Raw genomic sequence first — 43,173 nt, forward strand, 5'->3', positions numbered from 1 at the left:
ATTTTATAATAATATTATAGTCTATTAATTTAATTATTCGCGTATCCCTTCACTCATTCAAGGCATTTCTGGCACCTGCCCTTAGGTTGTAGTTGCAAGTATTGATAGCCCCATATCATTTCAGACAATGATGGGCATAGTGTAGGTTATTTGTGGAGTAGCACGCATTCCCATGGAAAGCAAAACGCGCAGTTGGAGAGACCGATTAAAAGGACAGGATAACCTGGCCCAGTTTATCCGCGGCTCAGGGGGTGGCTTTGCTATCAAGATTTTATCGACGGCGGTCATTTTTGCCTCCACGATGTCGCTCACGCGCCTCCTGGGCAAAGAAGAATGGGGGGCTTATTCATTTGCCATTGCCTGGCTGAGCACCCTCTTGATCATCGCCCGATTTGGATTTAACAAGTCGGTCATCCGGTATGTAGCAGCCTACCGATCCAAGCAGGATTGGTCGCGCATAAGCGGCTTCATCAAGTACGGACAGCGGACCTCGCTTAAAATTGCAACAGGGCTATCGCTTTCGGTCGGACTTATCGTATTTCTCTGCCGGCCTTACATCATCAACAAGTACGGGGATGACGCATTTTTCAATTCCCTGATGATCGCGCTGATCTTTCTGCCACTGGTTGCGCGATTAGAAATCCAGGAAGGCATTCTGGATGGCTTTAAACGCGTGGTGCTCTCTCAGCTTTCCATGCGCACGTTACGGCCGGCGCTGATTGCAATCCTGCTGATTTCGATATATCACCTCACGGAGATTGGTCAGTTTTTGCGCCCCGAAGGCGACACAGTGATGCACGCAGAGCTTGCGATCATTATCAACCTCTTTGCTACCATTTGCGCTGTCCTGCTTTCCTTCTGGCTAATCAGGCGAACGGTCCCAGGTGAAGTAGGCAAAGCCAAACCAAGCTACGAAAAGAAAGAATGGCTCAGCACGTCACAGGATATGATGCTCACGTCGGGCTTCAACTACATCCTGATTTCTGCGGACAGCCTGATGCTTGGCTTGCTGATCGACACAGATGCCGTTGGTGTTTACCGCATTGCGTCACAGGTTGCAGTTGCCATTGTGATTGCTTTAACTGCCATGAACGGCATCCTCCACCCTATTGTGGCAGATCTGTACGCCAATAACAAAAGGCAAGAATTACAACGTATCGTTTCCATTGGTGCAAATGCAGTATTTGCCATTTCAATCATTGGCGGGCTTATTTTGTATTTTTCTGCCGACTTTCTCCCTCTCTTGTTCGGGGCAGAGTATATTGAGCCAATTCCCTTGCTGCGGATCCTGATATTCGGCCAGATATTTAACGCCTGCGCCGGCCCAGCTGTATTATTGCTTAACATGACAGGTCACCAGCGAGACGCCGCCAAAATCATGGCATTTGGCGCTATCCTAAATCTGGGCCTGAACGCAGTCCTGATTACCAACATGGGCATCAAGGGCGCAGCAATCGCAACCATCATAACAACATTACTGTGGAACATCGCAGCTGCACTGGTGGTGTGGCGCCGGCTTCGAATCGTCAGCTTTGCACTGTGGTGGCCACGCAATAAAAAATCATCTTAAGTGGCAGACGCTGTAGCACCCATATTCTTGTTTTCGCTTCCTCGCAGTGGCTCTACCCTGCTGCAGCGCATTCTCGCCAAACATGAGGAGGTCGACACAGCAGCTGAGCCCTGGCTACTGCTCCCCTTATTCAGCACGCTCAGGAGCGACGGGATTTACACGAACTACGACCAGAATGCTGTTGTAGAAGCTGTCAAAGATTTCTACACCGCCATTGATGGCGGCAAGCCGGCGTTTCTGGATGAAGTCCGCCAGATGGCCCTCAACCTGTACGGCCGGCGCACCCAGAAAGGCGCAACCTATTTCCTCGACAAAACGCCCAGATATCACCTCGTCGTTTCCGAAATTCTGGAGACATTCCCCGATGCCCGCTTCATTTTTCTGTGGCGCAATCCGCTCTCGATTATCGCATCGATGTTAGACACCTGGCACCGCGGCCACTGGTATCTGTATTTCTTCAAAGTAGACCTTTTTGAAGGCTGGGCGAGGCTCGTGGAAGCCTATACCGCGAATCAAGACCGCGTGCTGGGTATCAATTACGAAGACCTTCTAAAAAACCCTGAAGACACCGCACAAAAGATCTGTGACTATCTAGATCTGCCATTCCAGCAAGCCATGATTGAGGACTTTCAAAGTGTTGACCTGCAGGGAGACATGGGTGATCCTACCGGGACAAAATCTTATAAGTCAATCAGCGACAAACCGCTCAACAAATGGAAAGGCTCGTTACGTAACCCCATTCGAAAATCATGGTGCAAGAAGTACTTACATTGGCTTGGTCAGGAACGGCTAGCCGCCATTGGCTACGACCAGGCAGCGTTGCTTAAAGAGCTGAAAGAAACACCGACTTCCTTTAAACGCATGGGCGGTGATATGGCACGTATTTCTTATGGATTTCTTTACCAGTTTGCAGAATTACGGCTTTTTCAGGATAAACTTAAACAGCTCCCCAACCTGAAAGAGATCCATCCACATCTTTAGAAAGAAACCAGTTGCTCGAATAAGGCTTTACGGTCTGTAATATGGTAAAGTTATGTACGCGCAAGCCCTTAACAATTAAGGATTTTTGTTAATTGCCGATACGCGAAAATAGCCGCCATGGTCTTTCAGCAATAACCCCGACCCTGTAACGAATCTGAGGTGTAGTTGTAAAGCCGGATCACATCCTGCGATATAGTGCAATTATACTGTAGACCCACACAACTACACTTGTTTGCAATTAACTTCCTGTGTTTGCAGTTAACGCCGTTGCAGCAACGCACTTTTTTGATAGATTACGGACAGCCCCCCATTGGTACCCAGTGTTCTTTGTAAGTACTGATGGGATAATTATTTTCGTTCAAAACGAGATTCCCGCCAAGCGTGCAAAATTCCATGAAAGATAAATCCGTCAGGATTGCCGCCATCCTTGCTTCATACAACCGTAAAGAACTGACCCTGCAGTGTCTGGACGCTTTGTTTGCGCAACAGTCTGATACGCTCGATATTCGGGCCTACTTACTGGATGATGGCAGTACAGATGGTACAGCCGAAGCCGTCACCGAACAGTTTGACAATGCTGTTGTCATTACGGGGGATGGTTCTTACTTCTGGAACGAGGGCATGCGGACTGCTTTTGCAACCGCACTTGATGCCGGCGCAGACTATTACCTCTGGCTCAATGACGACACAACACTGGAGCCTGATGCCCTGCAACGCCTTGTGGATACACAACAAGGCCTTGAGCAAAGTGGACACCCCCTTTCAATTATTGTGGGCTCAGTCCAGGATCCAGAGACCGGTGACCTTACTTATGGCGGGATGAAACGCGACAGCAAGTGGCATCCCTTTCATTTTAAGCTGGTCACGCCCGGCACAGCACCAAAAAAGTGTGATGTCATGCATGGCAACTGCGTTTTGATTCCGCATGAGGTAGCAGCCCTGGCCGGCAACATGGACGCCGGCTACTCGCATGCTATTGGTGACATCGATTACGCATTAAAAGCTGGTAGCAAAGGCGCATCCATCTGGATCGCACCCGGATTTGTGGGCACCTGCTCAACCAATCCTGTAGCTGGTAGTTGGCTGGATACATCCCTCTCGCTCCGTGAACGATGGAAACAAATGAGCGGACCAAAAGGCTTACCGCCTTCAGACTGGATGCTTTTCTCCAGGAAGCATGCCGGCATACTCTGGCCCGTTTTTGGCTCTCTACCCTACATACGCCTCGTTTTATCCTCGATAAAAGCTAAAATCCGCCCCCAGGAGCTACATCCCGTCGCGTAATCCACACGAAGAAGTCAGCATTTGCATGCTGAGCGTTTTCAGCGAAAGAATAGAAATTGGCGGATATGGTTTACGTTGTTACACCTGTATATAACAGAAAGGAACTGACTGAACGGTTTCTTAAATGTTTATTTAATCAAACCTACAACGACCTCGAAGTTGTTATAGTTGATGATGGATCAACAGACGGTACGTCTGACATGATCGAGACCCTGTATCCCCGCGTCACCCTCATCAAGGGCACCGGCGATCTGTGGTGGTCTGGCGGCACCAACGAGGGACTGCTCTATGTCATCGAAAAGGCAACCGATGATGATTTTGTATTGATCATCAACGACGACCTGGAATTCGAAAGCGACTATATCGAGAAGATTGTCAATTTTGCCAGGGAGCACCCGAAGACGCTCGTTGGCTCAACGGTTGTAGACATCGAACATCCCGACATTATCTGGGACGGCGGCCGCATGACCAACTGGTTCACTGCCAAAGATCGGATCCTGAATGTTGGCCGGTCGCTGGGTGAGTTCAAGAAAGGCGCCTACTTTGAAGTGTCTCAACTCACGGGCCGCGGTATGCTCGCACCTGTTAGTGTATTTAAAGATGCCGGCATCTACGATGCTGTTCGATTCAAGCACCGGGGTGATACAGAATTTCCTGTCCGGGCTACCAAATACGGCTATAAACAAGTGGTGTATTACGATGCCATTGTAAAGAGCCACGTAGACAATACGTATGAGTTTGATATCAAAGATGAGTATCACCTCAGCGACATCAAGCGCTACTTCTTTGATTTCAGGTCTTCTTTCTGGGTTAAGTTCAGGTTTAACTTTGCCCTAAAAACGGCAAAATCGCCGTTTCAGTTCATAAGCTTCTTTACTTGCGATATGATTCGGATTACGGTTCATTTTTTGAAGCGTCTAAAATTGACCAGTTAAACGTTTGCGACTTCACTGATCGTTGGCTGTGGCCAGGGTTATTATTTCAAGCCACACCAACCAACCGCAAATGTCATACTGCATCTTGTAGAAAAGATAAATGAGTAAAAAACAAAAGAAAGGACGGTGCCTTTTTATTGTATGGAAAGGGTACCAGCGCAGGGCTGAAGTATTGGCGCCCCTTTTCGACGCAGATATCAAGTTTATTCCGCACCTCTTTCGAGGGAAATACTTGCGTCCGTTGGATTACCTGTACAAACTGATGGTGACGGTCATTTATATGATCCGCACGCGGCCGGCGTATGCCATCGTACAGGCACCGCCACATTACGCCGCCCTCCCTCCTCTTCTGCTGGGAACGCCGTACATCATCGACGGCCACAATGGCATTTTTCAATCGTACTGGCACAAGCTGCCGCTCTTCTCCACAATCATGAAGAAGTCCAAGGCGATCATTGTGCACAATCCTGAATTCCTGGCCCTCTTTGGCAAGACATTTCCCCAAAAGCCGTTCATCGTTGTTGCTGACCCGTTGCAGTACATTGAATCTAAAGACGTAAGCCGGACAGATAACCAAATTCTGTTTGTCTGCTCTTTTGACCATGATGAACCAATTGATGCAATCATCAACACGATCGAACGCACGCCCGATTACAACTTTGTTATCACGGCTGATCCGAAGAAGTTGCCGGCCCAACAGCGGCAACGCCTCGAAGCCTGTGATAACTTGCGGCTCACCGGATTCCTGAGTACCAAAGAATACCATGACACGTTGTGCTCAAGCACCGCAGCTATAGCGCTGACAAACATGGTTGCCACGCAGCAGTCCGGTGCTTGCGAAGCGCTGTCATCAAATACGCCGCTCATTGCTACGCGCTCTACGCTCTCAGAAAAATTATTTGGCGATTGGGCGATTCTGGTTGACAACAACGCCGACTCAATTGTCGCCGGCATCCGCACCCTTTCCCCAACAACGCTGGATTTAACATCGGAACGTAAAGACTGGAATAACGCAGTACAATCCGGCGTCTCCAAAGTAAAGCTGGAAGTACTCGGCGAATCAGAGCCAATTCCAGAAGAAACAATGTAAAACACAAGCCCCTCCTTGCTATCTGCATGGAATTTCTCGCAGGCATGTGACAGAAAATAAGCCCCCCTTATCCTCTCTGGCACCATTCCTATCCACAAGATATACCTGCTTTATCCATCGCTATGCGATCTACTTTTTGCCTCCTGCTTTTCATGTCTTTTGCCTCCACAGCCCAAGGCCAATCCTGTTATTTGCAGCAGGATTGCGGCCCCGGTATGTTGTGTGACGGCAATGGTAGTTGTCAACCCGTTCGTTCATTGCTAGACACTGGCAACAACACGCTCTACTGGGTTGACCAGGCCGGCGGAAACGATGCGTTTCCCGGCACAGAATCACAACCTTTCAAAACCATACAACGCGCCGTACAGGCTAACACCATTGATCCCGGAGACGCGGTCATTATTCGGGCCGGTACCTACTACGGACAGGTAAGTCCTGGTACGGGTGGCACTGCCGGCAACCGGATTACCATTACCTCTTTCCCAGGGGAAGAAGTTATTGTTTCCGGTGCGATCAATCTTACGGGAAGCTGGACACAAGACGGCAACGCCTGGCGCCTGAGCTGGCCTTATGAAGCGTTATGGCACCGGTATGAAGGCCCCAACGACTTGTTTGGCGAAGCACGCCGGCGCGACGTGCTCATTGCTGACGGGCAGATGCTGCAAGCCGTGTACTCGCGGGCTGATGTACGGGAGGGCACGTTCTTTCTCGAAGGGTCACCCTATAACCCGACCACCATGTACACCATGCTGCCGGGCAACAAAAATCCGAACAGTGCTTCCATGCAAACCAGCTTGTTGAATCACCTGTTCAACCCGTCCAACAACGAGCCAAGTTGCCGGTTTGGTAATGTTAAAGGCTTTTACCATTTGATTGGTATTACCTTCAGACATACGGCAAACGATGGACAAATGGGCGCAGTTTGCGCCGGCACCGAAGGTTCAATCATTGAGAACGTGACCGCTGAATGGACCAATGGCTCTGGCTTCCTGATCTCAGGCAACAACCACATCGTCCGCGGTGTTCGGGCATACCACAACGGTATGAGTGGAATCCGTGGCAATATCTGCAACAACTGTGTGGTTGAACACTCAGAAAGCAAATTCAACAACTGGAAAGGCTACAAACCGTTCTGGGAATCAGGGGGTGGTAAATGGCTGTACACGTCGAACAGTGTATTCAGAAATCTGGACTTCTCTGACAACGAAGGCCCGGGCCTGTGGCTCGACATGGACAACTTCGATAACATTATCGAGAACAACGTCTTCGACAATAACCTCGGCGCCGGCCTGTTTCTTGAGTGGACAACGGACCGCACCATTGTTCGCAACAATGTATTTACACGCGCCCGCTATGCCTGGCCCACCTTCTATGGACACGGCTTGCTCATTCATGCAGCAAATGATAACATCGTACTGCATAACACCTTTATGAAAAATGAAGGTGGTGGTATGCGTATCCGTGCTGACGACCGGGACCGTGCCATCGGCAACAGGTATTACAACAACCTCTTTATTGCCAACACACTCATTGACTGGAGCAGCGACAGAAAGAGCAGTGAAATTTCGTTTGAAGAGCATAGTGGCGACGCTGATGCACGATCCAACAAAGGAGAAGGCAACGTATTTTGGTACCGTGGCTACTCCACACATGAGTACAATACATACCAGTACCGGACCAAAGGCTCCAATGGCAGCAACGTTGTGCGCAGCTCAACGCTTGCAGACTGGCAAAACAAAGCCTTAACCGATTATATGTCTTCGACGATACTTCCAGCTGAACCGCATGTGGTCGACACCACGGACCATGTGAACGGCTGGCGGCTGGCAGCTGAGTCGCAGGTCATCGGCAGAGGGGTTTCCCTCCCTGCTGACCTGACTCCGCTCCTGGTTGACTTTGATGGGGATCCACGCCCCGTCCAGGGTGCCGACGTAGGTGCTGATCAGTACAAGTTTGGCGAAATTGAGCCTCCGCCGCCGTCAGGCGTTTCAGGTGATGCTTCGGGCAATGGTCTTGTAACAGCGCTGGATGCTTCTCTTATCTTGCAGCACGCAAGCGGGCTGGTTGATCTGGATGGCAATACGCATGCAGATGCATCGGGTGACGGCTCGGTATCTGCATATGACGCATCGCTTATTTTACAATACATAACAGGCTTTCTCACCTGCCTGCCGGCAGATATAGCCTGTATGCCTGGCAAAAGATTTTAATTATACGTTGGTATGAAGGTACTGCTATCCGCATATGCTTGTGAACCGCACCGGGGGTCTGAAGAAGGCTTCGGATGGAACTGGTCCACACATTTGGCGCGAGAAGGACATGAGGTGTGCGTGCTTACCAGGAACTGGGCACAAGATAAAGTTGAGCGGGAAATGCAGGAAAACCCTATCCCTAATCTACGCTTTATTTTTGTTGATATTCCGGCCCGATACAAGCCGGCCATGAAAGGCATTTTCGGCGTATACGCCCATTACTTTTTATGGCAAAAAGCAGCATATCGGCAAGCGCAGCAGTTGCTTAAAACAGAAGACTTTGACCTGGCGCACCATGTAACCTGGGGCAGCCTCATTGGCGGCTCATGGCTGTGGCGCCTCGAAGACAAACCTTTTGTTTTTGGTCCGGTTGGCGGCGGACAGGTTGCACCCGACGCATTCAAGCCGTACTTCCCTACCCGGTGGCGCCAAGAGTCAATTCGGACCTATATCACAAAAAAGGTACTGCCTTCTTTGCCCTCAACGAAGAAAATGCTCCGGCATACTGCGCTCCTGCTTGCAACCAATAGCGATACCCTGCACATTGCAGAACAAATGGGTGCAAAAAAAGCCGAGCTCTTTCTGGATACTGGATTACCAGACCATTACTTTGCGGACACTGCAAAAGATGGTTTCACAGACAATCGGATGAACATTTTGTGGGTCGGCCGGTTGCTAGAAAGGAAAGCCATCAAGTTGTCACTGCAAGTATTGGCTAAATTGAATTTCCCTTTCCGGATGACCATTCTGGGTGACGGTCCGGAAGATGTATATGTTAATGATTGGATCAGGGAAATGGGGCTTGCGGACCGCGTTGAATGGAAAGGACGCGTTCCCTGGGATGAAGTACAGCGCGCATACGAGCAAAACGAAGTCTTCCTGTTCACTAGCCTGCGCGACTCTTTTGGATCACAGTTGCTCGAAGCAATGAGTAATGGCCTGGCCATCGTTACGCTGGATCACCAGGGTGCACACGATTTTGTACCCGATGGCGCCGGCATCCGCGTACCTGTCTCAACACCCGGGGCAACAATCAACAGATTGGCTGAAGCCCTAACCCATATTCATGAAAATCCGGAAAAGCTCCCGCTAATGAGCAAAACAGGGCTGGATTTTGCGCGACAGAACAATTGGACTGTCAAAGCTGCAGAAATGACAAAAATGTACCAGTCGGTAGTGAAGAATTTGCCGGCAAAAGCACTGCATTAATTATATTAACCGTTAATTTTCAGAAGGCTTTTCCTTTTCAGCATGAAAACCAGGCTGCTACGAAGATGAAGTAAGTTTGGTTGGATTTGATAATTTTGGATGCTCCTTCCTGCTTAGACAGGTCTAATGATAAAGACACATAGGGACTATCGAGATATTTTAAATATGCACGTCGATGTGACCAGCTACCCAGATGCTGCTGGCAGGGTGGTGAATTGGGCATCAAATGGACAATCTCGATATGTCTGCGCGGCAAACGTGCACATGGTAATGGAAAGCCATGATGATATGGACTTCCAGAAAGTGGTCAACGGAGCTGACCTTGTAACCCCTGACGGTGTTCCGCTCGTCTGGGCTTTGAAATTTCTAGGCGTTTCTGAAGCCACGCGTGTATACGGTCCGGATCTTACCCTCCACGTGTGCAAACAGGCTGCTGAAGAAAATATCCCTATTGGTTTGTACGGCGGTACACCGGAAAGCCTCGAGGCTTTTGTCCAGTTCCTCGAAGCCAATTATCCGGGTATCCAGATAAATTGTAAAATTGCACCTCCCTTTCGCCCGCTTACGCCGGAGGAAGACGTGCAATACACACAACAGATCAATGAATCGGGTGTCCGCATTTTATTTGTGGGGATTGGATGCCCAAAGCAAGAAAAATGGATGGCAGAGCATAAAGATAAGCTCTCTGCCGTAATGCTTGGTGTAGGTGCAGCGTTCGACTTTCATACGGGTCGTGTAAAGCAAGCACCTTCATGGATGCAACGTGTCGGACTTGAATGGCTGTTCAGATTACTGATGGAGCCCCGACGGTTGTGGAAACGGTACTTCAAGCACAATCCGCGATTTGTATTTCTTTTTATCAGACAAATGATTTTTGCCAAGGCACCAGGCTGACAAACTGGCTGCATGCCAAAACCCTAAACGATAAACTAATAGACGAATGAGTACCCAAACATTAATTGAACCTCATGGCGGTGAGCTTTGTGAGTTGCTTCTTACAGGTGATGAATTAGCAAAAGCAACAAAAGAAGCAATTAACTACCCTTCTATCACACTTTCAGCTCGTCAACTTTGTGACATTGAATTGCTCTTATCTGGCGGTTTCTCTCCGTTAAAAGGGTTTATGTCTCAGGCCGACTACGACAGCGTGCTGGATAACATGCGTCTTGCAGACGGCAGCCTCTGGCCAATGCCGATCACACTCGACGTTGACGAAGAAACAGCCGGCAACCACAGCGCGGGCGAAAAAATTGCCCTTCGCGACAACACCGGTCTGCTTGTAGCAATTATCACTGTTTCTGACATCTGGTCTCCTGACAAAGCCAACGAAGCTGAAAAAGCATTTGGCACGCAGGACAAAGCACATCCAGCTGTTGCTTACCTGTTCGACCAGGCTGGCAGCCACTACATCGGTGGATCTATCGAAGGCATCTCTATGCCAATCCACTATGACTTTCTCGACTTGCGTAAAACGCCGGCACAGCTTCGCGCTGAGTTTGAAGCCAACAATGCAGATCGCGTAGTTGCTTTCCAGACGCGTAACCCAATGCACCGGGCGCACAAAGAGCTTACCGACCGCGCCGCAGCCGGTATCGGTGGCAGCCTGTTGATTCACCCTGTTGTTGGCATGACCAAACCAGGCGACATCGACTACTTTACACGCGTTCGTTGCTACAAAAAATTGATCGAGCACTATCCGGAAGGACGTGCAATGCTGAGCCTCCTTCCACTGGCCATGCGCATGGCTGGTCCTCGTGAAGCGCTCTGGCATGCTATCATCCGTAAAAACCACGGGTGTACACACCTCGTTGTAGGTCGCGACCACGCTGGCCCAGGCAACGACAGCAACGGCGATCCAATCTACGGACCGTACGACGCACAGGAACTGGTTACCAAATACCAGGAAGAACTGGGCATCGAAATGGTACCATTCCGCCTCATGGTTTACGCACCAGCAATCGATGGCTACAAGCCAATTGACGAAGTGGAAGAAGGCGAAGAAACGCTGAACATCTCTGGTACAGAGCTGCGTCGTCGTCTCGCCGCGGGCGAAGAGATTCCTGATTGGTTCTCATACGCAGAGGTTGTGGCTGAGCTGCGCAAAACGCATCCGCCGAAAAACCGCCAGGGCGTTACGGTATTCTTCACCGGACTCTCAGGCTCCGGCAAGTCTACCATTGCGAACGCTTTGATGACAAAACTGCTTGAAGTAACAAGCCGGCCTGTTACGCTGCTTGACGGCGACGTGGTTCGTACGCATCTGAGCAAAGGCCTCGGCTTCTCAGCTGAAGACCGCTCAATCAACGTACAGCGTATCGGCTATGTAGCCAGCGAAATCACAAAACACCGTGGTATCGCCATCTGTGCACCGATTGCGCCATACTATGCAGACCGCAAGGTGAACGAAGATCTCATCAACAGCTTCGGCGGTTACATTGAGGTATTTGTTGACGCACCATTGGCAGTTGTTGAAGAACGCGACACAAAAGGACTGTACGCCAAAGCACGCGCCGGCCTGATCAAAGGCTTTACGGGCATTGACGATCCTTATGAAGCGCCTGAAAATGCCGATGTTGTTTGCAAGACCGCTGATGAAACAATTGAGGAGAGTGCGCTTAAAGTGCTCAACAAGCTCTTTGAACTCGGCTACCTGGAGAAATAATCGGCCCATCGGGTAGTTTTTTGATACTAGCATTGGCAAGACCCCATACCAACAGGGGTCTTGCCTGCTTGTTTGCTGCCCCTTCTTCCTGAAGGGGCAGTGCCATTTCAATTAATTATTACCTTTACATATAGATTCATGAATATTGCCATTGTTGGAACTGGATATGTAGGCCTTGTTTCTGGTACCTGTTTCGCTGAGATGGGGTATGATGTTGTTTGTGTAGATATTGATGAGCGAAAAGTCGAAAGTTTGTCAAATGGCAACATCACCATTTTTGAACCAGGGCTCGAAGTCTTTTTTGAACGCAATTTGCGTGAAGGACGCCTCCGCTTCACAACTGAGCTGCTTGAGGCAGTTAAACACGCTGAGATCATCTTCCTGGCACTCCCTACACCGCCTTCTGAAGATGGATCAGCAGACCTGTCCTATGTACTCGGCGTTGCCGGCAACATTGCCGATCTCCTGATCGCTGACCCTGCACTCGGATATCGGGTGATTGTTAACAAAAGCACAGTACCTGTTGGGACTGCTGACAAAGTTAGCAACATCATGGCCAAAGCCGGCCTCACCCCAGGCAAACACTTTGATGTAGTTTCCAATCCGGAATTCTTGCGTGAAGGCGTTGCAGTAGACGACTTCATGAAGCCTGAGCGCGTAGTAATCGGCGCATCAAGCGAACGCGCAGCTGACCTGATGAAGCTGCTTTACGAACCTTTTGTACGCCAGGGCAACCCGATCCTGGCCATGGATGAGCGTTCAGCAGAAATGACCAAGTATGCTGCGAACTCTTTCCTCGCAACAAAAATCACGTTCATGAACGAGGTAGCCAACCTCTGTGAACGGGTGGGTGCAAACGTTGACAACGTGCGCGTGGGCATTGGTCTCGACAGCCGCATCGGAAAATTATTCCTCTACCCAGGCATCGGTTTTGGTGGTAGCTGTTTCCCAAAAGACGTAAAAGCACTCAAGCAGACAGCTGATCAGTACAGCTACGATTTTGCCATTTTGAACGCTGTACTCAATGTTAACGATGCACAGCGCCGAATTTTGGTAGACAGAATTCTGGAGCAATATGACGGTGATGTCTCCGGCAAGAAGTTTGCCGTATGGGGCTTGGCTTTCAAACCCAATACGGACGACGTGCGTGAGGCACCGTCTCATGTCATCATTGAAGAATTGATCGAGCGTGGCGCTTCCATTACGGCATTTGACCCGGAAGCCATCGAGACAACGAAGGATGTATTGGGTGACAAACTGGGATATGCTGAAGATCGGTACTCCCTGCTTCACGATGCTGATGCATTGATCATCTGTACTGAGTGGCACGAATTCCGCCGGCCAGATTTCAAAAAAATGCACAGCCTGATGAAGGCTCCCGTTGTATTTGACGGACGTAACCTGTTCAAGCCAGAAAGAATGGCTGAACTTGGATTTGAATATTATTCCATTGGCCGGCCGCATTACCCTGCTGATGCGTCTGATGCAGTACTAACAGACGGTAGCAACGTAAATCATTCTTAAGGAGATGAAACGAACTTTGGTTACAGGCGGCGCCGGATTCCTCGGATCACATCTATGTGATCGCTTCATTAATGAAGGACACGAGGTCATTTGCGTCGACAACTTTATTACTGGCCGCCCCGACAACATTGCCCATTTAATTGGCAATCCAAACTTTTCTTTTATCGAGCATGATGTGACCAACTTCATTTATGTGGAAGGTCCGCTCGATTACATATTGCACTTTGCCAGCCCGGCCTCCCCTATTGACTACCTGAAGTATCCAATCCAGACACTGAAGGTAGGTGCGCTCGGTACACACAAGGCCCTTGGCCTTGCAAAAGCCAAAAAAGCGCGCTTCTTGCTTGCATCAACAAGCGAAGTATACGGAGACCCGCTGGTACACCCGCAGTCAGAAGAGTACTGGGGCAACGTGAATCCCATTGGGATGCGCGGGGTGTATGATGAAGCAAAACGTTTTGCTGAAGCGATGACGATGGCGTATCACCGCTATCATGATGTTGAAACACGCCTCATTCGCATCTTCAACACGTATGGCCCGCGAATGCGCCTCGATGATGGCCGGGCATTGCCTACCTTCATGAAGCAGGCCCTTGAAGGCGAGCCTATCACTGTATTTGGAGATGGCAGCCAGACGCGTTCTTTCTGCTACGTTGCAGACCTCGTTGACGGTATTTACCGCTTGCTGATGAGCGATGAAGTTGAGCCGGTGAACATTGGCAATCCCGACGAGATCTCTATTCTCGACTTTGCACGCGAAGTTGTAGAGCTCACAGGAAGCCACAGCGAAATCATCTTCAAAGATTTGCCAGCAGACGATCCCAAGGTACGCCAGCCGGATATCAGCAAAGCAAAAAGCAAGCTCCAGTGGTCACCGCAGGTGGACCGCAAAGAAGGGCTGCGACGCACGCTTGCGTTCTTCCAGAATGAAGAAGTAGCGCTTACATCCGCTTAGGCAAACGGTATCATTTCGTTATTCATGCGGATTCAAGCTTGTTCAGAGCTTGAATCCGCATTTGTATGCACTGTTGAATCCGCATTGTATGCGCTGGTGTACCAAAGGCGCGTTCAATGTTTGCATAAACAGCGCACCAAAGGCCACGGGGATTATGCGCTATGGCGCATCCTGTCTACACCTAAAGGATGAGTCATCCTATCAACGCGTTTTGTATCTTCCTACTGCATGTCCGCTTGACCGTAGCAGGCATTGTGTAAGCAGACTGGCGAAACAGTGACGGGCTTAACACAAAACTGCAGCATAGCGACCAGGCGACCCGCATCTTCGTTCTGATTTTTCACTTCCCAGGAAGCTCCCCACTTTCAATTACGTAGTTTAGCGAATGGAACTTGTAGAGGTACTTTCCGAGCGGTCGTTCTTCGACCGACTTCCTCGATCAGGAGAAAGGCTTGTATCATATTGGAAACACCGATTCCAGAATGTCATCGTCTTAGCGGCAGGCGACATGCTGGCTATTGTGTTTGCTTTTCTTGTAGCCGGTTCTATTCGTTTTTTCTGGCAAGGCGCGCTGCTTATTCCCGAATGGGCCTGGTATCTCATTCCAGCCTGGTGGGTTGGCGCATCTATCACCCAATTACTGCCTAGCTGGGGCCTTGGGCCCGTGGAAGAACTCAGGCGCACCACCCTGTTGCTTATCGTGGTGTTTGCAGGTGCTGCTGTTGTGCTCTTTATCAGTAAAATGTCAGAGTCAGTAAGCCGTATCACCCTTACCCTGTCCTTTTTGGTCAGTGTTGTATCGGTGCCATTTATGCGGTGGCTCGTAAAACGAACCCTTATTTCTTTCAACCAGTGGGGCCTACCCACGGTTATTTACGGTGGTGGCGATTTTGCCGAACAGGTTGTTGGCTTCCTGCAGGAAGAAAAAGGCCTGGGTTACAATCCGATTGGCATCTTTGATGATGACCCCAATTCCTGGAATACTGACCTCTTAAATGTACCCATTGAAGGCGGTACCAACCTCGTCACACCGGAAGCCTCCGTTGCTATCCTGACCATGCCAAGCATGAGCAGTACACGCGCTGCTGAGCTCCTGGAAGGTCCGTTGTCGTATTACCGGTCTGTGCTCATCATACCGAACATGTTCGACACGCCGTCGCTGTGGGTAAAGCCACGTGACCTCAATGGCATACTCGGTCTTGAAATCACGTCGAACCTGATCAACCCGTTTTCGCGGCTGGCCAAACTAATTTTCGACTACCTGCTTGTGTTGTTGAGCGTACCGTTTTGGTTTCCCATCTGCGCAGTGCTTTATATCCTCATCAAGCTTGAAGATGGCGGCGATCCGTTTTTCAGACAAGAACGCGTTGGGCGCGGCGGCCAGAAATTCAAAACCTATAAATTCCGCACCATGGTACCCAACGCGGAGGATGTCCTTCGCAAGAAGCTGGAAGAAGACGAAGAAATGCGCCAGGAGTGGGAGACGTTTTATAAGCTGCGTAACGATCCGCGCATCACGAAGATCGGCAAGATCTTGCGCCGGCTTAGCCTTGACGAGTTACCACAGCTCATCAACGTATTACGCGGCGAGATGTCACTTGTAGGCCCTCGACCTCTGCCACAGTACCACAGCAACGAATTGCCACGCCGTGTCCGGGAATTGCGCGAACGCGTACGACCAGGCATTACAGGCCTATGGCAGGTCTCTGGCCGCAGTGACTCCGGCAATGAAGGCATGGAGCAATGGGATCCCTATTACGTGCGCAACTGGTCGCTCTGGCTTGATGCCGTGATTCTGATCCGCACCATCACAGCTGTAGTCAAAGGCTCAGGCGCTTACTAAGGCAAATCAATCGGTTGATTGATTTGGGTTGAAAGTTGCTGGCTTAAAGTTGAAGGTTATTTTCTTATCTGTCGATTGCCCGGGGCCTGGTTGCTGGGATTTTCGCGTGGAATAGAATGGGGCGATCAGCCTACTTAACAACCACTGGCTGTATCCAGGCCATTTCGGTTTCGCCGGCCTGGTAGGGATTCTCTTTTGGTTTTGTCGATGTGATGCGCGCACGAACGTACAACTCATCTCCAGTAAACGTATAGCTGGCTGATGCCCCATCCACAATGGCGAGCGTCTTCCCAACCGAATCGCTATATCTCCGGGAGATAACCTCTCCATCTACTGACTGCGCACTGCTTGTGGTATCATGCGCTACCTCCGTACCGATGAATGCTGTCTGATATGACACACCTGACGCTGCATCTATTGTCAGCGAAATACCTTCTGCATCTACAACCAATTCTTGCAGCGTAATACCGGTAGATCCGTAGAAACTGCCGGCCTCCATCGCGTTGATGATAGCTTCAGCAGATAATGCAGGAGCTCTCACCATCACCCAGGCACGGCCCGTATTGCTTTTGAACGTCCCTATTTCATGGTAGTGGTGGCTGTCGTCCACGGCAATGCCATACATTAAAGGCCGCCCGTGAAGCAAGCGTCTTGTCAGAATAATATCCCACATGCGCTCCATACCCGGGCGCGGCGCCACACCATAATTCCTAACCAGTGGGTGCCCATTATACACCTCAAAAAATTGCTCGCCTTCCAGTGCCGCCAGGTCTTCTGCAGTCACCGCCCATCCAAAGTTTGGATGATTGATGTGGGGAAACATTGGCACGTCCAGGCTATCCCGTTGCGCCAGCACAGCATCAACATTCCGTTGCATAACGTCCCGCACACTCTCCCCGCCCTGCGGCGCAATATACTCCCGTATATTTGTAGCGTTGACATGAATGGGTTTGCCATTGAAACCATCGGTGATCTCTTCAGAGCGAATCATCAAGAAAGAGTCCGCTACTTCAAACAAGCGCCTATACTCATCAAATGTTTTCAACCGTACCCAGGCGGTATCGCGTAACACGCGTTCTTCCACCCAGCCTGCCCCAAAGGTCGCCTTATATCTTTCAAAAGCAGCCTGCCCTCCACTGTTGTGCGCAATAGGGATCCAGCGTTCCCCCTCTGAAAGGATATTGTGGTCAGATAGTGCCAGAAAATGGTAACCGTGGTCGCGGTACCATCTAATAACCATCTCTGGATAATCATCACCATCGCTCCAGAGCGTATGTGTGTGTAGATTTCCTTTGTACCAGTTTGCTTCTGTCTGCTCTGACGCTGTTTCTAAACCAGGCCCTTCTGTGCAAGCCAAAAAAAACAAGGGCATCAACAATAATGCTATCCCATTGCCAAAGAACCAGTAAAAAGGGCTGATGGACAAGGGTGGCGCTATAATTTGTTGCATGACGGAGCCTTAGCATTTTCAAACAAGAAGTGCACAATAATACAGCACTTTGCATCGAATTGCCGGCTTAAAAACTTAAAATCGCCGTTTTTGGGCTAATTTCGCATTTGGCAAGGTGGTTGCAATAAGGGTTAGTCATTGCAACTGGGCACGGAGGTAGAGACATTACGTGGGCATCGGTCTCTACCTCCATTTTTTTTGCCCGTCAATTTCCATCTCCCTCTTCCGACTGCCAGTTGCTGGGCGCCACACCAAAGTGCTCCCGAAAACACTTCGTAAAGTAAGCTGGATTGTTAAACCCCACCGCATAAGCTACTTCGGCTATTGTACCGTATTTGTCAGCAATCAGGTGGCCGGCTTTCTTCAGCCGCATAATGCGGATCAAGGCTGTAGGCGTTTCATTGGTTAACGCTTTGCTTTTTCGCTGTAATTGGCGCGTACTCACGCCCAGCGCATCTGCCAATGCATCCGCATTAAAATGTTCATCTTGAAGGTTTGCATCGATTGCACTGCGCAGCTTTTCCAGAAAAACGTGTTCAGCTGATTGTATATCTTCACGGGCCGGCGTCATAAACAGATGCGCTTGATTGTCCAATTGCATTCGTTGACGGGCAGCAAGCATATTGCGCACGCGGAGTTGCAGCTCTCTGCTATTAAAAGGCTTGGTAAGAAAGTCGTCAACACCATAATCGAGGCTCTCAAGGCGCACGGCGTTGTCATTGTCTGCCGTCAGCATGATAAACGGAATGTGGCTTAGCATGGGTTGCGCGCGAAGGTGATTCACAAGCGCCTTCCCATCCATCACCGGCATCATGAGATCACTGACGATCAGATCCGGCATATGGCGTGTAACCAGGGCTACCGCTTCTTCTCCGTTTGATGCTTCAAAGATGGTATACGTCTCAAGGCACTCGGTCAGATAGCCACGCACTTCCGGGTCATCATCAACAACCAGAACTGTAGGTTGCCCCTCAATGACCGCCGGCACAATTTCCTCCGGGACAGCCGTATCGGGTGCTGCACGGGACAGATTCAGTCGAGGCAACGATTCCGGGGCTACATCAAGCTTCGGCAAACGCACGTTAAACGTTGTGCCTACTCCAACGGTGCTGACGACATCGATTCGACCGTTCAATTGCTCAACCATGACGCGGGTCAGGGCAAGCCCAAGTCCGAGGCCGGCTTTCTGGCGCACGTGCCCTTCTGCCACCCGGTAGAACCGATCAAAAATGTGCGGCAAGGCATCTGCAGCGATCCCCGGCCCATTATCTTTTACAGCTAGCTCAATGCCCCATGCCCCATGCTGTATTAACGCTACATGGACAGCTCCCCCTGATGGTGTGTACTTTATGGCATTCGACACGAGATTCGACACAATCACTTCCAGCTTCTCAAAATCGCTGACAAAAGGCGTCGCGCCAGTTTCAGGAATAAAAGTAACAGCTACATGTTCGGCCTGAGCATAAGGCTGGAATGATTGCATCACTTGCTCCAGAAATTCAACAAGATCACCTTGATGCAACTGCATGGGTAGCTGTTCGCTCTCAGCGCGGGACAAATCCAACAACTGATTAATAAACGAGAGTAGCCTGTCCCCGCTCCGTCGGACTGCCCTGAGTACCTGCAACACTGGTGCGGGCAGGCTTGTAGCTGGTGCCTGAATCAAGTCGTCAACCGGCCCAAGAATGAGTGTAAGCGGCGTACGTATTTCGTGGGAAATGTTGGCAAAGAACCGGTTCTTCACCTCTAGCAAAGAGGCTTTGGCTGCGCGTTCCTCGTCGATAACACGGGTCTGCCAGTACGCCTGTCGCGCATAAGCCTCAAGGGCATAGCCGGCAAACATGCCGATAAGGTTCGCAGCAAAAAGAAAAATAGCGCTGGCCAGCAAATCTGTTGCGCGCATCCCTTCAACAAAATAGATGGCAACGCAATAAAGTAAGAAAAGTATCACGCCAATAATTGAGGCATGGATAAACCGAAGACGGAAAAGCACATACGCAGGCAAGATCAATAACACCGGGCCATCCAGGTAGGCATCCGGCGAATGATCAAGGAGGATCATGGCGATAAGTCCAAGGCCGGCAACAAAGATGATGACACTGACAATGCCGTGCAGGTTCTGCGGATATACTGCGGTGCGGTTGTAGATTAACGCGCCTATCCCTATCAAACAAACCGTACCACGCAGCACCCAGATTTGCCACAGCGCATTGGTTGCCTGAACCCAATCCATGATCCCGAAAATAACACCATATACGATAAGGCCGGCAACGAGTCCTATCTCAATAGAACGCCGCGACTTTTCAACGTAATCCGCCCAAAACGCTTGCTCAAGCGCCTCGTCTTGAAAACGCAATGTTATCGGGTTTTTAGCAGGTTCAGTCATGCAGGTCTTTTGTCGTGTCCGGAATCAAAATTAAACCTTCTTTTTCCCAACGGGATACCTATCTTTAGCGCGCCGGCATTGCCGGCACTTCTTGACCGCAATGTAAACAATAATCCAATCCCAAGAAAAAATGTTAAACTGGGGCATTCTCGGTACCGCACGCATCAACCGATCACTTATTCCCCCACTTAGACTTTCCTTCCGCAACCAGTTGCTCGCAGTTGCAAGTCGAGATGCAGGAAAGGCAGCTGCCTACGCAGCAGAACGTGATATTCCCCGGTCATACGGCAGCTATGAAGCTTTGCTTGCCGACGAGGACATCCAGGTTATATACATCCCCCTCCCCAACAAGCTGCATGCTGAATGGGCGATTAAGGCTGCACAGGCCGGAAAACATGTACTGTGTGAGAAACCGCTGGCGCTCACGGTCGAAGAAGTTGACCGCATGGAAAAAGCTGCTGCAGATGCCGGCACCATACTCATGGAGGCCTTCATGTATCGCTTCCACGCGCGCACCCAGCAGGTTAAAGCCATGGTAGATGAGGGTCTTATTGGCGACCTTCATCATATCAAGGGCGGGTTCACCTTTGCCCTTAATCGGGAAGGTGATGTCCGGTGGGACAATAAACTCGGTGGTGGCAGCCTCTGGGATGTTGGGTGTTACCCGCTCAACTTCGCCCGTTTCATAACCGGGCAGGAGCCCGAAAAAGTATTTGGTCACCAGGTTAGCGGCGCATCGGGTGTAGATATTTCTTTTGCGGCGCACCTGCAATTTCCGGGCGACATCACAGCACAATTCGACTCAGGCTTCAGGACACAGTTCAGGATGTATACCGAGGTTGCGGGAAGCAAGGGAAGCATCCACCTTCCCATGGCTTTCAAACCAGGCCTGCGAAGCTACATCCATCTGACCAGAGGCAATACAAAAGAGCGCATTGCTGTAGATGGTAACATGCTGTACCTGGATGAGGTGGAAGAAATTACCAACTGCGTATTAGAGGATCGCCAGCCGGCGTTGTCGCTTGCAGAAAGCCGCGGCAACATAGCAGCTATCCAGGCTTTGTATGATTCAGCAAGTAGTGGCCAGGTTGTGACGCTGTAACCTCAATCCAAAGAAGGTAACGGGGTTTCTGCCCCTATTGTCTTCGTGAGCCGTATCAATTCGCTTATAAGCTGTTGTCTGTTGATGGGTTTGGATATGTATCCATCAAACCCACCGGCGAGGTATTTCTCCCGATCACCCCGCATGGCATTGGCCGTAAGTGCAACGATGGGAACTGCTTTGCCGCCGGGTAATTCGCGGATTTCAAGCAGCGCCTGCTCACCGCTCATTACAGGCATTTGGATATCCATGAGGATCAGATCGAATGTGTTTGCAGCGTACTGTGCCACAGCCTCGGCCCCGTTCAGCGCGACAACAATTTCATGGCCGGCATGCTCGAGGAATTTGACAGCTACCTTCTGGTTGATGATGTTGTCTTCCGCTAGCAAAATATGAAGTGGACGGCCCGTATCATTTGTTTGCTCTTCGGCTAATAGCTCTTCTGGATCGACGTCGATGATCTCAAACGAGGAAGAGAAGGAAAAGGAAGACCCTTTGCCCTGTACGCTTTTTAACCAGATCTCACCGCCCATTAACTGCACAAGTCTGGATGAGATTGCAAGGCCGAGGCCTGTTCCGCCGTACTCCCGAGTGGTTGTAGCATCCGCCTGGATAAACGCTTCAAAAATGCTTTTCTGTTTGTCTTCGCTAATGCCAATACCTGTATCTGTGATAGTGAAGACAAGTTTTATGTTATCCGCGTCGACGCTATCAACAGCAACGCTTATACAGACATGCCCACCAGCCGGCGTAAATTTGATTGCGTTACCAATCAGGTTAACAAGCACCTGGCGTAACCGGTCCGGATCCCCTCTGAGGTATTCAGGGACCTCCTCAATATCTGCAAGATGCAGGTTAATGTTTTTCTGAGAAGCTAACACATTGTAAAGCTTCGGGATGTCACCCAACAGTTCAGAAATGGAGAATGTGGTTGGCGACAATTCAATTTTTCCGGCTTCTATTTTCGAGAAATCCAGAATATCATTGATGACCCTCAGCAGAGCTTCTCCGGAACGCTTGACAGATTGAGCGAGGTCAAGCTGTTCATCTTCGAGTTTTGTCGAAAGCAACAGTTCTGACATGCCCAAAACGCCATTCATGGGTGTGCGAATTTCATGGCTCATGTTGGCCAGAAACTCACTCTTTGCCTGACTGGCTTTTTTCGCATCTTCGAGGGCTTCGCGTAATTTCTCCTCAATGCGCTTCTGCTCATCTATATCAAAATGCTGACCGATCATGCGGAGCGGCATGTCACGTACGTCATATTCTACAACCTGGCCAGCGCTTCTGATCCACTTATAAGAGCCATCTTGGCACTTCAACCGAAACTCGAGATCGTAGATATACGCTTTGTTCGTGTGTGCATTCTGAATGGCTTCATTTGCCCGTTCTACATCATCTGGATGCAACAAGTTAAGGAAATACGTTAGCGGCAACGGTTCTTCTGCGGGCTCTTCACCTAGCATAAGGTGAAATAACTCATTTGTGATAAAAGAGCCTTCTGCTATATCCCAATCCCAAACTCCTGCGCGGGCCGCGCCAACCGAAAGCTCAAAACGTGCCTCAGCACCTTTGCGCTCCGTTATATCCTCAAAAATACCATACAGTTCAACAACGTTGCCGGCTTCGTCACACTGGCAATCCCCCATCGAATGCACCCACCGCAATGTCTCGTCTGGACGAATAATGCGCAATTCGAATTCAAATGGCTTTTTGTGCTCAATGGCATCAGCTATGCATTGCTGTACCAGCGGAACGTCGTCAGGATGGTAAAATCCAATTGCGGATTCAAGCTCAGGGGTATATGCTTCCGGAGTAAGACCGTGAATACGAAATACCTGCTCCGACCAGAAAAGCGTATGATTTACCAAGCCAACGTGCCACCATCCCATACCGGCGACACGCTCCGCCATTTGTAGAAAGAGGTGCGGTTTATTTGTTAGCATTTGGCCTGCAAATCTGATAAAAGGATGCAGACCTTCCGGTCTACCTTATCTTTTTCGACCAAAAACGCGTTGTATTAAATAAGCAGCAACCAAAACTCCTGTATAATTTGTACCCTGCGCTAAAGCAGTCATGTGTTCGAAGAGCCTTGAGGCACAACATCATGTACTAAACTTTGTTGCAGGAGCACAGATGCTTCCTGCAACACCTCAATCATCCGGGCAATCAAAGACCGTTTCGGAGAAGATTTTTGCCAAATAACACCAATTTCCCGCTTAAAGTGTTGATTAGCCAACGGGAGATACGTAATACCATCGTTCTGTTTTATAGCCATTTGCGGGATGAGCGTGATGCCAGTCTCTGTAGAGACAAAATGACGCACCGTTTCAAGACTTGTCGCACTTAACAAAGCATTCTCGCGAGCCGTTGTACTGTGACAAATGTCGAGTGCTTGTTTTCGAAAACAATGGCCTTCATCCAATAAGATCAGGTCTTGCCCCTTCAAAGCCTGATCATCTATGATCTCTTTTGCAGCAAGCGGATGTGCATCAGCAACTGCGAGGTAGAAAGGTTCTTCAAACAATGACACAGATTCAAACACATTGTCATCTGTGGGTAAGCTGATAATTGCCATATCAATCTCCCGTGTCAACATCCCTTTAACCAGGTTTCCTGTTGTCGCCTCCTTCAGTACAAGATCGATATTCGGAGCATGTTTTTTAACACTCTTTACCACGTAAGAAAACAAGTAGGGCGCTACAGTTAAGATACCTCCAACGGTTATTTTACCCTTGATCATGTCCACAGCCTCGTCGGCCATATCCCGAACCTCTTCCAGTAGCGCCAGTATTTGCTCAGCTCGCTCAATAAATCGCGATCCGTAGGCGGTAACTTCAACACTCCGCCGGCTCCGTTTAAACAACGAAACACCTAGCTCTGCCTCAACTTTTTTCACCTGCGTACTTAGCGAAGGCTGGGACACATGGCATAGCGCTGCCGCATAGCTAAAACTCCCGTGTTTCCCAACAGCCACAATATATTCAAGATCTCTCAAGTTCATTTCTTGCACCAACTGTTATAGCCAAAACACCTCAAATTCAATTTACGCATAGGCAAAAACTATAACAAGGCAACACGCATATTCAGCACGTTTTTGACATAGAACGATCCAATACAAAGCACGGTAATTAACGCATGCCCTATCTCTACTAACGGTCAGCGTACACGTCGGAACAGCTGTCTTCCATTCAGGGACTAATTCCGGCCAATCAGATGCAGGAGCAGGTTGTTCGTTGGATTTTTTGATACCTTAATTGCCCGATCCAGATTCACCCGGTTACATGATGTCAAAACTCTATTCCAACTTCCCTCTTCTGCTTCTGTTTGCCCTAACGATTCAGGTAGCGCAAGCACAACAAGGGACCCTTCGTGGCTTCGTCACTGACGGTGTAACGGAGCAGGCACTCCAGGGTGCATCCGTTGCGCTGTCGGATGATGCGGGTGCACTGCAGGGTGCAGTAACCGACGGTGATGGGTACTATGTTATCCAACGGATTACTGCGGGTGATTATACGCTTCGGATTTCCTTCATTGGTTATGAGACGTTCCAACAAGATCTCACGTTTGGTCCCGGGGCTTCACTAACACAAAATGTGATCTTGAATCCGTCTGAAGAGTCGCTCGACGAGTTGGTTGTGCAAGCAGAGCGTGAAAGCGGGGTAACTGCTGTGTCTGCAGGCCTGGAATCTGTTGTGCCGGCGCAAATAGAACGTGTGCCCATGCCCGGTGTAACCGGTGACCTTGCGAGTTACCTGCAAACGATGCCAGGCATCACAATCCAGGGGGACCGCGGGGGGCAATTTTTTGTACGTGGCGGCGCGCTCGACCAAAACCTGGCGCTTATCGATGGCATGCCCATCTACATGCCCTTTCACGTATTAAGCTTCTACTCAGCTTTTCCCGAAGAAATCATCAACAACGCAGACATTTACACAGGTGGCTTTGGTGCGCGTTACGGGACGCGTATGTCCTCCGTTATGGATGTCAGCATCAGAAACGGCAACAAACAAAATCTCGCCGGCTCTGTGTCGCTTGCCCCCTTCCTGAGCACAGCTCGGATCGAAGGACCGCTTATCAAAGACCACCTTTCAGTGATCGGATCGATCAGGCATTCGTTGATTGAAGATGTAATTCCGAATATGCTGGGCCAGGAATTGCCTTATCGTTTTGGGGATGTTTTTGGCAAAGTGCATGCGTTCATTAACGCAAACAACAGCCTGTCTTTTACGGCTATCCATACCTACGACCGCGGTGACATCGCCGGCACGGTCAAATCATTTGAAGGTGACGCGCTTTCTACAGCGCCCGTGGACAGCAATACAGTATTTTGGAATAACACAGTCTTCGGTGGTAAGTACACTTACATTTCCCAAAGCCTGCCTTTGCTGGTAGAACTTTCGGCAAATCAGTCGGAAATGACCAATGAAATTGGTACCACGAGTAGTCCGGAGCGGACCTCAGGCATAGAAAGCTTTGATGTAGCTGCCCACTTCACCTACTACCTCGATCAGAATGAAGTCCATGCCGGCTTTATGCGGCGCGAATCTACCTTGCGTTATGCCCTCGGCGGACAATTCCAGGGTGTACCGGAAATTGCCAGCAACGACCTCGAAGAACTGGATGCGTACGTGGAAGCAAACTTCACGTTTCCCGCAATCAACCTGAACTTCCAGCCGGGTATACACTGGTACCAGTTACCAGATATTGATGAGCAATGGATTGATCCGCGCGTTCGGCTGTCGTGGTCCCCAATCGCAGCGAAAGACAAGTTCAGCCTCAATGCTGCCTGGGGAATTTACCATCAGGGTACTGCCGGCTTGAACGACGAAAGAGATGTAGGTAACCTGTTCACCGCCTGGTTGCCCTCCCCGGCTGGCGCCATCCCGGAAAGCCAGCATTTTATTCTTGGGACCAACATCCAGCTCTATCCATGGCTATCCGTTGCCCTCGAAGGGTTTGCAAAAACCTTTGATAACCTTACAGTGCCTGTATTCAGTGCTTTGCCAAGTTTCACCACTTCGCTGCAAGCAGCTGATGGTGAAGCTTTTGGTTATGACTTCCGACTCGATTTCAAAGACCGGCCGTTCTGGGGCGAATCCAAGCTCGACGGTTACATGAGTTATGCCTTTTCGAAAGTCGAGTACAAAGCGTCTAACGTCACCTATACGCCGGCGCACGACAGGCGGCATCAGTTTAATGTGCTGCTCCATGCAGAAAAAGATCAGCTGGGGGTGACGGCACAATTCCAATATGGGTCTGGCCTGCCCTTTACGGAATCTTCCGGGTTTGATGTTTTTCTCCTGCTGACACCAGATACAGATGTCACCACGGAAGCCGGCCAGGATCGCATTCTGTATGGTTCTCCGTTTGATGGGCGGCAGCCTGCTTATCACCGCCTCGACCTTTGGCTTGAACGCCGTATAGACAAAGGCCGCACGGTAGTGACCTTGCGCGCCGGCGCCATTAACGTGTTGAACCGAAACAACCTGTTTTACTACGACCTGTTCACCTTTAGCCGGGTTGACCAGTTGCCGTTTATCCCTTCGGTTTGCCTCAAAGTAGAGCTCAGGTAAACAAGCTGATGTCTTACATAGGCCTCAACAAGGTTAACACTACCTCCAGCCGGCTTGTAACCGGCTGGCTGGTGCTGTATTGTCTTTTTGCGTGGGGATGTGATGACGCATTCATCGACCCATTTAAAAACGACGGAAAATACTATACCGTCTACGGCTTCCTCGATGAGTCGAAGAACTTTTCTGCTGGCGCACGGCAAGCCTTCCGCATTATTCCCGTAACGCGCCGGGCGGCACAGATCTCTTCAGCAAGCGACCCTGATGCTGATTTTGACGGACGCGTGTTTCTCACGGATGTAAATCTGGAGCAAACACGAGAAATACCCCGCGAACTCAGAGAACTAGAACCCGGCATTTGGGGACATATCTTTGAAACGCAGTTGTTCGTGCAGCCCAATCACGTCTACCGACTTGAGATTATGCGTTCCGACGGTATCATAGCCAGTGCCGAAACGCGCGTCCCGGCCACCTCAAGCATGCGTATCGTGCAGGACATGCCCGTTGCAAACGCTGACTCGACAATCATCACCCAGGATGTGCGCATCGACGGCGCCCGTTCGTTGTGGGAATTGGACGTCATCTACTACACCGGTGGTGCAAGCTGCTTCACAGCGTCACCCAATACGATATCTTACGGACGGGCCGGCGCATTTGAGGATGACATGTGGCACCTGCAACTGAATTTATCAGAAGACCTCGCCACAATGGGGTTAAGCAATGCAAACATATGCTCCATGGGCTTGCGCGCCAGAATCGTAGATGATCAATGGCTTTTTCCCGAAGGCACACTCAACCTCGAAGCCCTGACCCTGCCACAATCGCTTACCAATGTTGAAAACGGGTATGGCTTTTTTGGATCTATGGGGCTGTTCCAGTCAGACTGGCCCCTCCTCGCAGAAGTCGACGCACTGCTCAACAGCGGCAGCTAGAAGCCGTTGCCTGCAGGTGCAGACGATGTATGCCCTGAAATAAATTGCCAGCCTTCCGCGCGATTCTCCATAACAGCCGTGATGGCGCCTGCAAACGTAAACTCGTCAGCAGATCCCTTCCCAACGGTTGTCCTGAACTTCGCAAATACCATCACCTGGGTATCATTCAATGCCCATACCGTTGGTAAGCCAAAGTTTGAAACAACAACACCTTGCTGTGTAATGCCTTCGAGTGCACGCTTGATCTGGGCTTTCTTATCATACTTGATGGCCCCATCCTCAACCCACACAAAGCGTGGATCATCCGCATAGTAGTCGATCGACTCGGTAAACTTACTCTCCCTTAGCAGTGAAGCGTACGCTTTGAAAGCCGCAACTGCACTGCGCTCCAACTCAATACGATCTACACCCTGTTCAGCGGTTTCTGTATCCTGCGCCTGACAGGCAACAATTGGCAAGCTACACAGCACGAGCATTGTCGCCCATAATAGTTGCTTCATACAATCTATCCTCTAAAAATATGTACTGATGGAATTACTCATGATAGGCAACCGTATAGTGCCTTACGGAAATGCCACAATCATACGATTGGGTTTCAGTAAGTGCAAGGTCGGCAGATTTTACTGCACCAGTAAATAACGGGATCCCTTCTCCCAAAATCAGTGGATTGAGCTTAATGATCATGCGATCAATCAGCTGCTCATTAAACAGCTGTGCAGCCAGCTCTCCTCCGCCACATAACCAAATGGGTTTGTTTTCCGATGCTTTTAACGACCTTACAAGATCAGGTACACGATCCGGTACAATGGTAACGTTGGGATCGGGAGCAGTTTTTAATGATCGGGAAACCACGTAGGTTTTTAAATCAGGGTACGGATTGGTGATCCCCTGCTTGTAGGCAACATCGTAGGTTTTACGCCCCATCAGGACGCTATCAAACCAGGCATATGATGCAAAAAAGTCTTTAACAACGTCGTCGTCCCATAGAAATTTATCAAAAGAGCCGTCTGGTGCAGCGATATAGCCATCCAGCGAGCTCGCGACGTAATACACGAGGTCAGTCAAAATGGGCCTCCTTAATTCAGATTATTGATGGTCGAATTGACCGTAGCGCAAGAAGTGTTTGGTTTGCCTGATTACTTCAGCGTTCTTCATCATGAATGAATGAGATACGGGAAGAACCAAGTGGTCGCGCATGCCGTCAAGACGGGTGCGGGACACGCTTACTTTACCATCGTCGTCACCTGGAATTATGCCTGAATATACCGGGTTTAAGGAAGCATTGCCGGCAATTACGCCCAAGGACAGGCCTGTGGCCGGCGGCAATTGATTTACAAAACTTGTGTCTGCAGTTGAAAGTTGCTGACCTGCCGGCCCATTGAGCCAACCAAACAAACGCAGGTCGCCGAGCCGATCAACCAGCTCAGACCCTCTATTGGGAGGCCCGAGCATTACTACGCGGCCCATGTTGCCAATAATTTGCTGACGCTGCAATACCCGCACAATGATTCCGCCCATCGAATGGGTAACAAAATGCGCACGCCGCACATCTTCCAACAAGCTGTCTTCTTCGCGCGAGCGCCCGTTACGTACGCAGTCTCGCAGAGCCGGCAGCACATAGTCGCGGACAAGCACAGCGACCGGGTGATACGTGGAAGGGTAATTGATGTTACACGTGCGATATCCATCAGCCAGTAAGGCCTTCTCCATCACCCGCATCGAGTTTGATGTGCGGGCCAATCCGTGCAATAAAACTACTGTACCTTCAGTTTGCTCACCATCTTGCGGCAGCGGCCCACAGCCGGCCACCAGCAACAGTGCCAGAACAACAAACTGGAGAAGCCGGGAAAGCACAAATATCACGACGCGCCTATAATACTTTAACCCGTAGATTCCTAAACCACACCGTTGCATCGCCATGTTTGCCCTGCAATCCGATGTGTCCGTATGTAGGCAATGCCGACAAAGGCGTGGTCAACCATTCCGGGACAGCTGAGCCATCAGGGTTGTCTTTAGCTGATGTGTACTCACCCATATCGATATCGATCACCTGTTCGCCATTCAGCACAACAGAAATGTGTTGATCAACCGCCTTAATGGTCATGTGATTCCATTCGCCAGGTCTTTTGACCACCTGCTTGCTCGCAGCTTTGTGCCCAAAAACAGCTGCACATTGCCAGTTTGCGGGCGACTCTGCCCACTTCTTGTTGTAGTCGTCTGCAATTTGAATCTCAACCGAGTTGGGCACCCAGTTAATCATATCTGTCCCATGAATAATCACACCGCTGTTGGTTCCATCAGCGTTTTTGAACTCAAGATCCAGCACAAAATTATCATATACACGTGCGCTCCAAATCGTTTGATCTTCGGAAGCAGTGAGTACGCCCTGGTCTACTGTCCAGACTTCTTTTTGATAAATTGCATTAGAAAGATCTGCTGTAAACAGATCCTGCCATCCATCAAGGCTGGCATCAGGATGGGCAGTCAATGCTGACTGGCCAACTGCGGGTACGGCACCGCAAAACAAAAATAGAAGCAGGCACCGTTGGATCATAGTTTTCATGGTCGATAGAATACTGCATTTCCGAACGCATTATGGTGGGTATGCTACAGAAAGATCGGCGTTTTAACAAATGCCATTGGCACAATTTACGCAACGCAGGCGCTTCTGACCTGTCACTACAGCTCTTTAATACGGATTTTGCCACCACACCAGGGGTCGAAGGTAATGCCGGCGTCGACGGCCTTTTTGGCAATTGCCCGTGCAGATAACTTGGTGTCGTACAGCGCGTGTAATGCCCCAAGGCAATAATCTGACCCCGATCCAATTGCATAGTATTGATTGAATTTGGTCACCGTCATGTTGCCGGAAATTGTAAAGATGCCGTTTTTATTGAGCACCATAAACATAGAATTCAGGTCAGCAAACGGTTGAGATTTCTTGCCGCTCTGGTTGTTCACAAACGCATAGTTGTCCTTTAGCTCTTTCCAAAACTTCAGTATAAACCGGTAAATCTCCTTTTTATTGCTCAGCTTTACAGCCTTGCGGTCTTTCAGGTACTCATCCAAAATATTTTTATAGATACTGTATCCCGACATCGCCACGTAAGAATTGCCAATTTTGCGAATCTTGATAGACGAATAGTTCTCCTGCGATACATGAAGTCCGCCAAAGGTGGTCAGGCTATCACTGGCAATTACTGCTTTATTGCCTTTTCTAACGGCTACGATTGCGGTCATGGTTGCCCAAAGTTTACTGATGAAAGAGAGGGTTAGTCGCATCAATATACGGCATGTCAATGCACGGGTGCCCGCGGCGACCAATCAGGCCTGCCGTCGCCCGTCATAATCCAAAAAATGCTCGCGAAGCGTTACCCATGGCCATCGTTCATCCAGTGCGCGGCCAACAAAGTCTGCAGCCGACTCTGGCGCATTGCCCCCCAAAGGCGGATCGGTATCCAGGTTGGTTGGAAAGGCATAACTATCTGCCACAGCTGCGATGGCATTCACGCGCTCAAGGCTGGTCATCTGTGAAGCATGCGACAACAAATGGGGGTAAACTGCTTCGAGCATTGCAAAGCGGTTCACGCTTTCCATTGGTCGGCCAAAAGCAGACGAGATTTGGAGCAGGTTCGCCAACCGATCAGCATCCGAACGATTGTTGCCGGCGCCGTGGTACAGCGCCGGGCTGAAGAACACCATATCCCCTTTAGAGAGCGGCAATTGGATAGCGTGCTGCTTGAAATACGCGACAAAATCTGCTTCTTTAAATGCAAGATAGCCCCCTGGGTATTTGTGCGAATGCGGCATGAACTGTGTCGGACCGGCAAGCAAGGGCATATCTGTGTGTGCAATTGCACCCTGTAAAGTCAGCAACTGCGACATGCGTTGCACGCGCGCCGGGTATTGCGCTATGGTCGCGGCGCGCTGGAAACCGAGGTGATAATCGCGATGTGGCGCTTGTGCCTCGCTTCCGGGCTTTACATTGTTGACCTGTGCGGTCATTTGATATCCAGGACCCAGCCAGGCGCGTGCAATAAGGGCTATTGCTGGATTTCCGTAATATGGCACAAACAACGCCGGCGCCCGAACGCACACCTTTTGCAACGCATTCCAGATACGTTCGTTTTGTCCAAAGTGGTCAGCTGCTACGCGTTGTTCAGCCTTTTCAGCTTCTATGATTTCGAAGAATACAGCGGTCACCTCATCGATCAGCGAGGTGTCAGCATAGGCATCTCGAATAACAAGCACACCCGGCCCGTCAGCCAAACAGGTATGCAACTCGCCCAGGATCTCGTAATCATCATGCCCCTTCGCTGCCAGATACCTGCCATCATAGATGACAACTTTTTTTTCAACACCAGCTGCATGCGAATACTCACTGCGCTCGGTCTCTTCCGCACAATAGCGTACAAAAGTAGCGAGATCAAATTCGGCCACATCAAAAAAGGGGCCTACTGAATTGGGTAACTTGAACATATGCTTTTAATAACTCTGCCTTACACAATGGGGGTCAATATGTTACCCTGCTTCATTTGGGAAATCAAGCCAAACCTCCTGTGGCTTACAAATTGATTCAAGATCCGTACAGATACCTGCATAAAAGTCGTTTAAAAATAATATATTGCGTTTATCAAGCAGCATCACAAGGTCCGATGGACCTAAACCTGCCAGATGCTGCATCCTTGACGATACGTGCTTGCTCCCCACCAGTATGTTCTCCGCTTTGCGAATAACAAAAGGCTTCAGCCAAATCCTGGGCCTGTGCTTCTTATTAACTGGACTTCAGTGCGCGACGCCTGAAGCTGTGCCAGTACCGGAAGGTCCTTACAACTTCCTGTTTTATATTGCTGACGACCTGTCTCCTTTTTCCGATACGCAGTATGTGCCGGCTTTCCGACGCATTGGAGATGAAGGTGTTGTGTTTTCCAATGCGTTTACCAATGCCCCATCCTGTACGCCGGCACGTAGCATCGTATTGACAGGTCAGCCTTTATGGCATCTCAAAGAAGGCAGCACCCTCTTTGGGGCCTTGCCTGCAACGCTGCCTGTATTCCCTCTCCTCCTCCAGGATGCGGGCTATTTTGTAGGACACACGGGCAAAGCATGGGGGCCCGGCAGCCTGGCAGCTGGCGGCTGGCCAGATACTACAAATCCTGTGGGTACCCCCTACCAAGACCTCAAAGTGGATCCCGCACATGAAGGAATGAGCAACGTCGACTATGCCGCGAACTTTGATGCATTCCTGGCTGATCGGCCCGAGGAGACCCCTTTCTTCTTCTGGTACGGCTCATTTGAGCCACACCGCAAGTTTGGTGCTGGGCAAGGCCTGGCATCCGGCAAGCCCCTTAATGACGCGCGTGTACCCGCCTCGCTGCCCGACACCGAAGTCATTCGCAACGACATGCTCGATTATGACATTGAGGTAGAGTATGCCGACCACCACTTTGGGCAGATGCTTACCGCCCTTGAAGCTGCCGGCGAACTCGACAGAACAATAATTATTGTAACATCAGATCATGGCATGGCCTTTCCACGTGCTAAGGCAACCGGACTGTATGATGACGCCACGCATATTCCATTGATGGTACACGGCCCCGGTATTACAGGAGGTGGTCGTGAGATCACAGATTTTGTAGGCCTGATGGATCTTGGCCCAACCATCCTGGATCTTGCTGGCATTACGCCCCCCGCAGACATGGTGGGCCAAAGTATTAAGCCACAGCTTACTTCTGCGGCCTCGGGGCGAATTGATCCTGCGCGCAACCATATTGTACTTGCGCTGGAACGGCACACCATTGCCCGGCCTAATTTTCTCGGTTACCCAATGCGGGCGCTACGCACCGACGACTTTTTACTGGTTCATAATTTTGAACCCACCCGGTGGCCGGCAGGCGATCCAGATTTCGAATCAATTCACCAGGGTATTTTTGGCGACATAGACGCCGGGCCTGCAAAAGACTTCGTGCTCTCTCTGGCGGATGATCCGAAGTTATCACGCTTCTTCAAAATGGCAACAGCACGCCGGCCGGCCTTTGAGTTGTTTGACTTAAAGCTGGATCGCGAGCAAATCCTGAGTGTAGCAGACGACCCGGTATATCTCCTGACGCTCGACAGCCTGAATACACAGCTTGAATCTTATCTGAGAGACGCAGGTGACCCACGGGTTTTTGGAAAATCACCCTGGGATCAGAATATTTATTATTTCGATGATCTACCTGAAACCATGCCCGCAGGCGACCCTGATCGCTGGAACCTCGATTAACCAGTCCGGCATGCATCAAAGCCATGCGTTCAGATTGTAAAACAACGCAGCACAGCGCGACTTTGAAATCGTTTGTTTGATGTGGATACGCTGCTATCGCATTTCCCAATATTACGTATACACACGCTCGAGCTTGTCCTACTATTAAAGCACCTGTCACACCCGATTGGCTACAACATGAATTGTGCTTTATTCAAATTTCGAATGATAGGTTTGCTGGTGCTGGTTTTGCTCGTGCCTGAAGCCCATGCACAACAATCAAACAGATTTCTGCATTGGAGTTACCGAGATGTTGGTCGGGTTGCCCGGCAGGTCCTCCCTCAGGCGCCTGTTTATGCCATTCTAGGGACGGCTGCGCTTGTGACTACCATGAACCTGGATGAACCCTTCCAAGATGAAGTGCGGGAAACGTATACCAACACGCCCTTCCTGCAATCCTATTTTAATGTAACCAATGAGTTGGGTGGGCCGCTTATGCTCTTCCCGGCAACGGGGCTGTTTACTGTTTCATTACTCACAGAAAACACCCGTTTTCAGGATGCTGCTTTTACCTCGCTTCAAAGCTGGGTGTACGCCGGCAGCATGACGTTCGGGCTTAAACGAGCATTCGGACGCATGCGCCCCGAGGAAGGCATGGGTGCTTCAATTTTCCGCCCCCTCTCCAGGCATACCTCCTTCCCATCTGGGCACACAACTGCTGTCTTTGCGCTTATCACACCCTGGGTACTTTATTACCCAAACCCTGTCACGTACGGCCTCTTTGCCCTCGGCACCAGCACAGCTATTGCCCGCATGGCGCTCAACAAACACTGGCCTACCGATGTATTGGCCGGTGCGGCCATAGGTTTCTTCACAGGGAGATTTCTTGCCAGAATGCATCTGCGGGAATCAGTCGGCAGCGCCATCAACCTAACCCGCCTTCGTATGCAAACCCACATTGCACCAAACGGCTTTGTACTGGCTTTGAACTGGTAGCGCTAAAATTTCTTGACGATACCCAGGCCGATTGATAAGGAGCTGTGGTCCAAATTTCTGGTGACATCAAGCCGGATTGGCATGTTGAAGAAGTTGGTCAATGAGATGCCGATTTCGTGCTGCACAGATGTATCGTAACGCGAAAACACGTCTGCCACCCGACGCCCCCCTTTTGCCTGTCCGTGCGCACCGTGGAGTGTGAATCCAATGCCGTTCTGTGCTACACCCCACAGCCCCAACCATTCAAAAAAGCTTGTAGAAAAGTCGTGCTCCCAGGCTACAGACCAAACGTTGGCGCCTTTTATAGGCAAGCCATGTAATGATTTAAACGCGCCAAACGCAGTTATTGGCCGGCGGCTCGTTTCCAGAATACCCATAAACTGTGGCGGCAAGCTCCCGGTGTATGTTGCTCCGTATAAACGCAAGCGCAGTTCGTTGGGCCATTTCCTGCGTTGATACAGGGTTGGTATAGTCAACGCTGCATAGCCTTCATACCGGGTGAAAGGGGCAAAATCAGTTTTGAGGACCGGATTATGGGTCACGGTAAACTTTACGCCATGTCCCTCCGGCTTTAGGTTTGCATTGGGGACATCGCCAATTTGTACTTCCCCAGTGAGTAGCGAAATGTCACCTGTATCAATAACAGGATTGTTACGACGCGTACTGCCAAAAAACCAGCCTTTTCGATCTCGAAAAACTTCAACGTCCTTATGTGACTCCCGGGAGAACCTGAGTGAAGCTACTGTTTTAATTTTATCCAGTCCCAGGCCCAGCTCCAAGAAGCGAGACTGCCTTTTGTAATAGTCGAAGTAGTCTTCCCAGCCAACATAAGTTGTCGCCCCGGCAACGAAGCGGCTGTACCCGCGGGAAGCATACTGGGTGTCGCGCTGTTGCGCAATGCCACCCCTTAAAAAAGCCGGCCCTGTCTTTAGCCGAAGCCCCAAGGTATAAGCTGGCAACTTGCTCGATACGCCATAGCCGAGCCCAACTTCTGCAGCAAGCATCGAGGACAAACTGAGGTCTTGCCTGGCCCCAAGGTAAAAACCATCCACCCTGCTGTACCCGAGTTGCAGATTTGAAATCACCCGTTCTACAGGCCTCTTCGTTGCGGGCACATCTGCAGCTTCAGCTGCTTCACTCAAATCAATTGCGGTGTAGTTTGCCAGCAATCCGATGGGGCGAAACGATCGCCCGAGCCCCTTGCGCGGGTCCATTGCCACAACCTCCTCTAACTCCTCTGGGGTCATGGGGATGAGCCCCGGATTCCATCTAAACAGATGATCCTGACGATCCACGTTCGGCGCTGCAACGATGGATTGGTCAGACAAAAAGAGCGTATCTGGTACGGGAAGGTTAAACACATACTTCGTGATGCGCGAGACCTGCCGATACCGCGCGGTCGGATAGGCAACACCCAGCCGGCCAAAAGAGACATTGCCCTCTATCTGCAAATCAACAGGCAACCACAGCGAGTCCCCGTATGGCGCAAATTGCTGCTCATAGAACGCATCCCAATCTTTGATGGGCGCCGGCAACACGTTGTTCGGGCTGGGCCGCATTTGTGCCTTGAGGAGCACGTAGGCTGAATCGAGTACTGATACGTGCCCCATGAACGCCGTACTCAGTGCCGACTTAGGACTAAAATAAATATCGTAGACCCGTTGCCCATCTTGCTCATGGTAGCCGGCCAGCGTGAACGTATACAGTTCTGGCGCCCGGGGATGTGTGGGGCCAATCAGCTTGAAGCCAAGGACTTCTATCGTATCATCGTAAAAGTTTGGGATGTTTTGGGTGGATGCAAAACGCATCGGATCAGTGAAGACAGGCCGCATCCGCCGGGCACGCACATAACTGCGGGTGCCTTCACCGCGCTTCCAGTGCCACTGCGCAATCGACTCTTGTACTTGCGCAAGGTCAAACTCACTGTACAGCATATACCTAGAATAGCTTTCTGCTGTATACGTGGCCAGATTGGTCTGCCACGCCTGCTTGTTTTCGATCACTTTGCGCATAATGTTATACGCAGGATCTTCGCCACTTACAACAACTTCTTCCAGCGTATAACGGACGGGTGTCAAGAGCACTTCCAATGTCGCCGGGGTGTCGTTGGTAATTTCCAGCGTACGGGATTCATACCCGATGTGACGGATATCAAGCGTTGCAGGAAGGGCGGCAAGCCTCAACTCAAAACGTCCAACTGCGTTTGTGATGGTGCCTTCAGCCCGTGCAAAATCAAAGAGCGTAACGGCTGGCAGTGTCTCGCCAGTCTGGGCATCGATCACAACTCCAGTGATCACTTTCTGCCCAAGCGCCGGCCTTGCTGCCCACAGCAAGACGAAAGCTCCGATATACAATACCTTCTTCACGCGCCTCTCCTAAAATATTCTTGCAGAGCCAAGTCCAACCGTAAAGCCGGGCGCGTCCAGGCGGGTAGCAAAATCAACCCTGAACAGGGAAAACAAGCCACTAATAGACACACCAACTTCCTGGTGCCAGTTTGCTGTGGTCCTTACCAAATCAGGTTCGAGTACCGAATACGATTGCCAGGTACGCGCATGGCCCCCAAATACAATCAGGTTAATTGCATTCTCAGCCGCCTTTCGCATGCCAAGTAGTTCAAAAGGTACTGTTTTGAAGTTATGCTCCCAGAATACCCCAAGCACGTCATCGCCCCGGTAGGGTTTGCTCTGTAGTGTTTTCAGGCTGCCAAACTGGTTGTAGAATGTCATCCGGCCATCAATCGCTCCAAAACGGGTAATGGGCAATTCGCCAAATCCGCGCTGTCCTATCAGCTTAAGATCCAGTGTATTTGGCAATAACCGGCGTGTAAAGAAGGTATTGAAACGCCACTCTACAGAAAGATTGTACCGGGTGAACGTATGGTCGCTATCGAGGCCAGGCAGGGCATGCTCAACTTGAAACGCCAAAAACTTGCGCCCCGTCACGCCGAGTGTTTCCTCGTCATCGCCAAACGAAAAACCGGCTACAAGTGAATGGACGCCAAGCGAATTTACAGCCGGGTTTTCGCGCTGTTCAAAGCTTCCATCAAAGAAGTCGTAATCGGTGAGTTTCGCCAACTCGCCATGAGACTCGATATGCAGCCCGGTTTGGAGGGTCAACTGCGTTTCAGGTACAGCAAAAGACAGGGTTGCGCGAAACCGTTCATTTCTGAAATAATCGTAATAATCTACGCCATCAAAGAGCACGACCAGGCCATTGAAGGTCCGCAGAAATGGTGTACTGCCCGTTTGCGTGTCTGTGTATTCAGCATAAGATAAATCAAGCAACAAACGCCTCGCCGTATCGATCCCGATTTGAGCACCAAGTGAGAAGGCGACTGCTTGATCACTTTTCAGGGTTGAGCTGAGCCCGATCGCGCCATTGAGGTTGAAACGATTGCTAATGCGTTTGCCAATTCCAAGCTCGCCATACACACCCTCTACCCTGTTAAAGCGAATGTGCGGACTGAAATCCAAGTTGAGCCGGCGGCGCTTTGGTGAACCTTCTTCGCCGGCCAATACCACTTCATCATCCGAATCATCATTGCGCGCTGACACTTTCACAACACGCGCCAGCGGCCCGGTAGGCTCATATGCTTTGGCGAGGGTCATTGTACTGTCAATTGAAACGTATGCAGCAGACTCTGCCTTATCCAAGGGTACAGCGATCCCCTCTTCGTCGAGCAGCGTATCTTCAGCAATGGAAACAGAATCCACAACAACCGAAGCGCCAGGCTCAAAAAGCGTATCCGGCACAATTGCATTTACATCATAGTTGGAGATACGCGAGACCTGCTCAATGTAAAAAGTGGGAAACGAGAGCAGTCGATTGAGTCCGATTTCCGCAGCCATTTCACTCCTAAAGTCAACCGGAAGCCAGGCTGAACCACCAAAGCTAGAAAACTGCTGGCTATAGGTTACATCAAAGTCTTGAATGGGCGGCGGAAACAGAAATGCGTCCCCCGGTTCAAGCTCCACTTCGAGCAAGGCATACACTCCATCCAGCACAGCCAACTTCCCTACAAAACCCGTCTTCAATCTATTGCGCGGCGATACGCCTATATCATAAACAACTTCGTCGTCGATGCGTCGGTATCCTAGAAGTTCGAACGTATAATGGTCGAGGGCATCCGGATGTGTGACACCCATGAAGTTGTAGCCGGCAATATCGATATTGTCGTCGTACAGGTTGGCGACAAACTGGGCTGCCGGCAGGACGTCCCCGATATCCAGGTTTGAGGTCTGCCGGCGGGCTTTAACAACCTCCCGCGTTCCTTCCTGGGGATTCCAGTAGGTGTCCGTGAACGACTCGATGATGGACACAATGCCGGTGTCATTTTTCAGCGTAAATCTGTTGTAAGCCTCTGCCGAATAAGATGCCAGTTCGGCCCGCCATACTTTCTTTTGCTCAATCACCTCCCGCATAATTTCAACAGCAGGGTCTTTTTCGCTTACGACCACTTCCTCAAGTGCGTACACGATCGGAGGCATCTGAACACGTAGGGCAATTTCTGGTGCAGCAGTAACATCTACATACTGGCTTTCGTATCCAATGTAACGAACCACAAGTACGGCTGGCAGCGTCGGAAGCTGCAGGCTAAACTGACCATCGACGTTCGTAATGGTGCCCTGATAGGTGCCATCGATTTGCACATTAGCCGCCGGCAGTGGCTCACCCGTTTCAGCATCCAGCACAATACCTTCGACGAGGTGCTGCGCGTGTGAAATTACCGGGACAAAAAAGGCACAAACAAAAATGCAAAAAGCAAGAAACAATACACGTACAATAGGGCTAAACAATAGAGTAGGTTTACAAAAAGACGACTGGAGAAGGGGAATTTTTTTCTGCACTGTTGTTTGATTTTTTGTTGGGGGTAACCTGGCAAACTATAATTCGGCATTGCGGAATGTGGCCCGCCCGAATGGTATGGGTTTTGAGATGTAGGCGCTCTTCAGATGGAGGATAAACCCCGGCACTTCGGCTTGCCCCTATCCCTTGCTGTTCCCCCTGTTAAATTTATCCTGCAGATTACTATTCGAGAAAACTTTCATATCCTGATTTAGATGTCTCACTGGTACGAAGTATTTGATAATGATCGCGTACAACTCCTCACGCGAAAGCAGGCAACGAGACTCATTCGTATGCTGGTAGCTGCTTTTGCAGTGACTACGGCTGGCATCATCATAGGTTTTAATTATAAACCTTATTTCTTCCTGATTATTGTGTGCGTCCTCCTAACGTGGTTTGGCGCCTTCTGGTGGATCACCTGGCGACTCCGCATGCTGCGGCGCGTTGTTTGGTGCGTAAAAATTTCTGATCGCCGTGTTGAGGCGTATGATTATACCCGCAAGAAAATCACATTGGACTGGACGAAGGTACAGCGCGTGGAGATCACAAAAGACAGCCTGATTCTATTAGGCCCCAGTTTTTGCTCCTTCCAGATACCACACCTGTTTACCGACTTCCCAAAACTGAGCCACCGCATTATTTACTGCGCAGAATTGTATGAGGTGCCCATTTTCATCGATGGATTGCCCTGGCAAAGCCTCGATGTGTATGAGCTCTATCCCTTCCTTGAAGAAGGCGCAGCCGGCTAACTTCACTCCGCTACCTGTGGTTCATTGATGCGCCAGACATAGCGTAGCTTGATCCGATCACCCCGTTTGTACATCTCCGTATCGCGGGGCACATTTTCTACGCCCAATAATTCGGCCCCCAATTTCTCTATCGTCCGCCGTGAAGCCTGATTATCTGGATTGCAGGTGATATACAGGAGGGCAAAATCGTGTGCCTTTGCGAGGGGTACAAGGAGTTTACAGGCTTTGCCGGCATATCCATGACCCCGATGAGCACGGTCAATTGTATAGCCAATATTCCCGGCATACCTATCAATCAGCATGTTGCTCCCGATCCGTAGGGAGATGCGCCCTACCCGCTCGCATGATACATTCTTCCGAATACCAAAAATGTAAGCCGGCACATAGTTCTTGTGCTTTGCCGCCGGGGCCAATGCTTCAACGAACAAATGGACCTCCGGACCTTCAATGATATCGCCGGTTTTCTTTATAAACATGATTGCAACAGATGGCGCACTTATCAGCTTGCGCGTCCCAGGGGCGTGGACATGAGTAAATCTACGGTTTTTTGATATATTTCTCCGTTTTCACTGGCACGCGGCCCAGCAACGTTGAGTTTTGCCGGCCTGACACGCCGCAACCAGGCATCGAGTGCCTGGCGAGCGGCCAACGTAGACAGGTCCAAAAGATCAAGACGCAACCGAGGCCTTTTCAGCGCTTCAGCCATATTGAAGGTAAAAGTAGTACCGCCACTTGCAATACCCACAGGGTGTACAACAAGCGTCGCATCTGCCAACTTCACGTTTAGAAAGGTTCGCTCCGCAGGAAGACAACTTGGCGCTTCAAGAATCCCTGTGTACCTGGCAGGTATGCGGCCGGCTTCATTTGTCCTGCCTGCCGGCACCCAGCCACCGATGGATATGCCTTGCGCCATCGCAACATCCCATGCAGCAAGATCGACCCCGGTTTGCCCACCAGACACAACCATCTGCACACCGTATCCATTATCAGCAGTATGTACCTTATCTTCAAACACCTTCACAGCCTCTTACAAGTAACCCATTTTTAACGCATGTGTACCCAGGCTTTTATCCGCACAGCTTTCATTGGATTCAGTCTTTGCTTGTTTGTCAACGCCCCGCTGCAGGCACAGGCGCTGCCGGATAATGCCCAAAGTACCGGCAAGCTGTCAACAACGGGAGTGGCCGAACTCGATACGTATTTTGAGGAGTTTGTGGCCGCGCAAAAAATCCCGGGCGTAACGTATGCAATTGCGCATCATGGCAAAATAGAGGTCATGCGCAGTATCGGGTATCAGGATATTGAAAATCAAACCCCCGTAACCGACAGCACCATCTATCGCATTGCATCGATGACTAAGATAGTCACCAGCGTAGCCGTGCTGCAGCTGATCGAATCTGGAAAAATAGCACTCGACGACCCGATTTCCCGCTATATCCCTGAGCTAAGCAATCAGCGTGTTTTAGTGGATGTGGAGAAACCCGATGGCCCAACAGAGCCGGCAACCCAGGCAATGACCGTCAAACAACTGCTGATGCATACCTCCGGCCTCGGTATGACAGGCGGCAACGGCATCAATGGGCAGTATGGACGCATCATGGGTAACCCTTCCCTTTCTTTGCAGCAGCAAATGGAAGCCATTGGTGAACTGCCGCTGCTTTATCAGCCCGGTACACAATGGCGCTACAGCATGGCAACGGCAGCACTCGGCTACCTCGTCGAAGTAGTATCAGAAATGCCCTTTGCCATCTATCTACAGCAGCACATCTTCGCACCACTTGGCATGAGGGATACGGGATTTTATGTGGACGCATCCAGGCAGAGTCGCGTCATATCAGTTTACCGGGCAAGCGAAGGCAATTCCATTCAGCGCACTCGGCACGGGCTCATGCAACGAGAGACAGTACCTCCTAATGCACCAAACGGCGCCGGCGGATTGTTTTCAACGGTGCCCGACTACTTGCGTTTTGCACAAATGTTACTCAATGGCGGCACCCTGGAAGGCGTGGAGATTTTGAAGGCGGAAACCGTAGACCTGATGACCAGGGACCATTTACCCGATACCATTACCCTCCCGGAACGGTTCGGACGAAACTACGGCCTTGCCGGCTATGGCTTCGGGCTGGGGGTTCGTGTGCGCACCGACGTCCAACGCTCCAACTTACCTGGTAATGCTGGAGAATATGGTTGGGGCGGCTTGTTTGAAACCTACATATTGATTGATCCATCAGCCTCACTCGTCGCCCTCTACATGACCCAGGTTCGCCCCTCCAGCTTTTATCCCCTGCGGCGCGACTTCACGCGGCTTGTATATGGCACGCTCACGGAGTGATATTTATCGAGCCATTGTTATAACTAAAAAAGGTGCGCCGGCTTACGGCACACCTTTTTTATAATACAGCACGCTTACAGTTCAAGTGACTTATGCAGCTTGTGCCTCAGCATCAACAGACTCATCAGCTGTTTCATCATTAAACATGAAGAAAAAGATGAGGGTGAAGACGAGGGTTGCAACGGCAAAAATGCCCCAGAACAGCTGCCAGTCAGCCATGCTGAGTGTACCGTTTTCGCCATAAGCGTTTACAAAA

General features: G+C 50.3%; 33 protein-coding genes. 19 read left to right on the top strand and 14 right to left on the bottom strand.

The features are described 5' to 3' along the window. The first annotated feature begins 172 nt into the window (after positions 1-172). The 12 genes from AAF564_06550 (at position 173) to wbaP (ending at position 16,305) form a co-directional block, all read left to right on the top strand. On the top strand, positions 173-1,570 hold the full coding sequence (locus AAF564_06550; GenBank protein MEM8485190.1) for a flippase: 1,398 nt from the start codon (positions 173-175) through the stop codon (positions 1,568-1,570). Then, positions 1,571-2,551, top strand: coding sequence for a sulfotransferase (locus AAF564_06555; GenBank protein MEM8485191.1), 981 nt, complete (start codon positions 1,571-1,573; stop codon positions 2,549-2,551). A 393-nt stretch (positions 2,552-2,944) separates the two neighbouring features. Then, on the top strand, positions 2,945-3,835 hold the full coding sequence (locus AAF564_06560; GenBank protein MEM8485192.1) for a glycosyltransferase family 2 protein: 891 nt from the start codon (positions 2,945-2,947) through the stop codon (positions 3,833-3,835). Positions 3,836-3,900: 65 nt separating this feature from the next. After that, positions 3,901-4,770 (top strand): glycosyltransferase family 2 protein, encoded by an 870-nt coding sequence (locus AAF564_06565; GenBank protein MEM8485193.1) that lies wholly within the window; start codon positions 3,901-3,903, stop codon positions 4,768-4,770. A gap of 100 nt (positions 4,771-4,870) precedes the next feature. Then, positions 4,871-5,860, top strand: coding sequence for a glycosyltransferase (locus AAF564_06570; protein MEM8485194.1), 990 nt, complete (start codon positions 4,871-4,873; stop codon positions 5,858-5,860). A 122-nt stretch (positions 5,861-5,982) separates the two neighbouring features. Further along, the gene (locus AAF564_06575; protein MEM8485195.1) at positions 5,983-8,070 is read left to right on the top strand and encodes a right-handed parallel beta-helix repeat-containing protein; all 2,088 of its coding nucleotides are present in this window, start codon (positions 5,983-5,985) and stop codon (positions 8,068-8,070) included. A gap of 12 nt (positions 8,071-8,082) precedes the next feature. Next, positions 8,083-9,321 carry a glycosyltransferase family 4 protein gene (locus AAF564_06580; GenBank protein MEM8485196.1) on the top strand — a complete coding sequence of 413 codons (1,239 nt, stop codon included), beginning with the start codon at positions 8,083-8,085 and terminating at the stop codon, positions 9,319-9,321. A 165-nt stretch (positions 9,322-9,486) separates the two neighbouring features. Further along, the gene (locus tag AAF564_06585) at positions 9,487-10,215 is read left to right on the top strand and encodes a WecB/TagA/CpsF family glycosyltransferase (GenBank protein MEM8485197.1); all 729 of its coding nucleotides are present in this window, start codon (positions 9,487-9,489) and stop codon (positions 10,213-10,215) included. Positions 10,216-10,261: 46 nt separating this feature from the next. Then, positions 10,262-11,983 (top strand): bifunctional sulfate adenylyltransferase/adenylylsulfate kinase, encoded by a 1,722-nt coding sequence (locus AAF564_06590; GenBank protein ID MEM8485198.1) that lies wholly within the window; start codon positions 10,262-10,264, stop codon positions 11,981-11,983. 138 nt (positions 11,984-12,121) lie between these two features. Then, positions 12,122-13,507, top strand: a complete 1,386-nt coding sequence (locus AAF564_06595) for a UDP-glucose/GDP-mannose dehydrogenase family protein (protein ID MEM8485199.1) — start codon at positions 12,122-12,124, stop codon at positions 13,505-13,507. A gap of 4 nt (positions 13,508-13,511) precedes the next feature. After that, positions 13,512-14,462, top strand: a complete 951-nt coding sequence (locus tag AAF564_06600; protein MEM8485200.1) for a UDP-glucuronic acid decarboxylase family protein — start codon at positions 13,512-13,514, stop codon at positions 14,460-14,462. 385 nt (positions 14,463-14,847) lie between these two features. Then, positions 14,848-16,305, top strand: a complete 1,458-nt coding sequence (gene wbaP, locus AAF564_06605; GenBank protein ID MEM8485201.1) for an undecaprenyl-phosphate galactose phosphotransferase WbaP — start codon at positions 14,848-14,850, stop codon at positions 16,303-16,305. Between the two features lie 130 nt (positions 16,306-16,435). Here the strand turns inward: wbaP and AAF564_06610 are convergent, their stop codons facing one another. Both AAF564_06610 and AAF564_06615 read right to left on the bottom strand, forming a co-directional pair. After that, positions 16,436-17,755, bottom strand: coding sequence for a histidinol-phosphatase (locus AAF564_06610; protein MEM8485202.1), 1,320 nt, complete (start codon positions 17,753-17,755; stop codon positions 16,436-16,438). A gap of 205 nt (positions 17,756-17,960) precedes the next feature. Next, positions 17,961-20,141: a response regulator gene (locus tag AAF564_06615; GenBank protein ID MEM8485203.1), complete on the bottom strand. Its 2,181-nt coding sequence runs from the start codon at positions 20,139-20,141 to the stop codon at positions 17,961-17,963. Positions 20,142-20,271: 130 nt separating this feature from the next. Between AAF564_06615 and AAF564_06620 the strand changes: the two genes are divergently transcribed. Then, complete coding sequence (locus AAF564_06620) at positions 20,272-21,243, top strand: Gfo/Idh/MocA family oxidoreductase (protein ID MEM8485204.1); 972 nt, start codon at positions 20,272-20,274, stop codon at positions 21,241-21,243. A 2-nt stretch (positions 21,244-21,245) separates the two neighbouring features. Here the strand turns inward: AAF564_06620 and AAF564_06625 are convergent, their stop codons facing one another. Then, a complete protein-coding gene (locus AAF564_06625; protein MEM8485205.1) occupies positions 21,246-23,189 on the bottom strand; it encodes a PAS domain-containing protein in 1,944 nt (647 codons plus the stop codon). 128 nt (positions 23,190-23,317) lie between these two features. Continuing rightward, positions 23,318-24,241, bottom strand: coding sequence for a LysR substrate-binding domain-containing protein (locus AAF564_06630; protein MEM8485206.1), 924 nt, complete (start codon positions 24,239-24,241; stop codon positions 23,318-23,320). 286 nt (positions 24,242-24,527) lie between these two features. On the opposite strand from AAF564_06630, the gene AAF564_06635 reads away from it, so the two are divergent. Together AAF564_06635 and AAF564_06640 are read left to right on the top strand one after the other, a co-directional pair. Further along, positions 24,528-26,819 carry a TonB-dependent receptor gene (locus AAF564_06635; GenBank protein ID MEM8485207.1) on the top strand — a complete coding sequence of 764 codons (2,292 nt, stop codon included), beginning with the start codon at positions 24,528-24,530 and terminating at the stop codon, positions 26,817-26,819. An 8-nt stretch (positions 26,820-26,827) separates the two neighbouring features. Continuing rightward, positions 26,828-27,748, top strand: coding sequence for a hypothetical protein (locus AAF564_06640; GenBank protein ID MEM8485208.1), 921 nt, complete (start codon positions 26,828-26,830; stop codon positions 27,746-27,748). On the opposite strand, the gene AAF564_06645 is transcribed toward AAF564_06640, so the two are convergent. From AAF564_06645 to AAF564_06670, 6 genes are all read right to left on the bottom strand, one after another. Then, a complete protein-coding gene (locus tag AAF564_06645; protein MEM8485209.1) occupies positions 27,745-28,248 on the bottom strand; it encodes a nuclear transport factor 2 family protein in 504 nt (167 codons plus the stop codon). The two genes, AAF564_06640 and AAF564_06645, sit on opposite strands and share 4 nt — an antisense overlap. 34 nt (positions 28,249-28,282) lie before the next feature. Continuing rightward, the gene (locus AAF564_06650; protein MEM8485210.1) at positions 28,283-28,813 is read right to left on the bottom strand and encodes a dihydrofolate reductase family protein; all 531 of its coding nucleotides are present in this window, start codon (positions 28,811-28,813) and stop codon (positions 28,283-28,285) included. Between the two features lie 21 nt (positions 28,814-28,834). Beyond that, positions 28,835-29,602, bottom strand: coding sequence for an alpha/beta hydrolase (locus tag AAF564_06655; protein ID MEM8485211.1), 768 nt, complete (start codon positions 29,600-29,602; stop codon positions 28,835-28,837). A 16-nt stretch (positions 29,603-29,618) separates the two neighbouring features. Then, positions 29,619-30,311 carry a DUF1080 domain-containing protein gene (locus AAF564_06660; protein MEM8485212.1) on the bottom strand — a complete coding sequence of 231 codons (693 nt, stop codon included), beginning with the start codon at positions 30,309-30,311 and terminating at the stop codon, positions 29,619-29,621. A gap of 116 nt (positions 30,312-30,427) precedes the next feature. Then, positions 30,428-30,988 (bottom strand): hypothetical protein, encoded by a 561-nt coding sequence (locus AAF564_06665; GenBank protein ID MEM8485213.1) that lies wholly within the window; start codon positions 30,986-30,988, stop codon positions 30,428-30,430. A gap of 84 nt (positions 30,989-31,072) precedes the next feature. Continuing rightward, positions 31,073-32,227 carry a phytanoyl-CoA dioxygenase family protein gene (locus AAF564_06670; protein MEM8485214.1) on the bottom strand — a complete coding sequence of 385 codons (1,155 nt, stop codon included), beginning with the start codon at positions 32,225-32,227 and terminating at the stop codon, positions 31,073-31,075. A 328-nt stretch (positions 32,228-32,555) separates the two neighbouring features. Here AAF564_06670 and AAF564_06675 point away from each other — a divergent pair, with 328 nt between their 5' ends. Together AAF564_06675 and AAF564_06680 are read left to right on the top strand one after the other, a co-directional pair. Further along, positions 32,556-34,013, top strand: a complete 1,458-nt coding sequence (locus AAF564_06675; GenBank protein MEM8485215.1) for a sulfatase — start codon at positions 32,556-32,558, stop codon at positions 34,011-34,013. Between the two features lie 177 nt (positions 34,014-34,190). Beyond that, positions 34,191-34,988, top strand: coding sequence for a phosphatase PAP2 family protein (locus tag AAF564_06680; protein ID MEM8485216.1), 798 nt, complete (start codon positions 34,191-34,193; stop codon positions 34,986-34,988). 2 nt (positions 34,989-34,990) lie between these two features. Here the strand turns inward: AAF564_06680 and AAF564_06685 are convergent, their stop codons facing one another. Together AAF564_06685 and AAF564_06690 are read right to left on the bottom strand one after the other, a co-directional pair. Then, positions 34,991-37,354: a DUF5686 family protein gene (locus AAF564_06685; protein ID MEM8485217.1), complete on the bottom strand. Its 2,364-nt coding sequence runs from the start codon at positions 37,352-37,354 to the stop codon at positions 34,991-34,993. Between the two features lie 9 nt (positions 37,355-37,363). Beyond that, positions 37,364-39,787, bottom strand: a complete 2,424-nt coding sequence (locus AAF564_06690) for a DUF5686 family protein (protein ID MEM8485218.1) — start codon at positions 39,785-39,787, stop codon at positions 37,364-37,366. Between the two features lie 264 nt (positions 39,788-40,051). Here AAF564_06690 and AAF564_06695 point away from each other — a divergent pair, with 264 nt between their 5' ends. Then, complete coding sequence (locus AAF564_06695; protein ID MEM8485219.1) at positions 40,052-40,585, top strand: hypothetical protein; 534 nt, start codon at positions 40,052-40,054, stop codon at positions 40,583-40,585. A gap of 2 nt (positions 40,586-40,587) precedes the next feature. Here AAF564_06695 and AAF564_06700 read toward each other — a convergent pair whose 3' ends face one another. Both AAF564_06700 and AAF564_06705 read right to left on the bottom strand, forming a co-directional pair. Then, positions 40,588-41,061, bottom strand: coding sequence for a GNAT family N-acetyltransferase (locus AAF564_06700; GenBank protein ID MEM8485220.1), 474 nt, complete (start codon positions 41,059-41,061; stop codon positions 40,588-40,590). Between the two features lie 23 nt (positions 41,062-41,084). Further along, positions 41,085-41,600 carry a putative molybdenum carrier protein gene (locus AAF564_06705; protein MEM8485221.1) on the bottom strand — a complete coding sequence of 172 codons (516 nt, stop codon included), beginning with the start codon at positions 41,598-41,600 and terminating at the stop codon, positions 41,085-41,087. Between the two features lie 36 nt (positions 41,601-41,636). On the opposite strand from AAF564_06705, the gene AAF564_06710 reads away from it, so the two are divergent. Next, positions 41,637-42,917 (top strand): serine hydrolase domain-containing protein, encoded by a 1,281-nt coding sequence (locus AAF564_06710; GenBank protein MEM8485222.1) that lies wholly within the window; start codon positions 41,637-41,639, stop codon positions 42,915-42,917. Positions 42,918-43,173: the final 256 nt, after the last annotated feature.

The sequence above is a fragment of the Bacteroidota bacterium genome (assembly GCA_039111535.1).
In the GTDB taxonomy this organism is placed as follows: domain Bacteria; phylum Bacteroidota; class Rhodothermia; order Rhodothermales; family JAHQVL01; genus JBCCIM01.

Excerpts from the sequence above, each read along its gene's own strand:
- AAF564_06550 (MEM8485190.1), top strand. The coding sequence starts at position 173 with ATGGAAAGCAAAACGCGCAGTTGGAGAGACCGATTAAAAGGACAGGAT.
- AAF564_06560 (MEM8485192.1), top strand. The coding sequence starts at position 2,945 with ATGAAAGATAAATCCGTCAGGATTGCCGCCATCCTTGCTTCATACAAC.
- AAF564_06565 (MEM8485193.1), top strand. The coding sequence starts at position 3,901 with ATGGTTTACGTTGTTACACCTGTATATAACAGAAAGGAACTGACTGAA.
- AAF564_06570 (MEM8485194.1), top strand. The coding sequence starts at position 4,871 with ATGAGTAAAAAACAAAAGAAAGGACGGTGCCTTTTTATTGTATGGAAA.
- AAF564_06575 (MEM8485195.1), top strand. The coding sequence starts at position 5,983 with ATGCGATCTACTTTTTGCCTCCTGCTTTTCATGTCTTTTGCCTCCACA.
- AAF564_06580 (MEM8485196.1), top strand. The coding sequence starts at position 8,083 with ATGAAGGTACTGCTATCCGCATATGCTTGTGAACCGCACCGGGGGTCT.
- AAF564_06585 (MEM8485197.1), top strand. The coding sequence starts at position 9,487 with ATGCACGTCGATGTGACCAGCTACCCAGATGCTGCTGGCAGGGTGGTG.
- AAF564_06590 (MEM8485198.1), top strand. The coding sequence starts at position 10,262 with ATGAGTACCCAAACATTAATTGAACCTCATGGCGGTGAGCTTTGTGAG.
- AAF564_06595 (MEM8485199.1), top strand. The coding sequence starts at position 12,122 with ATGAATATTGCCATTGTTGGAACTGGATATGTAGGCCTTGTTTCTGGT.
- AAF564_06600 (MEM8485200.1), top strand. The coding sequence starts at position 13,512 with ATGAAACGAACTTTGGTTACAGGCGGCGCCGGATTCCTCGGATCACAT.
- wbaP (MEM8485201.1), top strand. The coding sequence starts at position 14,848 with ATGGAACTTGTAGAGGTACTTTCCGAGCGGTCGTTCTTCGACCGACTT.
- AAF564_06610 (MEM8485202.1), bottom strand. The coding sequence starts at position 17,755 with ATGCAACAAATTATAGCGCCACCCTTGTCCATCAGCCCTTTTTACTGG.
- AAF564_06615 (MEM8485203.1), bottom strand. The coding sequence starts at position 20,141 with ATGACTGAACCTGCTAAAAACCCGATAACATTGCGTTTTCAAGACGAG.
- AAF564_06620 (MEM8485204.1), top strand. The coding sequence starts at position 20,272 with ATGTTAAACTGGGGCATTCTCGGTACCGCACGCATCAACCGATCACTT.
- AAF564_06625 (MEM8485205.1), bottom strand. The coding sequence starts at position 23,189 with ATGCTAACAAATAAACCGCACCTCTTTCTACAAATGGCGGAGCGTGTC.
- AAF564_06635 (MEM8485207.1), top strand. The coding sequence starts at position 24,528 with ATGATGTCAAAACTCTATTCCAACTTCCCTCTTCTGCTTCTGTTTGCC.
- AAF564_06640 (MEM8485208.1), top strand. The coding sequence starts at position 26,828 with ATGTCTTACATAGGCCTCAACAAGGTTAACACTACCTCCAGCCGGCTT.
- AAF564_06645 (MEM8485209.1), bottom strand. The coding sequence starts at position 28,248 with ATGAAGCAACTATTATGGGCGACAATGCTCGTGCTGTGTAGCTTGCCA.
- AAF564_06660 (MEM8485212.1), bottom strand. The coding sequence starts at position 30,311 with ATGAAAACTATGATCCAACGGTGCCTGCTTCTATTTTTGTTTTGCGGT.
- AAF564_06665 (MEM8485213.1), bottom strand. The coding sequence starts at position 30,988 with ATGACCGCAATCGTAGCCGTTAGAAAAGGCAATAAAGCAGTAATTGCC.
- AAF564_06670 (MEM8485214.1), bottom strand. The coding sequence starts at position 32,227 with ATGTTCAAGTTACCCAATTCAGTAGGCCCCTTTTTTGATGTGGCCGAA.
- AAF564_06680 (MEM8485216.1), top strand. The coding sequence starts at position 34,191 with ATGAATTGTGCTTTATTCAAATTTCGAATGATAGGTTTGCTGGTGCTG.
- AAF564_06695 (MEM8485219.1), top strand. The coding sequence starts at position 40,052 with ATGTCTCACTGGTACGAAGTATTTGATAATGATCGCGTACAACTCCTC.
- AAF564_06700 (MEM8485220.1), bottom strand. The coding sequence starts at position 41,061 with ATGTTTATAAAGAAAACCGGCGATATCATTGAAGGTCCGGAGGTCCAT.
- AAF564_06710 (MEM8485222.1), top strand. The coding sequence starts at position 41,637 with ATGTGTACCCAGGCTTTTATCCGCACAGCTTTCATTGGATTCAGTCTT.